This is a genomic window from Pseudomonas sp. Root329, from assembly GCF_001424925.1.
Classification (GTDB): Bacteria; Pseudomonadota; Gammaproteobacteria; order Pseudomonadales; family Pseudomonadaceae; genus Aquipseudomonas; species Aquipseudomonas arabinosi.
This window is the reverse complement of sequence record NZ_LMCV01000001.1, coordinates 119,246-175,720: the sequence shown is the minus strand read 5'-3', so window position 1 is coordinate 175,720 and position 56,475 is coordinate 119,246. Positions and strand designations below refer to the sequence as shown.

Annotated in this window: 55 protein-coding genes (2 of these 55 only partly in view); 16 read left to right on the top strand and 39 right to left on the bottom strand. The window is 58.8% G+C overall.

Annotated elements, in window-relative coordinates; all coding sequences use genetic code 11:
* On the bottom strand, positions 1-734 hold the beginning of the coding sequence (locus ASC74_RS00835) for a cation:proton antiporter (protein ID WP_056738574.1). The gene continues 1,030 nt to the left of window position 1, outside the view; the window shows 734 of its 1,764 coding nt (coding positions 1-734); the start codon lies at positions 732-734; its stop codon lies off the left edge, out of view.
* Between the two features lie 206 nt (positions 735-940).
* On the opposite strand from ASC74_RS00835, the gene ASC74_RS00830 reads away from it, so the two are divergent.
* Positions 941-1,423 carry an acyl-CoA thioesterase gene (locus ASC74_RS00830; protein WP_008156660.1) on the top strand — a complete coding sequence of 161 codons (483 nt, stop codon included), beginning with the start codon at positions 941-943 and terminating at the stop codon, positions 1,421-1,423.
* Positions 1,424-1,570: 147 nt separating this feature from the next.
* Here ASC74_RS00830 and pdxY read toward each other — a convergent pair whose 3' ends face one another.
* Entirely contained in the window at positions 1,571-2,443 is an 873-nt protein-coding gene (gene pdxY / locus ASC74_RS00825; RefSeq protein ID WP_033059627.1) for a pyridoxal kinase PdxY, read from the bottom strand.
* A 120-nt stretch (positions 2,444-2,563) separates the two neighbouring features.
* On the opposite strand from pdxY, the gene ASC74_RS00820 reads away from it, so the two are divergent.
* On the top strand, positions 2,564-2,977 hold the full coding sequence (locus ASC74_RS00820) for a DUF3301 domain-containing protein (RefSeq protein WP_056738572.1): 414 nt from the start codon (positions 2,564-2,566) through the stop codon (positions 2,975-2,977).
* 1 nt (position 2,978) lies between these two features.
* Here ASC74_RS00820 and ASC74_RS00815 read toward each other — a convergent pair whose 3' ends face one another.
* Positions 2,979-3,950 (bottom strand): CobW family GTP-binding protein, encoded by a 972-nt coding sequence (locus tag ASC74_RS00815; protein WP_056738570.1) that lies wholly within the window; start codon positions 3,948-3,950, stop codon positions 2,979-2,981.
* 27 nt (positions 3,951-3,977) lie between these two features.
* On the opposite strand from ASC74_RS00815, the gene ASC74_RS00810 reads away from it, so the two are divergent.
* Positions 3,978-4,334 carry a hypothetical protein gene (locus ASC74_RS00810; protein ID WP_046044962.1) on the top strand — a complete coding sequence of 119 codons (357 nt, stop codon included), beginning with the start codon at positions 3,978-3,980 and terminating at the stop codon, positions 4,332-4,334.
* Positions 4,335-4,338: 4 nt separating this feature from the next.
* Here the strand turns inward: ASC74_RS00810 and ASC74_RS00805 are convergent, their stop codons facing one another.
* Positions 4,339-4,989, bottom strand: coding sequence for a DUF1826 domain-containing protein (locus tag ASC74_RS00805; protein WP_056738568.1), 651 nt, complete (start codon positions 4,987-4,989; stop codon positions 4,339-4,341).
* Positions 4,989-6,197 carry a zinc metallochaperone GTPase ZigA gene (zigA, locus tag ASC74_RS00800; protein WP_056738565.1) on the bottom strand — a complete coding sequence of 403 codons (1,209 nt, stop codon included), beginning with the start codon at positions 6,195-6,197 and terminating at the stop codon, positions 4,989-4,991. Before zigA ends, ASC74_RS00805 begins: the two co-directional genes overlap by 1 nt.
* A gap of 143 nt (positions 6,198-6,340) precedes the next feature.
* Here zigA and ASC74_RS00795 point away from each other — a divergent pair, with 143 nt between their 5' ends.
* Positions 6,341-6,718 carry a hypothetical protein gene (locus ASC74_RS00795; RefSeq protein ID WP_056738563.1) on the top strand — a complete coding sequence of 126 codons (378 nt, stop codon included), beginning with the start codon at positions 6,341-6,343 and terminating at the stop codon, positions 6,716-6,718.
* Here ASC74_RS00795 and ASC74_RS00790 read toward each other — a convergent pair.
* Entirely contained in the window at positions 6,715-7,911 is a 1,197-nt protein-coding gene (locus ASC74_RS00790) for an N-acetylmuramoyl-L-alanine amidase (RefSeq protein ID WP_056738561.1), read from the bottom strand. The genes ASC74_RS00795 and ASC74_RS00790 overlap by 4 nt on opposite strands.
* Before the next feature lie 88 nt (positions 7,912-7,999).
* Here ASC74_RS00790 and folE2 point away from each other — a divergent pair, with 88 nt between their 5' ends.
* From folE2 to ASC74_RS00755, 7 genes are read left to right on the top strand one after another with little or no spacing between them, the layout of a single operon-like run.
* Complete coding sequence (folE2, locus tag ASC74_RS00785; RefSeq protein WP_056738559.1) at positions 8,000-8,896, top strand: GTP cyclohydrolase FolE2; 897 nt, start codon at positions 8,000-8,002, stop codon at positions 8,894-8,896.
* Entirely contained in the window at positions 8,893-9,561 is a 669-nt protein-coding gene (locus ASC74_RS00780) for a metal ABC transporter ATP-binding protein (protein WP_056738556.1), read from the top strand. Before folE2 ends, ASC74_RS00780 begins: the two co-directional genes overlap by 4 nt.
* On the top strand, positions 9,561-10,427 hold the full coding sequence (locus ASC74_RS00775) for a metal ABC transporter permease (protein WP_056738554.1): 867 nt from the start codon (positions 9,561-9,563) through the stop codon (positions 10,425-10,427). Before ASC74_RS00780 ends, ASC74_RS00775 begins: the two co-directional genes overlap by 1 nt.
* An 11-nt stretch (positions 10,428-10,438) precedes the next feature.
* Entirely contained in the window at positions 10,439-11,314 is an 876-nt protein-coding gene (locus tag ASC74_RS00770; RefSeq protein ID WP_056738552.1) for a metal ABC transporter substrate-binding protein, read from the top strand.
* A complete protein-coding gene (locus tag ASC74_RS00765) occupies positions 11,311-11,871 on the top strand; it encodes a gamma carbonic anhydrase family protein (RefSeq protein ID WP_056738548.1) in 561 nt (186 codons plus the stop codon). Before ASC74_RS00770 ends, ASC74_RS00765 begins: the two co-directional genes overlap by 4 nt.
* Positions 11,872-11,873: 2 nt before the next feature.
* Complete coding sequence (locus tag ASC74_RS00760; protein ID WP_056738547.1) at positions 11,874-13,211, top strand: dihydroorotase; 1,338 nt, start codon at positions 11,874-11,876, stop codon at positions 13,209-13,211.
* Between the two features lie 17 nt (positions 13,212-13,228).
* Positions 13,229-14,110 carry a His/Gly/Thr/Pro-type tRNA ligase C-terminal domain-containing protein gene (locus ASC74_RS00755; RefSeq protein WP_056738545.1) on the top strand — a complete coding sequence of 294 codons (882 nt, stop codon included), beginning with the start codon at positions 13,229-13,231 and terminating at the stop codon, positions 14,108-14,110.
* A gap of 23 nt (positions 14,111-14,133) precedes the next feature.
* Here ASC74_RS00755 and ASC74_RS00750 read toward each other — a convergent pair whose 3' ends face one another.
* A complete protein-coding gene (locus tag ASC74_RS00750; protein WP_056738543.1) occupies positions 14,134-14,655 on the bottom strand; it encodes a DUF3617 domain-containing protein in 522 nt (173 codons plus the stop codon).
* 132 nt (positions 14,656-14,787) lie between these two features.
* Here ASC74_RS00750 and cls point away from each other — a divergent pair, with 132 nt between their 5' ends.
* Positions 14,788-16,227 (top strand): cardiolipin synthase, encoded by a 1,440-nt coding sequence (cls, locus tag ASC74_RS00745; RefSeq protein WP_056738541.1) that lies wholly within the window; start codon positions 14,788-14,790, stop codon positions 16,225-16,227.
* Here cls and cfaB read toward each other — a convergent pair.
* From cfaB to hflK (ASC74_RS00720), 5 genes are all read right to left on the bottom strand, one after another.
* Complete coding sequence (cfaB, locus tag ASC74_RS00740; RefSeq protein ID WP_056738539.1) at positions 16,224-17,408, bottom strand: C17 cyclopropane fatty acid synthase CfaB; 1,185 nt, start codon at positions 17,406-17,408, stop codon at positions 16,224-16,226. The genes cls and cfaB overlap by 4 nt on opposite strands.
* A gap of 226 nt (positions 17,409-17,634) precedes the next feature.
* Positions 17,635-19,545 (bottom strand): cation-translocating P-type ATPase, encoded by a 1,911-nt coding sequence (locus ASC74_RS00735; protein ID WP_056738537.1) that lies wholly within the window; start codon positions 19,543-19,545, stop codon positions 17,635-17,637.
* On the bottom strand, positions 19,542-20,600 hold the full coding sequence (gene hflK / locus ASC74_RS00730; RefSeq protein ID WP_056738535.1) for a protease modulator HflK: 1,059 nt from the start codon (positions 20,598-20,600) through the stop codon (positions 19,542-19,544). Before hflK (ASC74_RS00730) ends, ASC74_RS00735 begins: the two co-directional genes overlap by 4 nt.
* Entirely contained in the window at positions 20,597-21,631 is a 1,035-nt protein-coding gene (hflC, locus tag ASC74_RS00725; protein ID WP_056738533.1) for a protease modulator HflC, read from the bottom strand. The genes hflK (ASC74_RS00730) and hflC overlap by 4 nt, the downstream gene beginning before the upstream one ends.
* Complete coding sequence (hflK, locus tag ASC74_RS00720; RefSeq protein ID WP_056739101.1) at positions 21,628-23,586, bottom strand: protease modulator HflK; 1,959 nt, start codon at positions 23,584-23,586, stop codon at positions 21,628-21,630. Before hflK (ASC74_RS00720) ends, hflC begins: the two co-directional genes overlap by 4 nt.
* Positions 23,587-23,802: 216 nt before the next feature.
* Here hflK (ASC74_RS00720) and lpdA point away from each other — a divergent pair, with 216 nt between their 5' ends.
* Positions 23,803-25,203, top strand: a complete 1,401-nt coding sequence (lpdA, locus tag ASC74_RS00715) for a dihydrolipoyl dehydrogenase (RefSeq protein WP_056738531.1) — start codon at positions 23,803-23,805, stop codon at positions 25,201-25,203.
* A gap of 124 nt (positions 25,204-25,327) precedes the next feature.
* On the opposite strand, the gene ASC74_RS00710 is transcribed toward lpdA, so the two are convergent.
* A complete protein-coding gene (locus tag ASC74_RS00710) occupies positions 25,328-25,804 on the bottom strand; it encodes an Lrp/AsnC family transcriptional regulator (protein WP_033059662.1) in 477 nt (158 codons plus the stop codon).
* Between the two features lie 145 nt (positions 25,805-25,949).
* On the opposite strand from ASC74_RS00710, the gene ASC74_RS00705 reads away from it, so the two are divergent.
* Positions 25,950-26,579: a LysE family translocator gene (locus ASC74_RS00705; RefSeq protein ID WP_156400782.1), complete on the top strand. Its 630-nt coding sequence runs from the start codon at positions 25,950-25,952 to the stop codon at positions 26,577-26,579.
* Between the two features lie 3 nt (positions 26,580-26,582).
* Here ASC74_RS00705 and ASC74_RS00700 read toward each other — a convergent pair whose 3' ends face one another.
* From ASC74_RS00700 to rpmH, 26 genes are all read right to left on the bottom strand, one after another.
* On the bottom strand, positions 26,583-28,697 hold the full coding sequence (locus ASC74_RS00700) for a hypothetical protein (protein WP_056738527.1): 2,115 nt from the start codon (positions 28,695-28,697) through the stop codon (positions 26,583-26,585).
* Positions 28,684-29,880, bottom strand: coding sequence for a DUF3142 domain-containing protein (locus ASC74_RS00695; protein ID WP_056738525.1), 1,197 nt, complete (start codon positions 29,878-29,880; stop codon positions 28,684-28,686). The genes ASC74_RS00700 and ASC74_RS00695 overlap by 14 nt, the downstream gene beginning before the upstream one ends.
* Positions 29,881-29,931: 51 nt before the next feature.
* Positions 29,932-31,962, bottom strand: coding sequence for a pyridoxamine 5'-phosphate oxidase family protein (locus ASC74_RS00690; RefSeq protein ID WP_056738523.1), 2,031 nt, complete (start codon positions 31,960-31,962; stop codon positions 29,932-29,934).
* Positions 31,963-32,025: 63 nt separating this feature from the next.
* The gene (locus tag ASC74_RS00685) at positions 32,026-32,652 is read right to left on the bottom strand and encodes a glutathione S-transferase family protein (protein ID WP_056739099.1); all 627 of its coding nucleotides are present in this window, start codon (positions 32,650-32,652) and stop codon (positions 32,026-32,028) included.
* 131 nt (positions 32,653-32,783) lie between these two features.
* A complete protein-coding gene (locus ASC74_RS00680) occupies positions 32,784-33,686 on the bottom strand; it encodes a LysR family transcriptional regulator (protein WP_056738521.1) in 903 nt (300 codons plus the stop codon).
* Between the two features lie 78 nt (positions 33,687-33,764).
* A complete protein-coding gene (glmS, locus tag ASC74_RS00675; protein WP_056738519.1) occupies positions 33,765-35,597 on the bottom strand; it encodes a glutamine--fructose-6-phosphate transaminase (isomerizing) in 1,833 nt (610 codons plus the stop codon).
* A gap of 1 nt (position 35,598) precedes the next feature.
* Entirely contained in the window at positions 35,599-36,375 is a 777-nt protein-coding gene (locus ASC74_RS00670; RefSeq protein ID WP_056738517.1) for a DeoR/GlpR family DNA-binding transcription regulator, read from the bottom strand.
* Positions 36,376-36,575: 200 nt separating this feature from the next.
* Entirely contained in the window at positions 36,576-37,943 is a 1,368-nt protein-coding gene (gene glmU / locus ASC74_RS00665; protein WP_056738515.1) for a bifunctional UDP-N-acetylglucosamine diphosphorylase/glucosamine-1-phosphate N-acetyltransferase GlmU, read from the bottom strand.
* Between the two features lie 116 nt (positions 37,944-38,059).
* On the bottom strand, positions 38,060-38,485 hold the full coding sequence (locus ASC74_RS00660) for a F0F1 ATP synthase subunit epsilon (protein WP_008155716.1): 426 nt from the start codon (positions 38,483-38,485) through the stop codon (positions 38,060-38,062).
* Positions 38,486-38,530: 45 nt separating this feature from the next.
* Positions 38,531-39,910 (bottom strand): F0F1 ATP synthase subunit beta, encoded by a 1,380-nt coding sequence (gene atpD, locus ASC74_RS00655; RefSeq protein WP_056738513.1) that lies wholly within the window; start codon positions 39,908-39,910, stop codon positions 38,531-38,533.
* 27 nt (positions 39,911-39,937) lie between these two features.
* On the bottom strand, positions 39,938-40,798 hold the full coding sequence (atpG, locus tag ASC74_RS00650) for a F0F1 ATP synthase subunit gamma (RefSeq protein WP_033059680.1): 861 nt from the start codon (positions 40,796-40,798) through the stop codon (positions 39,938-39,940).
* A gap of 50 nt (positions 40,799-40,848) precedes the next feature.
* Positions 40,849-42,393: a F0F1 ATP synthase subunit alpha gene (gene atpA / locus ASC74_RS00645; protein WP_033059681.1), complete on the bottom strand. Its 1,545-nt coding sequence runs from the start codon at positions 42,391-42,393 to the stop codon at positions 40,849-40,851.
* A gap of 21 nt (positions 42,394-42,414) precedes the next feature.
* The gene (locus ASC74_RS00640) at positions 42,415-42,951 is read right to left on the bottom strand and encodes a F0F1 ATP synthase subunit delta (RefSeq protein ID WP_033059683.1); all 537 of its coding nucleotides are present in this window, start codon (positions 42,949-42,951) and stop codon (positions 42,415-42,417) included.
* Positions 42,952-42,963: 12 nt separating this feature from the next.
* Positions 42,964-43,434 (bottom strand): F0F1 ATP synthase subunit B, encoded by a 471-nt coding sequence (locus tag ASC74_RS00635; protein ID WP_046044927.1) that lies wholly within the window; start codon positions 43,432-43,434, stop codon positions 42,964-42,966.
* A 56-nt stretch (positions 43,435-43,490) separates the two neighbouring features.
* The gene (gene atpE / locus ASC74_RS00630; RefSeq protein ID WP_002555987.1) at positions 43,491-43,748 is read right to left on the bottom strand and encodes a F0F1 ATP synthase subunit C; all 258 of its coding nucleotides are present in this window, start codon (positions 43,746-43,748) and stop codon (positions 43,491-43,493) included.
* A 133-nt stretch (positions 43,749-43,881) separates the two neighbouring features.
* Positions 43,882-44,751, bottom strand: coding sequence for a F0F1 ATP synthase subunit A (atpB, locus tag ASC74_RS00625; protein ID WP_046044926.1), 870 nt, complete (start codon positions 44,749-44,751; stop codon positions 43,882-43,884).
* A 16-nt stretch (positions 44,752-44,767) separates the two neighbouring features.
* Positions 44,768-45,175, bottom strand: coding sequence for a F0F1 ATP synthase subunit I (locus ASC74_RS00620; protein WP_007948092.1), 408 nt, complete (start codon positions 45,173-45,175; stop codon positions 44,768-44,770).
* A 147-nt stretch (positions 45,176-45,322) separates the two neighbouring features.
* A complete protein-coding gene (locus ASC74_RS00615; RefSeq protein ID WP_008027541.1) occupies positions 45,323-46,195 on the bottom strand; it encodes a ParB/RepB/Spo0J family partition protein in 873 nt (290 codons plus the stop codon).
* Between the two features lie 9 nt (positions 46,196-46,204).
* Positions 46,205-47,002 (bottom strand): ParA family protein, encoded by a 798-nt coding sequence (locus ASC74_RS00610; protein WP_008155709.1) that lies wholly within the window; start codon positions 47,000-47,002, stop codon positions 46,205-46,207.
* Between the two features lie 18 nt (positions 47,003-47,020).
* Entirely contained in the window at positions 47,021-47,665 is a 645-nt protein-coding gene (gene rsmG / locus ASC74_RS00605; RefSeq protein WP_033059687.1) for a 16S rRNA (guanine(527)-N(7))-methyltransferase RsmG, read from the bottom strand.
* Positions 47,662-49,560, bottom strand: coding sequence for a tRNA uridine-5-carboxymethylaminomethyl(34) synthesis enzyme MnmG (gene mnmG, locus ASC74_RS00600; protein WP_056738511.1), 1,899 nt, complete (start codon positions 49,558-49,560; stop codon positions 47,662-47,664). Before mnmG ends, rsmG begins: the two co-directional genes overlap by 4 nt.
* A gap of 550 nt (positions 49,561-50,110) precedes the next feature.
* Positions 50,111-51,481, bottom strand: coding sequence for a tRNA uridine-5-carboxymethylaminomethyl(34) synthesis GTPase MnmE (gene mnmE, locus ASC74_RS00595; RefSeq protein ID WP_056738509.1), 1,371 nt, complete (start codon positions 51,479-51,481; stop codon positions 50,111-50,113).
* A 79-nt stretch (positions 51,482-51,560) separates the two neighbouring features.
* Complete coding sequence (gene yidC / locus ASC74_RS00590; protein ID WP_056738508.1) at positions 51,561-53,246, bottom strand: membrane protein insertase YidC; 1,686 nt, start codon at positions 53,244-53,246, stop codon at positions 51,561-51,563.
* 2 nt (positions 53,247-53,248) lie between these two features.
* On the bottom strand, positions 53,249-53,494 hold the full coding sequence (gene yidD, locus ASC74_RS30635) for a membrane protein insertion efficiency factor YidD (protein WP_074872215.1): 246 nt from the start codon (positions 53,492-53,494) through the stop codon (positions 53,249-53,251).
* The gene (rnpA, locus tag ASC74_RS00585; protein WP_031319201.1) at positions 53,487-53,888 is read right to left on the bottom strand and encodes a ribonuclease P protein component; all 402 of its coding nucleotides are present in this window, start codon (positions 53,886-53,888) and stop codon (positions 53,487-53,489) included. The genes yidD and rnpA overlap by 8 nt, the downstream gene beginning before the upstream one ends.
* Before the next feature lie 16 nt (positions 53,889-53,904).
* Complete coding sequence (rpmH, locus tag ASC74_RS30630; protein ID WP_003213577.1) at positions 53,905-54,039, bottom strand: 50S ribosomal protein L34; 135 nt, start codon at positions 54,037-54,039, stop codon at positions 53,905-53,907.
* A gap of 567 nt (positions 54,040-54,606) precedes the next feature.
* On the opposite strand from rpmH, the gene dnaA reads away from it, so the two are divergent.
* Both dnaA and dnaN read left to right on the top strand, forming a co-directional pair.
* Entirely contained in the window at positions 54,607-56,118 is a 1,512-nt protein-coding gene (gene dnaA / locus ASC74_RS00580) for a chromosomal replication initiator protein DnaA (RefSeq protein ID WP_056738506.1), read from the top strand.
* A 39-nt stretch (positions 56,119-56,157) separates the two neighbouring features.
* Positions 56,158-56,475, top strand: the beginning of a protein-coding gene (gene dnaN, locus ASC74_RS00575; protein WP_008155702.1) for a DNA polymerase III subunit beta. Its footprint extends 786 nt past the window's final position; 318 of the gene's 1,104 nt are visible here — the first part of the coding sequence; it begins with the start codon at positions 56,158-56,160; its stop codon lies beyond the right edge, outside the window.

The following is a 56,475-nucleotide window of genomic DNA, read 5'->3' as shown; positions in this document are numbered from 1 at the left end:
AGCACCATGCTGTACTCGAGTTTGACCACCAGCAAACAGAAGCCGAAACACAGCCCCAACACGGTGATCAGCAGCATTTCATTGCTTTCGAACTTCGCCACGTAGGCCAGCAATCGCGGCACCAGCAGGATGCCGATGACCAGTGCGACGATCATGAACAGCGAGAGCTTGCCGACCGTGGAAAACACTTCGCCGGAACTGACCGTACCGCTGACCGCGATGCTCGACAGCAAGGCGATGATGCCGATGCCAAGGATGTCTTCAACGATCAGCACGCCGAAAATCAGCTGCGCGAAGCGCTCGTTCTTCATCTTCAGATCGTTGAGTGCCTTGACGATGATGGTGGTTGAGGAAATCGCCAGGATTGCGCCGAGGAACAGCGAGTCCATGGTGTTCCAGTCGAACCAGCGACCGATCTCGTAGCCGATCCAGATCATCAGCACGATTTCCAAGAACGCCGCAATGAAGGCCGTGGCGCCGACCTTGAACAGCTTGCGCAGGCTGAACTCCAGGCCCAGGCAGAACATCAGGAAAATCACCCCGAGTTCGGCGAGGGTCTTGATGGTGTCTTCATCGTGGATCAGGCTGAACGGCGGGGTGTGCGGGCCGATGATGAAGCCGGCGACGATGTAGCCGAGTACCACCGGTTGTTTGAAGCGATGAAACAGCACGGTCACCACACCCGCGATCAACATGATCACTGCCAGATCTTGAATGAAACTGATGGCGTGCATGGTGTGGGGCTCCTTAAAGGGGGACTTTTGGAGGTTAACACCACGACTTCCGCTGCAAAGGCGGTGCAATATATGGAAACAGATCGATCCGGGCGTGACGGCAGCCACCCGTCCGGCGTCCCGATAACTGTTGGTTTGAAAAAGCTGACAAGGCACCCGCAGAGGTGCCGCCCTCCCGAAATTCTGCCTTGAACCGTGAGAACGCTATGGAACCCGGAAACGCACAACTGTCGATGACGGTATTGATGACCCCCGACATGGCCAACTTCTCTGGCAATGTCCACGGCGGTACCTTGCTCAAATACCTCGACGAAGTGGCCTACGCCTGTGCCAGCCGTTATGCCGGCCGCTACGTGGTGACCCTGTCGGTGGACCAGGTGATTTTCCGCGAGCCGATTCATGTCGGCGAACTGGTGACCTTTCTGGCCTCGGTCAATTACACCGGCAACACCTCCATGGAGGTGGGCATCAAGGTAGTGACCGAAAACATCCGCGAGCGCTCGGTGCGCCACACCAACAGCTGCTTCTTCACCATGGTCGCCGTGGATGACGACCGTAAACCGGCTGTTGTCCCGCCACTGCAACCGCAGAACAGCGAAGACAAACGCCGCTTCATGCAGGCCCAGCAACGTCGGCAGATTCGTCAGGAACTGGAAAAGCGTTATCAGGACATCAAGGGCGACGCCTGAGCTGTTCAGTGAGCTTGATATCGTTCGATAGATAGTCTTCGCGAGCAAGCCCGCTCCCACATTTGGCCTCCGTCGTACACAAATTTTGTGCTCACAGGAGATCCCGTGTGGGAGCGGGCTTGCTCGCGAAGGGGTTCAACGCGGAACTCAGAGACTGATCGCCGTCGCTTCGAACCGCACCCGCGGGTGGGCAATCCGGTCCTGAGCCCGCACCAGTTCCAGCTCATAGCTGGAGCAAGCCTGGGTTTCCAGCAGCACTTCATGCACCGCCGACGCAGCGAATTCAAAAGCCGCCACCAGGCTATCGCCCAACAGCACGCGAGCCAGAAACAGTCCAGAGGTCAGGTCGCCGACGCCCACCGGCTGACGCGGGAACGCCAGCAGCGGACGGCGCAGATGCCAGCTGTCTTCGGCCGTCACCAGCAACATCTCGAAAACATCCCCCGGTTTACCGGGATAGTCCAGATGCTTGACCAGCACAGCCTTCGGACCACGCGCCAGCAGCGCTCGCGCCATGGCGAGGCAATCGAACAACGATTGCGGCTTGCGCCCCGAAAAGCTGTCCAGCTCCAGCTGGTTGGGGCACATGAAGTCCGCCACGGCAGCCGCCTCCTCCAGCAGGAAATCGCTGACTTCCGCGGGCACGCTGCACCCCTTCTCCGGATGGCCCATCACCGGGTCACACAGATACAGAGCCTTGGGATTCATCGACTTGATCCGCGCCACACCTGTCAGGATCGCCCGGCCCTGGGCAGCACTGCCAAGATAGCCGGACAACACGGCGTCGCAGTTGCCCAGCTCGCCAATTGCCGCGATGCCTTCGACCAGGTCGGGAATCTGATGCGGCGCCAGCACTTCACCGGCCCACTGGCCGTACTGGGTGTGGTTGGAGAACTGCACCGTATTGAGCGGCCAGACATTCACCCCGACCCGCTGCATCGGGAAAACCGCGGCGCTGTTGCCAGCGTGGCCGAACACCACGTGGGACTGGATGGCGAGCAGATGGGGCGTACGTTTCATGCGGTGAGTTTTCCGTCAAACGATTGAAATTCAAGCCGCGCAGTATGCGACTAAACGCAGCCTGTACGACAGACCGGTGACGCAGTTAAGCTGACACTATCTTGTTGGAGCAACGTGTTGATGCTGACCCTTGGAAATATCTTCGTCCTGATGCTGCTTGCCACCGGTGGCGCGTGGATATGGCACAACCATGGCTTGCGCGAGCGCGCGCTGGAGCGGGTCAAGCTGCATTGCACAAAGCTCGGAATCGAGCTGCTGGACGGCAACGTGGCCTTGAAGAAGATAGCGTTCATTAAAGACGCCAACGGCCGGCGGCGCCTCGCCCGTGTGTATAACTTCGAATTCACCGTAACCGGTGAAAGCCGTCACAACGGCACCATCACCCAGTTCGGCGCCCACAGTGCGCAGATTGAGCTGGCGCCCTACCCGATGCCGTTCGACGACACGCCTGCGGTGACCGATGCAGTGAAACCGCGCGCCGAGGTGATCGAGATGAGCCAGTGGCGGCAAGAACACACTAAATGGCGTCCTTGATTCAAGTCGCGCTCGACCGGCAGTCGGCTAGCTCTCTTTGCAATGAATCAACATCCTGCGGCTCACTGAAAATCAGCTCGATGCGCGAATCACGCCGCCATTCGCTGGGCTGCCAGTCCAGCGCCGAGTTTTCCAGCGCATTTGCCGAAACCCACCCGTCGACGCTGTGGATAACCAGCTTCGCCCGCCGCCAGGCAAGGCTTTCAAGCCAACGACCAACGAGCGTCGCATCGAAAGTCTGACTTGGATGCCAGCGCCATCCAACGCTCCAGCCACCCTCCTGTTCCTGGCTCAAGCAAATTGGCAGCGCAGGATCGGTCCAGATGGCCGGCAACTGCGCCAATCCTTTGGGCGCAACGAAGTTATCCACACCCGCTACAGCCTGAACCCCAAGCCCTGGTAACTCACTCAATGGCAGCGCGGCTTGCTGCGTCCAGTACAACGGACGCGCCGGCAACTGTGCGGCGATTCGCTGGCGATCAGTATCGTCAATATTTTCGGCTTTATTCATCAGCAACAACCCGGCGCTCTTCAGCGCTTCCTGTTGCGCCACCGGCAGCGGTTTGCCGGCAGCAAGTGCCTGGGCGTCCAGCACCAGCACGCAGGGTTGAACAGCCAACACGCCTTGCCACGGCGCCTCACTCAACTGCCGGAGCAATTGCGCCGGATGCCCCAGCCCGGAGGGTTCGATAAACAGCCGATCCGGCCGCGCCTTGCGCAGCAAACGCCCGAGGCCGATCTGAAACGGCGCACCATTCACGCAACACAAACAGCCCCCGGCCACTTCACCCAGTGCGATACCATCGGCATCCCGGGTCAGCAACGCCGCGTCGAGGCCGATCTGACCGAACTCGTTGATCAGCACCGCCCAACGCTCATTCGCCGGCCGTTGCGCCAGCAGGTGCTTGATCAGACTGGTCTTGCCGGCACCCAAGGGGCCAGCAATGACGTGCGTGGGAATATTCTGCAACATGGTTGATGTGTTCTGAGGAGGTAAACGATGCGGTTGATGGGGTTGTCGGTGCTCTTGGCGCTCATGTCCGGTGACGCGCTGGCCCAGGCTTGCGTAGTACATAGCACGGCTGCGCGACTCGACGTGAAAGTCTGCCAGCAGAACCGCAACATCCCGGAAAAGCTATTCGCCGATGGTTTCTGCCAGCCGAACCTTCCTGGCCAGAAAGTCGAAGTGCAGTACGTCGACCAATGCCCCACCGGCGCGTTCGGCGTGTGCAGCAACGCCCAAGTCGCCAATATGCCTTACCGGCAGGATATTCACTATTACGGCGTAGCCACGGATGCGGCGTATTTGAAGCCGTTTTGCGAAGCCCAGAGCCAGGGAACCTGGCTCAAACCGTGAGCCGCTAGCTCAGCCAGTCAAGCGTCAGGATCAGCCGCCGCTCACCGGACGCAAGCTGTGGCGAGCGGTGAATAAGGCCGAAGCCTTCGTTGCCATGCCATTTCTCGCCTTTGAGTAACGCGACTTCGCCGCTAGCGATCTGCTCGATCAGCGGACCGTCCTGGGGTTCGGCTTCGGCTTTGCTCAGTTGTCGGCGATCCATCGCACCTTCCTTCAGCCATTGGCTGCCGATCCCGGAATACGTGGTGATCAACCGCACCGGCACGTGATCCACATGGAAACGCGGGCACATGGCCTTGTCCAGGACCCGCAGGCGCAGGCCGACACGCTTGGCGCCCAGCAAACAGGCGAAAGCACTGACCAGCCAGGCGACGTCGGCGATGAAGCCTTCGTAACCTTCGAGATCACTGAAACCTGAGGCTAATCCATGAAGATTGGGTTTGGTGTCATCGCTGGGCAATTCCAGAACCAGCGACTCGGCCAACGGCTCGTTCAGTGACAGCAGCAAACGCCCGAAATCAGCGATGTGCGCCGGCAGTTGGCGCTGCCAAACGGCGAGGTTTACGCCGTCATCCAGTATTCGGGTCAGCGCTTGCGGCGTCTCACCTTGAACCTGATAAATGATCGGGCGCAGTTTCAGACTGGGTGCCAACATCAGGCTGCCGCCTCTTCATGCCACGGGCCAAATGGATCTGGCAGTAGTCGCCAGCCCTCGATGCCTAACGCCATTTCATCGTCGGTCAGCAGGCAATTGTCGAGTTCGCTGATGAGTTGCGCGAAGTCGATGTTCTGGCCGATGAACACCAGTTCCTGGCGGCAATCGCCAGTGGTTGCGGTCCAGTTTTCCATGATCCCGGCGGTGCTTTCTTCGTCCTGCGGCCACTGGGTTTTCGGCACGAAACGCCACCAGCGTCCGGCGAAACCATGGCGCATCAATCCGCCGGCCTGGGACCAGCTACCGGCGTCCATGTGCTTGCTGGCCAGCCAGAAGAAGCCCTTGGAGCGCAGCAGTTTACCGTTCACCCACGGGCGGTCGATGAAGCTGTAAAAGCGCTGCGGATGAAACGGTCGGCGTGCTCGGTAGGCTGTCGAGGCGATGCCGTATTCCTCGGTTTCGGGCACGTGTTCGCCACGCAGTTCTTGTAACCAGCCCGGCGCCTGGGCGGCCTTCTCGAAGTCGAAACGACCGGTATTGAGGATCTTCTCCAAGGGGATTTCGCCCATGACCATCGGGATGATTTCCGCCTGGGCGTTAAGCCGCTCAAGGATCGCGATCAGCTCCTGGCGTTCGCTGCTGCTGATCAAGTCGATCTTGCTGATCAGAATCACGTCGGCGAATTCGATCTGTTCGATCAACAGGTCGGTGATCGAGCGTTCGTCTTCCTCGCCCAAGGTTTCACCACGGGATGCGAGGCTTTCGGCGGCCTGATAGTCGAGCAGGAAGTTCATGCCATCGACCACGGTGACCATGGTGTCGAGCCGGGCAATGTCGGCCAGGCTCTGCCCGTCTTCATCGCGAAAGGTGAAGGTTTCCGCCACGGGCAGTGGCTCGGAAATGCCGGTGGACTCGATCAATAAATAATCAAAGCGACCCTCCTTGGCGAGTTTGCTCACCTCTTCCAGCAAGTCTTCGCGCAAGGTGCAGCAGATGCAGCCATTGCTCATCTCCACCAGTTTTTCTTCCGCGCGGTTCAGGCTGACATCGCGCTGGACTTCGCCGCCATCGATGTTGATTTCGCTCATATCATTAACGATCACGGCGACGCGCAGGTTGTCGCGATTGCGCAGCACGTAGTTGAGCAGCGTGCTTTTGCCAGCGCCGAGAAAGCCCGACAGGACGGTGACGGGGAGACGATTGGGCATCAGGTATTCCTCACAGAGATGCCCGGTCGCAGTGTCGGGCTTAACTTGATGTTATAGTATAACAACACAATCAAGCCACTCTCCTCTTGTCCACGATGACAAAAGGCACGATGCTCAAGCCCGTTCGGTCCGTGAGAAATCCTATGCGTGTAGCCCTGAAAATAGCGCTGATGAGCGTTTCGCTGCTGGTCGCTGTCGATGCCTGGGCGCAAATCCCGAGCCTGGCCAAATGCACCCGAAGCGCCAATCTGCTGGCCTGCGTGGATGGCGACGGCAACGCCTACAGCGTCAACACCGTCGGAAACACGATCTATCTGCGGGGCTTCGAAGCGGCCGGAAAACGCCATTGGGCGCAGACCAACAGTCGCTACGGGCAACTCACGTTCTTCACTGGGCTCGCTTCCGATGGCGAGGCCTGGGTCGGTTACAACCGCCGCGTCGGCTGGACCACGATCAATCGGTTTTCCAGTTCCGGTGGCGGCAGCGGCAAGTTCACCTGTAGCCGAATTACGGGATGTTAGGCCTGGGATTTCTTCTGCTCTTGCTGCCAAGCGATGTAACTGTTTACCGGCGGATTTTTCTGGAAGTAGCGCTGCAGTCCTTCGAACAAGCCATCGGCTACGGCCTGCTGGTGACGCGCGGTGACCAGTCGCTGACTGTCGCGAGCGTTGGAGATGAAGCCGGTTTCCACCAGGATTGACGGCACGTCCGGCGACTTCAGCACCGCAAATCCCGCTTGCTCCACGCGCTTCTGATGCAGCGTGGTGATGCCCGCCAGACTGCCGAGCACCGTGCTGCCCAACTGCAGACTGGCGGCGAGGGTCGCGTTCATCGACATGTCGAGAATCACCCCGGCGAGCATCGGGTCCTTGTCTTTGAGATTGAGCAGGCTGGTAGCACCCAGCAGGTCTGCGCCGTTCTCTCGTTGCGCCATGAAACGCGCTGTCGCCGAGGTTGCTCCACCCTCGGACAGGCAGTAGACCGAAGCGCCTGACGCGGTGAGACGCGGCGCCGCATCGGCATGCACCGAGATGAACATGTCGGCGTTGTGCTTGCGAGCGATCTCCACACGCTTGCGCAACGGGACGAAGAAGTCGTCGTTGCGCACCAGTTTCACGTCGAAGCCCTTCTCGCGTTTCAGCCGTTTGGCCAATAGCTGGGCGATGGACAGCACCACGTCTTTCTCACGCTCACCTTTGGCGCCGACCGCGCCGGGGTCTTTGCCACCGTGACCAGGGTCGACCACGACGATGATGTCGCGCTTGGGATGAGCCTTGTCGACGGTCGTCTCGGTCGCTGCCGCCATTTGTAACGGCGCAGCCGTCTTCAGATCGAGTACCAGTCGATGGCCCTGACAGTCCTGTGGCGGCAGTAAAAAACTGGCGAGCTGCACCGGACTGCTGAGGTCAAGGACGATCCGTGTATCACCGTGGCCAAATTGTCCGGAGCGGATTGAACGAATCACTGTGTTGCTGAGCGCCAACTGACTGAAGTCGCCACTGAGGTTGGCGCCACTCAGATCGATGATCAGCCGTTCGGGAGCGCTCAGGGAAAACGTCTTGTATTGCACCGGCCCGCTCAGATCGAACACCAATCGCAACTTTTCATCCGAACGCCAGAGCCGCGCATTGCGAATCTGAGTGGCCGAGACGCCAAACGGTAAAGCGAAGGCCGCGCTGGCCAGGATCAGATTGAGCAAGTGACGTCTGTGCATGATGAAAGCCTGTTCATGAAAAAGGCATGGTTGATTTTAATGTAATAACATAACATACAGAATCGACTCCCACGATGGACCTCTGCTCATGAATGCGCTGACTCTGCCGGATATCGCCGCGCAGGCCTCACGCCAAGCCCTGCCACTTGAGTGGGTGGGCATGTGCGGCATTGCTCTTCCTGTTTTGTTCGATGGCCAACGGCTGAGTGCGAAAGCCGACGCCGGCGTTAGCCTTGATGATGGAGAGGCGCGCGGTATTCATATGTCGCGGCTGTACTTGGCGCTGGAAATTCTCGAGCGAGAAAACCTGACGCCCGCCTTGTTGCGGAAAGTTTTGCAAAGTTTTCTCGAGACGCATGAAGGTCTGTCCAACAGCGCGTACTTAAAAATCCACACCGATTTACTGCTCAAAAGACCGGCGCTGGTCAGTCCATTGGCCGGCTGGAAAACCTATCCAGTGAGCATCGAAGCACGTTTGAAAAACGCGATGTTCCACGTGGAACTAAAAATCGACGTGCCTTATTCCTCGACTTGCCCGTGTTCGGCCGCGCTTTCCCGGCAGCTGATTCAGCAGCAATTCATCGATGACTTCGCCAATAAGCCGTTGCAACACGCCGATGTGTTGGCTTGGCTCGGCTCCACAAAAGGCATCGTTGCAACGCCTCACAGCCAACGGAGCAATGCTGAATTGCGGCTTCGACTGGATGACTTCTTGGATGACTTGCCGCTGATCGCGATCATCAACGACGCTGAAGCGGCCCTCGGCACCGCCGTACAAACCGCCGTAAAACGCGCCGACGAACAAGCCTTCGCGCTGGCCAACGGGCAGAACCTGATGTTCTGCGAAGACGCCGCACGACGTTTGAACCTGGCCCTGAAACGCTCCCCCGGCATCAACGCCTTCCACCTACGAGTCGTCCACGCGGAAAGCCTTCACGCCCACGATGCCGTCGCCGAAAGCCGCTGGAATTGGGAGGCCGCATGATTCATTGCCAAGCCTTGCGATGGGGTGCACCCGGCCAACCACTGACTCCACCCGTGGATTTCGAACTGACCAAAGGAAGTCTCACCGCCGTAATCGGTGCGAACGGTTCGGGTAAAAGCAGCCTGCTTAAAGTCATCGCGGGTTTGCAAAAACCGCTGACCGGCAAAGTCATCCTGGATGTTCCACGCAAGGGCAAGCTCTCGTTCCTACCTCAGCAACAACACCTGGATCGCCAATTCCCCATCAGCTTGCAAGAGTTAGTGGCCGCCGGTTTCTGGGGTAGCACGCAGTCTCCCGAGATACGCAGACAACGCCTCAAAGCCGTGCTGGAAAACTGGTGTCTGAGCGAACTGGAACAGCGCCCGTTGATGGCCTTGTCCGGAGGCGAATTACAGCGTGCCCTGCTCGCCCGTTTGAGCCTCGCGGATTCGCCACTGCTATTGCTCGACGAACCCCACGCCGCCCTCGACGAGCTCGGCCAAGCGCTGCTCTGGAAACACATTCACGCCTGGCATGCCGAAGGCCGAACCCAAGTGATCGTGTGCCATGACCTGGCCGCCGTTCGCCAACACATACCTCGAACGTTGCTGATCAAAAGCACCGGCTGCGTCCTCGGGTCGAGCGTTGATCTGATCCACCAACAACCCCATACGCGGGTGGCCTGATGCTCGCGACCGCTCATCTTTGGCAACCGTTCCAAGAGTTCGTGTTCATGCGTCGAGCACTTCTCGGCGGGTTGGTTCTGGCATGCAGCACCGCACCATTGGGCGTGTTTCTGATCCTGCGCCGCATGAGTTTGATCGGCGACGCGGTGGCTCACGGCATTCTGCCGGGGGCCGCATTGGGCTTCTGGTTCGCCGGATTGAGTCTGCCGGCGCTGACCGTCGGCGGCCTCGGTGCCGGTCTCGGCATGGCCGGACTCGCCGCCTGGATCACCCGTAGAACCGGCCTGCGAGAAGACGCCAGCCTCGCCGCGATCTACCCGATCTCCCTCGCCTGCGGTGTGCTGATCCTCGGCATCGCCGGCAAACGTCTGGACCTGTTGCACCTGTTGTTTGGCTCGGCGCTGGCGGTCGATGGCCCGACGTTGACGGGCATGCTCTGGGTCTCCGGCTTCAGCCTGATCGCCATGGCCTTCATCTACAAACCACTGTTGCTGGACACCCTCGACCCACTCTTTCTGCAGACCGTCAGCCGACTCGGCCCCTTGGCTCACGGCGTATTTCTAACCCTGGTGGTGCTGAATCTGGTGATCGGTTTTCAAGCCATCGGCGCGCTGATGGTCGTCGGTTTGATGATGTTGCCCGCCGCCGCTTCTCGCTTCTGGAGTCGTCGCTTACCGACATTGATGGCCATCGCCGCCCTGCTCGGCTGCCTCTCGGTGTGGCTCGGACTCTTGCTGTCGTTCTACTACTCGCTGCCCAGTGGCCCGGCGATCGTGCTGGTGGCTGGCGGTTTGTATCTGCTGTCCGTGGTGTTCGGACCGGTGCACGGTTTGCTGCGCCGCCCGCCTTTGCTCACATCCCAATGAGGTGTTACCCGATGCGCGTTCTACTCGTGCTGTTCAGTTTGCTGCTGTCGATGTCGCTGTCTGCTGCGGAAAAACTTCAGGTAGTCACCAGTTTCAGCATCCTCGCCGACATGACCCATCAAGTCGGCGGCGACCATATCCAGATCACCAACATGGTCGGCCCGGACGCCGATGCTCACACGTACGAGCCGACACCTGACGATGCCAAGGCGTTGCTCAAAGCCAAACTCATCATCAAAAACGGCTTGGGTTTCGAGCCTTGGCTGGACCGTCTGGTGACCAGCACCGAGACCAAAGCGCCGGTGATCAGCGCGAGTCACGGCGTCATCCCGCGCTCCCTGGATGAAGATGGCGAGACGATTCCCGACCCGCATGCCTGGCACAATCTGGCGAACGCTGAGCTGTATATCAGCAACATCACCAAGGCGTTGATCGCCGCCGACCCGACGAATAAAAACGACTACGAACGCAACAGTCAGGCCTACCTGAAACAGATCTACGCGCTGCTTGCCGAAGCCAAGGTCAAACTCGGTTCGCTGCCACCGGGCAATCGCAAAATCGTGACGTCCCATGACGCCTTCGGTTATCTCGGTCAGGCTTATGGCATCGACTTCATGGCCCCTCAAGGTCTGTCCACTGAGCGCGAACCGTCAGCCGCGAAAGTCGCTGCACTGATCACCCAGATTCGCCAGGCCAAGGTCAAAGCCGTGTTCATGGAAAACATCAAGGATGCACGCCTGCTCAAGCAGATTGCCGATGAAAGCGGCGCGAACATCGGTGGCACGTTGTACTCCGATGCGCTCGCAGCTACCGGTCCGGCCAGCACCTTTGTCGGGTTGTTCGAGTACAACCTCAACACTCTGTACAACGCGTTGAGCAAGCCATGATCCGCAAGAATCCTTCCGGTGATTTGCCGGTGATAGCCGAATCTGCCTACGTGGATAAAACCGCCATCATCTGCGGCAAAGTGGTGATCGGCGAGAACGTCTTCGTCGGTCCTTACGCGGTAATTCGGGCCGACGAGGTGGATGCCTCAGGCGAGATGGAACCGATCACCATCGGCGCCAACTCGAACATCCAGGATGGCGTGGTGATCCACTCCAAGTCCGGCGCGGCAGTGACCATCGGCGAGTTCAGTTCCATCGCCCACCGCTCGATCGTTCATGGTCCGTGCAAGGTTGGCGACCGGGTGTTTATCGGGTTCAACAGCGTGCTGTTCAACTGCGCAGTCGGTGACGGTTGCGTGGTGCGCCACAACTCGGTAGTCGACGGTCGCGACTTGCCCGAAGACTTCTACGTGCCCTCCACCACCCGCATCGGCCCGAAGACCGATCTGTCGCAGTTCCCACCGGTGAGCGTCAGCGCCTCGGAGTTTTCCGAAGATGTGGCGCGCACCAACGTCGACCTGGTGCGCGGCTACAAAGCCCTGCAGAACGAGTTCTGACCATGAGCAGCGTGCTGATTCGCAATGCCCGGCTGGTGAATGAAGACCGTGAGTTTGACGGTGATCTGTTGGTGAGCAACGGTCGAATCGTGAAGATCGCCAGCAGCATCCACGGTGAAAATGCCGACGTGGAAATCGATGCACAAGGGCAATGGCTGCTGCCCGGAATGATCGACGACCAAGTGCACTTCCGCGATCCAGGCTCGCCAGACAAGGGCAGCTTCTACACCGAATCGCGGGCGGCGGTGGCCGGTGGCATCACCAGCTTCATGGACATGCCCAACACTAATCCGGCGACCCTGACCCTCAGCGCACTGGCCGACAAAAAGCGTCGAGCGGCGATCAACTCAGTCGCCAATTACGGCTTTCATTTCGGCGTGAGCAACGACAATCTCGACACCGTCGCCGCGCTGAATCCCTGTGAAGTAGCCGGCGTCAAAGTGTTCATGGGCGCTTCCACCGGCAACATGCTGGTCGATGACCCACAGATTCTGGAGCGGCTATTCGCCGAGGTGCCGACCCTTTTGTTGGCCCACTGCGAACACACGCCCAGCATCGACGCCAATGCCGCGAACCTGCGTGACTTGTTCGGTGAACACATTCCTGCTGCGGCCCACCCGCTGATCCGTAACGCCGAGGCCTGCTTTCGCTCTTCCTCCATGGCCGTGGACCTGGCCAGGCGTCACGGCACCCGACTGCATGTTCTGCACCTGACCACCGCCCGCGAACTGGCGTTGTTCGAGGACAAGCCGCTGGCCCAGAAACGCATCACCGCCGAAGTCTGCCTGCACCACTTGCTGTTCGATGACCGGGATTACCCGACCCTCGGCAACCTGATCAAGTGCAACCCGGCGATCAAAACCCAGTCCGACCGCGACGCCTTGCGCGAAGCATTGCTGAGCCATAGGCTCGACGTGATCGGCAGCGATCATGCGCCCCACACCTGGGCCGAAAAACAGCGGCCGTACAGTCAGGCACCTTCCGGTTTGCCGTTGGTGCAACACGCCCTGCCCGCGTTGCTGGAACTGGTCGCGGATGAAGTGTTGCCGATCACTACACTCGTGGCCAAGACCAGTCACCGGGTCGCCGATCTGTTCGCCATTCCCGACCGCGGTTATCTGCGCGAAGGCTATTGGGCCGACCTCGTTCTGATCAAACCGGAACCCGGTGGTGTCGCCGTTTCCCAGCAGCCGATCCTGTCTCAATGCGGCTGGACGCCTTTTGCCCGACAGCGATTCCGGCACAGCGTCAGCACCACGATCGTGTCGGGGCAAATTGCCTGGCACGACAAACGTCTTAATGACAACTGCCTGGGTTTACCACTACGGTTTATGCGCTAGCACTCGAGAGCACCGACATGATTCATATCACCCTGAGCGATGGTTCATTGCGTGAATACGACCAGCCACTGTCGGTGTACGAACTCGCCGCGAGTATCGGACCCGGGCTGGCAAAAGCGGCGGTGGCCGGCCGAGTGGACGGCATCCTGGTGGACTGTGAGTTCATGATCGAGGCCGATGCCCGGGTCAGTATCGTCACGCCTCAAGAGCCCGATGGGCTGGAGATCCTGCGACGCTCCTGTGCACTGATGCTGGCCATGGCCGTTAAACAACTCCATCCACAGGTGCAATTGCACTCAGGAACGGCGCTGGGCGACGGGTTCTTTCATGAGTTTTCTGTCGAGCGATCCTTAACGCAGGCAGACCTGCCACTGATCGAAGCCCGCATGCAGGCTCTGGCGGCGACCAATCACTCAATTCGCCGTCAAGGAAAGACACCGCTGTACCGCCTGGGGAACTTCGAGTCTACGACCGCTGGCCCGCATGTCCCCGCGACCAGAGTGCTGCAAGCGTTCACCCTCGACCACATCAGCGATACGTTGCCGCAACGGATTTACGGTACGTGCTGGTCCTGCCAACAAGAGCTCGATAACTGGCGGACGCCGCCACACGTCATGATCGTCAGCATGGACCAACGTCAGGCGGATTACGCGCAGTCGGTAACCGAGGCATTGCGCAGAAGTGGCGTGCGCGCCCGCGCGGATCTGCGTCACGAGAAAGTCCGCCAAAAGATTCGCGAGCACAGTCTGCACGTGCCGTATCTGGTGGTGATCGGGGAGAAAGAAAAAGAAGGCGGGTTTGTCAGTGTGCGCAGCCGCACTGGAGAGGATTTCGGCAGGATGAGCGTTGAAACGGTGTGTGAGTGGTTGAATCAGGCCCGCTCCCACACAGTCATGTAGGGCGCGGGCCTGCTGGCGGGCTTTTAAGCTCTCGGCTTGACGGTCCCGCAATCCTGCCCCAACCACACGGCGCGGCTTTCGAGGCTACCCTTCTGCTGAATACCGGTAGCATTGAACGTGCCGTTAACCTTGGTGGTGAACTCACGATCACTGAGGAACGTGGCGACACCGGCGCCCTGCGCTTTCGGACAGCTGAAGCGGAATTTCCACTGATTCCCGGTGCGGTCGGTGATTTCCTGCTTGCAGCCCGACTGTGGATCGGTCAGCGGAATATTGTCGGTCTTCACCTGCTCCGGAGTCAGACAAGCCCGAATCCCTTTGCCGCCCATGGTGATGCCCTGCTTTTCGAGCTGCGCGCGCTGTTGAGGGGTCATCTGGCTCTGTAACTGGCCAAGGATCAGCTGCAAATCCGGGAGATTCTGGTCATCGACCTTCATGTTGCTTGTGGTCATTTCCCACAAACCGGGTTGCAACATCTGCGCCTGAGCGGCCACAGGAAGTGACAAACCAATAGCCATGGCCAAACCCAGAAGACGAACGTTCATCGAGTAACTCCTGATCAGTAGTGGCCGTTAGACGTCAGCCAGTGGCTTCGGTTCATGGGCCAATTAAATAGCGACATTCTGCACGGAACATGGTCTGTTAAGCATTGAATCTTCAGGAGCAAGGCTGCCCCCATGGATTACTTTGGACCGCATATTTTCGGCTACATGATTGCACTGCTACATACGCTGGGCCTGATCGCTGCCATCCACGCCGTGCTCACCGTCCGGACCGCCCAGGGATCGATCGCCTGGGCCCTGTCATTGCTGTTTATTCCCTACCTCACGCTCATCCCCTACCTGGTCTTCGGCCGCAGTACCTTCGATGGCTACATCAAGGCTCGGCGCCAGGCCAACGAAGAAATGCGCAAGGCTATCTCCGAGCTCAACTGGCGCCCTTGGGTAGAAGAGGCGCTGACCGCTCGCGCCTCAAATGCTTACGCGTCCTTGAGGGCCATGCCGAAACTGGGGCGCATGCCGTGCCTGGCGAACAACGAAGTGCGTTTGCTGATCGACGGCCAGGCCACCTTCAACGCCATTTTTGAAGCCATCAGCAACGCGAAAGAAGCGGTGCTGATTCAGTTTTTCATCATCCACGACGATCGCCTCGGCCAACGCCTGCAAACTTTGCTACTGCAGAAAGCCGCCGAAGGCGTGGCGGTTTATTTATTGTACGACCGCATCGGCAGCCATTCCCTGCCTCACAGTTACGTGCAACCGTTACGCGATGCTGGCGTCGAGGTCAAAGCCTTTGCCACCCGCAGCGGCTGGCTCAACCGCTTCCAGGTCAACTTCCGCAACCACCGCAAGATTGTGGTGGTCGATGGAGTACTGGGTTTCGTCGGAGGGCATAACGTCGGCGACGAGTACATGGGCGAGAAACCACCCCTCGCGCCGTGGCGCGATACCCATGTGCAAGTACGCGGGCCGGTGGTGGCCTGCATGCAGGAATCGTTTGCTGAAGACTGGTTTTGGGCCGCCCGTTCATTGCCGCCGCTGATCCTGCCGGACGCTTACCCGGACGACGGCGTGCTCTGCCAATTGCTCGCCAGCGGTCCGGCGGATTCCTACGAAACCTGTTCGTTATTCTTCGTCGAGGCCATCCATGCGGCAACCGAGCGGGTGTGGATCACCAGCCCGTATTTCATCCCCGACGAAGCCGTGTTCGCGGCATTAAGGCTGGCGGTTCTGCGAGGTGTGGATGTGCGGCTGCTGCTGCCCTCACGACCGGACCACCGAATCGTCTACGCCGCCTCCAGCCTGTATGCCTTCGAAGCCGTGCGCGCTGGCGTGCGGGTGTTCCGCTACGAGCCGGGATTCCTGCATCAGAAAGTGGTGTTGATCGACAGCGAAATCAGCGCCATTGGCAGTGCCAATCTGGACAACCGCTCGTTCCGGCTGAATTTTGAAGTGATGTTGTTGACGGTCGACAGCGCGTTTGCCGCCGAAGTAGAACAGATGCTCAACGATGACTTCGCCCAGGCTCACGAGATCGCCAAAGAAGAAAGCCGGGAGACCCGCCGCCTGCAACAGGTCGGCATGCGGGTCGCCCGGCTTATTTCACCGATACTTTAAGGGTTGTAGATATCGTCTCGCGTCCATGGCAGCTCATGGCTGCCATCGGGGTGGGCTTTCACCGCCAGGATCTGGTGCAGATTGATCCAACCCTTGGCGAACGCGTAAGCGCATCCCGCCAGGTACAGCCGCCAGATCCGTAAGGCCTGCTCTGGCACCAGCCTGGAAGCCGCTTCCAGATTGTCTTCCAGGCGTTCGCTCCAGTGGTCCAGGGTACGCGCGTAGTGCAGGCGCAGACTCTCGACGTCGACGATCTCCAGCCCAGCTTCACTGATCTCGGCGGAGATCATCGACAGATGCGGCAGCTCGCCATTGGGGAACACATATTTCTCGATGAATTCGCCGGCACCGCGCCCCACCGGACGGCCGTCGATGTGTTTGGCGGTGATCCCGTGGTTCATCACCAGCCCGCCCTCTTTCACCGCACCGAACAAGGTCTTGCAGTACTCGGCCAGATTGGCGTGGCCAACGTGTTCGAACATGCCGACACTGACCACTTTGTCGAAGCGACCGTCCTGAGGCAGGTCGCGGTAGTCGAGCAGTTGCAGTTCGACCAGATCGTCCAGGCCTTCGGCAGTCACCCGTTCACGGGCAAGTGCCAGTTGCTCTTTACTGAGTGTGATCCCGAACACCTTCGCGCCAAACTCCCGAGCCGCATACCGTGCCAGTCCGCCCCAACCACAGCCGACATCCAGCAGATATTCCCCTGGTTGCAGCCGCAGCTTGCGGCACAGGTGGCGGAATTTGGCTTGTTGGGCCTGTTCAAGGGTTTCACTGCCGGTCTCGAAATAGGCGCAGGAATACGCCATGTCACTGTCGAGCCACAGCTGATAAAACGCATTGGAAAGGTCGTAGTGGTAGGAAATCGCCTTGGCGTCGGCTTCTTTGTCGTGAGCGGTGCGCACTGGCTGACTGTCTTGATCGCCGAGCAACGCCTGGCTCCACTCATCGCAGACGCGGATCACGTCGCTGATGGAGCCTTCCAGCTCAAGTTTACCTTCGACAAACGCCGCTCCGAGCGCGTCCAGGCTTGGGTGAGTGAACTGGGTAACCATTTGTGGGTCCTTGACCACAATAGTGACGCTGGGCGTCGGCCCCAGGTTGAATTCATGGCCGTCCCAGAGTCGCAGGCGTAGCGGTAACTGCAGATTCTGTAAGGCCGGGGGAAGGTGCGCGAGCATGGATAGACCCTCTTGTTTCAGACGTCTGATGTGAGGGTAGACCATCCTTGAAAAATAGCTGGCTATCGAATTAATAGCCCTTTTCTATGATTCGTAACGCTCGAACCCACCGTCGCGAATTCACAAAAGTGATTGCCCTCACCTAGATGACTACGAATTCGTCGTACAGTTCTGAAAACTTGAAACCGCCCCTGATCGCGCTGTTTAGAGCATTCACCCGGCGTACTCAATCCTCATCCTCAAGCTTGAGCAATGGTTCCTGAAAACGCAGTAAACGCCCGGCGTTCCCCAACACCAGCAAGGTGCTGAAGTTGTGCAACAACGCAGCAATCATCGCCCCCGCAGCGCCAAGCCAACCGAAGGCGGCGAAGGCAACAATCGCCAGCGTCCAGCCCAGACCGATGATCACGTTAACCTGCAACGTATGCCTGCATTGGCGACTCAAGCGTACACATGTGCCGAGTCGACGCAGGTCGCTGCCGATCAGGACGATGTCGGCCGAGGCCAGCGCAATGTCCGCCCCACCCGCGCCCATGGCGACGCCGACCACACCGGCCTTGAGCGCCAGCGAATCGTTGATCCCATCGCCCACGACCATCGGCCGGAAGCCGTTGCCGATTTCCTTCAGCACGCGATTGAGTTTGTCCTCGGGCAACGCTTGAGCTTCAACGTCGCTGATCCCGACATCTCGCGCCAATGTGCGCGCGACGCTTTGTCGATCACCTGTCAGCAGCAACTGCCGGCCCAACCCCAACTCACGTAGCTCGCTCAAAGCAAATCGAGCCTCGGGTTTGACGCTGTCGGCCAGCAACAGCCAGGCGAGGAATTCACCGTTGAGCGCCAGCCCGGCAATCGGGCCATCGTGGTCGGGGACACTTGAAGTGGCGATGCCCAATTGCGCGAATAGCTCCGGACGACCGAGCGCCGCCTCGCCCTGCTCCGTCATCGCCACCACACCCAGCCCCTGACGCTCGTGGATGTCGGAGAGCAGCAGAAAATGTTCCTGGGTGACCAGCCCGGCGAGCGCGCGGCTGACCGGATGACTGCTGGCAGACCCAAGGCTGGCAGCGAGCTTGAGGACGTGGCTACGATCCTCGATTGGGCTGTCGATGGATTGCAAACGCAAGGTGCCGAAGGTCAGGGTTCCGGTCTTGTCGACCACCAGTGAAGTCAGGTCTGCCAACTCTTCAAGGAACGCGGAGCTGCGAATCAGAATTCCGTGACGAGCCGCCACCGCCACCCCGGCAATCGCCGTGGCCGGTGCCGACAACACCAGCGCGCAAGGGCAGGCCGCCACCAACACCGCGAGCATGGCCTGAGCATCATTAGTAACGAACCAGGTCACGGCGGCCAGCAGCAACACCAGCACCATGTAGCTGCCGGCGTAGCGTTCCAGCAAACGCGTGATCGGTGGTTTGGAACGTTCGGCACTTTGCATCAGCGCAATGACTTTGCCGAGGGTCGACTCATTGCCGGTGCGGGTCACTTCGATGCGCAGCAGACCGTCGAGGTTGATCGCGCCACCGAAGACTTGCATGCCGACGCCCGCCTCCATCGGCACCGATTCGCCGGTAATCGAAGCGGTGTCCAGGCTCGCCTGACCGGACAACACCCGACCATCCGCCGGCACCCGATCACCCGCGCGCACCTCGACGAGGTCGCCGGCCTTGAGTGTGCCGTTATCGACTTCGACGATGGAGCCATCGGCCTGAACTTTGCGCGCGTGGCTGCGCGTCAGTTTGCCGAGGGCGCGAATCGCCTCCTGCGAGCCGATCACGCTGCGCTCTTCCAACACGTGGCCGAAGATCATGATGATCGGCAGCAACGCCGCGGTCAGCAGATCACCCGTGGCCCACGCCCCCAGCATGGCCAGGGCGATCAATTGATCAGTGATCCCGTGCAGGCTTGGATAGCGAAGGCTGTACCAGGCGGAGCGCATCACGGGCACGGCCACCAGTAACGAAGCAAAGCCCAGCAGCAATTGACTGACGCCCGTTTGCTCCGGCGACAACCAGCGCCAGGTCAAGCCGAGCGCGAGCAGGCCCAATGCGAGCATGGCCAGGGTCAATTGACGTGCGGCGCTGCGTTGTTCAGCCGAGGACAACATGCTCGGTGCGGCGGCGGTTTGGGTGGTCATTGTGCAGCTCCCTGAATGATCAGGCGGGAATCGTCTTTCGGGTTGACCGTGGTCACTGAGCCGGCCTGGCCGAGAATCTTCGGCATCCGCTCGCGGTAGATGCGCAGCAGCATTTGCGGGTCGGTGCCCTGTTGTTGCGCCTTGGCCAGGCTCAATACCGTGGCCGTGTCAGCCGAGGCTTTGGCCAGACGTTCGCTCGCTTGGGCGTGAGCGACTTGCAGCGTGCGATCGGCTTGTTCGTTGGCGGTCTGAGTCAGTTTCTCGGCTTCAGTGCGAGCATTGGCCACAGCTTTATCGGCTTGTTGACTGGCAGTCAGAACAGCGTTGAAGGCGTTGACCGCTGGGCCGGGCAGACTCGATTGCACGTCGACCCGCGTCACTTCAATGCCTAACCCCTGACCGGTCGCGGTCAGGTCCGCCAAGCGCTGATTGATGGCTTGCACCAGATCACCGCGCAACCGTTCGCGGCGTTCAGCAGCCTGACTATCGGCGCCGATCAGCTCCGGTCGGGCAACCAGAATAGTGTCCAGATCTCGTGCGGCAGTCAGGGCCACCGCGCTGCGAGTCACCAATCGATCCAATGCCGGCAACACATGTTCGCCTTGAAGAACGAAGGCGTACGGCTCGGTCACTTTGTAGAAAACCCGCACATCCAGTTGCACCACGCCCGCGTCACCGGTGAGCAAATAACCGGAGCCGGCGAGTGCATCGCTGATCGGTGTGGCGAAACTCGCTGCCCGGTCTGCCTGCAACGCGACATCTGTGCGCAGCAGATTTTCCACCCGACGCTCAATCACCCGATCCGCCGCAGGCAATAAAATCACCTGCTCAAACGGACGGGGCCAGGCCAATAGCAGGCCAGCATTCTGGATGCGATCCAGCGCGCCAAAGTGCAAAACCACCGCGCGATTTTGCGGATCGATCTGCCGCACATTGGAAAACGCCCACACCAAAGCGGCTAGCACTGTCACGGCGTAAAGGGCCAAAAAAGCCAATCGCCCTGCCTGAATCCAGGGACTGCTTAACTCATTTGTTCCACGTGGAACTAATTTCATGGCTGCGACCCGGACTTGTTATCAAGGGTCGGCGGACCGTCAACCAACACCCGGAACGGCGCGGCGTCGGTGCGCAAAATCAGTTTTGTTCCGGGAGTGACGATCGTGCCCAACGTGTCGAGGGAGCGCAGCAGGTTGTAGAGCTGTGGTGATCCGGCATAGGCGCGACCATAAATCTGCGCGGCTTCAACGCGCGACTGTGCTTCGATATCGGCCGCTTTCACCGTCGCATCGGCTTGTACGATTCGTGCATCACGTTCGGCAGCGGAACGGATTTGCGCCGCTTCGCGCTTGCCGATGGCCGTGCGTTCGGTGGCAATTGTTTCACGCTCGGCACGCATGCGATCGACCGTAGCGGTGAGGGTTACCGACGGCAAAGTCAGACGCTCGATACCGACTTGCAGCACCCGCACACCATAAGTGGTCAGCAGTTGCTGATCGATTTGCTGACGCAACTGCGCTTCAAAATCAGCGATGTGTACTTGATTGGCATCGGTGTTCACCAGGTTAGCCAGATCAAAACTGCTGGCCGTTGTTTCCAGCGCAGAGCCAACAAACGTACGAATCTGCCGCGCTGCTTCGTCCGGCTGATTCTGTACGGCGCGCATGAAGCGTTGCACGTTGTCCGGGTCACCCTGAACCTGCCAGGCCACATAAGCCTGAACGATGATGCGCAAACCGTCCCGCGTACCCACATCCTGTAAACCACTCGAGGTCGTGCGCAGTCGCAGATCGACAGGAATCGCCGCTTCAAAAGGAGCAGGCCAGCGCCAGCCAAGACCTGGTTCCAGCAATACCCGTGACGGATTACCGAAACGGGTGATCACCGTCGCCTCCCCCGAACGCACTTGCACCAGGCTCGCCGCCGCGATGGCGAACGCTACCAGCAACGCTGCCCAGCCCATTCGCCGCCATGGGAACGGGCCCGCTTCTTGGGGATCACCGTGGTGGTGATGGCCGTGGTGATGCCCGCCATGGCCGTGATCGTGGCCAGTGTGGTCATCGTGATCGTGAGTGTGCGACTGGCTCAATTGGCAGCTCCTGGCTGAGCGGTTTTACGCGCCGGCGCAGGGTCAGCCGGCAGCGTGAACGTACGTAAGTCGATGGTCGGCGCGTTACTGCTGCCGCCCAGACGATGATCGAGCACCAGCAATCTGGCATTGGCCAGGCCCTGGGACAGTTGGCTGAAGTACTGCTCCAGCACGAAGGCCTGGCCGGCGCTGGCGTAGGCCTTTTGCTCGGCGCTGAACCGCAGATCCGCCGCTTGGGCGGTGGCGTTGACTTCACGAGCGCTGGCGGTCGCTTGATCGCGAGCGATGCTGGCCTGCAACTGCGCCTGGTTGGTGGCTTCCGCCGCCGCACCGCGCTCGCGGGAAATCAATGCCTGGGCGCCAATCTGCGCAGCCTGAACGCCGTGATAGGCATTGGCAGCACCGGCCGGCGGATGAATCGCCTCGACCACGGTGGCGAGAATTTCCACGCCGCTGTCGAGTTTCTGCAAGTCAGCCTGTACCGCCCGACCAATCTCTTCGGCAAGCCCTACCCTGTCTTCGCCGAGCAAACCGTCGAGGGTTCGCGAGGCGAAATCGTGGACCAGAATTCGGCTGGCGGTGCTGCGGATCAGTGTCGGGACATCAGCGCTGTTGTAGGTCGCGGCCAATGCTGCTTGATCGCTCAGGCCGATGCGGTAGACGAAACGCACGTCCATGTTGACGATCTGGAAGCTCTGCCTGTCGGCTCGGCTGCTGGCAATGACTTGGGATTTGTCGTTCACATGGCTGGCGTCCCACAAGCGATTGGCAATCGCGGGCGCCGGGCCTTCGGCGGGTTCAGCCACGACCGGTGCCGGTGTGTCGCCAACACTGGTGGCCAACTCGTGGACCACACCGTTCTCGACACTCAACACTCGGCCCAGAGGCCAGGGCAAACCCGCGTGCAGACCGGGACCGAACACCTCCACCGGTTTCCCGAAACGCTCGTAGATGCCTCGCCCTTGCATTGGGATTTCGTGAATGCCGGTCAGTGACCAACCCACTATCGAGACCACGGCCAGCACCGGCAAAAATGCCCGACGCATGTAGGTGAAGGCCCAGATCTGTCGCAGGTCGATGCCGAAGCGGTTGTGCAATTCGTGCTGCAACGCCAGCAAAGGTTGCGGCGGCCAGCGCAGCATGTCGGCGACGAAGCTGCGCGCCAGCAAGGCAGGTTCGAGTTGTTCGCGCTGCGGACTGAACAACGACAGCAGGGCACGCAACAGCAGCTCGGCGGCGACCAACCCTGGCAGCAAGCCAATCAGTACCGCCAAACGCGCCGGCCATACCGAGGTTTCGCTACCCAACAACAGGCACAAAGCGCTGAGCACCAGGCCAATGATCGCCACCCGTGTCAGCTGCGCCAACGACGCTGCCTCGGGCCATTGCGCGACGTTTTCCTGCGCCAGTTGACGCTCCAGTACCAGTAAACCGAAGGCCAGCAACAACGACAGCGCCGCACCGACACTGGCCGACACTCCCAGTGAGGTCGGCGGCAGTGCAAGGTTCCAGACTTGTTCGATGCTCAACAACGTCAACAGCGACCAACCCGCGAGCCACAGCGTCGGGGCGCCGATCTGCACCAGCATTCGCAGCCATCGCTGACTGAGCCGATCCAGCAGCCGTTCGTACCAGCCCACCGGGGCAACGACTTCGTCAGCAACGACGACCTGCACGACCGGGTTCAACGCCCGCGCGCGCCACTGCGTCACCCACCAGGCCGATTGCAAACCGGCGACCAGCACCAGCAAACCGGCGCTCTGATTGACCAGCAATGCTGGCCAGAGCGACTGCGGCGCAAACAGCCCGACGAAAAACGCCAGCAACCAACCTGCCGCCGCAAGAGCGCCCAGACCGATTGCGAACTGACGCAATCGTCGCCCTTGAAAAACCGCCTGCTGGAAACGCGGCAGCCCGGCTACTTGCGTCCCATCGACATCGAGATCGACTTGCATACCACCCCAGTGTTTATCGTTGCTCATATCGCAATACGTTACGGTATAACGAAAGCCGTGAAATTTCCGTTCTTAAATGCTGTATCTAAAGGCGCTCAACCTGTCGCTTGGCTGAAGCCTTGACCGAAATGCTGCGGAACGCACATATTACGTTCGTAATTTTACCCAAGGACTACGTTTTACCCATTCCGATCCGATTCACTCCAGGAGTACACCATGAGCATCTATGACGTCGTGATTCTGGGCGGAGGCCCCGGTGGTTATAACGCGGCGATCCGCGCCGGTCAGTTGGGCCTCAGAGCGGTTTGCGTCGAAGGACGCGCCACGCTCGGCGGCACCTGCCTGAACGTCGGTTGCATGCCATCAAAAGCGCTGCTGCACGCCTCCGAACTCTACGACGCCGCCATGGGCGCGGAATTCGCCAACCTGGGGATTGACGTCAAACCCACGCTTAACCTCGCGCAGATGATGAAACAAAAGGATGAAAGCGTTGCCGGGTTGACCAAGGGCATCGAGTTTCTGTTTCGCAAAAACAAAGTCCATTGGGTCAAGGGCTGGGGCCACATCGACGGGCCCGGCAAAGTGACGGTGACCGACAGCCAGGGCGGCAAGACCGAACTGAACACCAAGAACATCATCATCGCCACCGGTTCCGAGCCCACTCCCCTGCCCGGTGTGGACATCGACAACAAACGCATCCTCGATTCGACGGGCGCGTTGTCGCTGACCGAAGTACCCAAGCATCTGGTGGTGATCGGCGCCGGGGTGATCGGTCTGGAGCTGGGTTCGGTGTGGCGGCGTTTGGGAGCTCAGGTGACGGTGATCGAGTTTCTCGACCGGATCTGCCCCGGTGTGGACAGTGAAGCAGGCAAAACCCTGCAACGCTCGTTGAGTAAACAGGGCATCAACTTCAAATTGAGTTCCAAAGTCACCAGCGCCACAACCTCGGCGACCGGCGTTCAGCTCAGCGTCGAGCCCGCCGCCGGTGGCACGGCCGAAACGATTGAAGCGGATTACGTGCTGGTATCCATCGGACGCCGGCCTTACACCCAAGGCCTGGGGCTGGAAAACGTCGGCCTCGCCACGGATAAACGCGGCATGCTTGCCAACAAGGGCCATCGCACTGAAGCGGCTGGCATCTGGGTGATCGGCGACGTGACGTCCGGGCCGATGCTTGCCCACAAGGCCGAGGACGAGGCCATGGTCTGCATCGAGCAGATTGTCGGCAAGGCGGCCGAGGTCAACTACGACCTGATCCCCAACGTGATCTACACCAAACCCGAACTGGCCAGCGTCGGCAAGACCGAAGAACAACTGAAGGCTGAAGGTCGTGCGTACAAGGTCGGCAAGTTTCCCTTTACCGCCAACAGCCGGGCAAAGATCAATCACGAAACCGAAGGCTTCGCCAAAGTGCTGGCCGATGAGCGCACCGACGAGATTCTCGGCGTGCACCTTGTGGGCCCAAGCGTCAGCGAAATGATTGGCGAATATTGCGTGGCCATGGAGTTCAGCGCCTCTGCCGAAGACATTGCCCTGACCTGCCATCCACACCCGACCCGCTCCGAGGCCTTGCGCCAGGCGGCGATGAATGTGGAGGGGATGGCGACTCAGATGTAATGGTCTCGCCCCTGATCGTTCCCACGCTCTGCGTGGGAATGCCTCAACGGACGCTCCGCGTTCGGCTCCGGAAGGGACGCGGAGCGTCCCGGACTGCATTCCCACGCAGAGCATGGGAACGATCTTAGTTCGCTGGTAAATGCTCCAGCGGCAACGCCCCCGGCGTCTTCACCGTATGAATCGCAAAGTTGCTGCGGATGTCACTTACACCCGGCAATTTCAGCAAACGCCCCGTGAGGAAACGGTCATAGGCGCGCAGGTCCGGCACCACCACTTGCAGCAGAAAATCCGATTCCCCTGACACCAGAAAGGCCGAAATCACCTCGGGTAACGCGGTCACGGCCAGGCGAAAAGATTCGGCCTGCTCATCGTTATGCCGCTCAACCTTGACCCCGACAAACACCGTCAGCCCAAGCCCTACTTCGTCGCGATCCAGATTGGCCTGGTAACCGCGTATCACCCCGGCTTCTTCGAGCATCCGTACCCGGCGCAAACAAGGCGATGCGGACAGGCCGATCTCGTCAGCCAGTTGCACATTGCTCAGGCGACCATCCCGTTGCAGTGCAGCGAGAATCTTGCGGTCGTAGGCGTCGAGTTTCATGGTTTGGCAGATCCTGATGGTTTACCTGCAATTGAGTGGCAGGTTATGCCAACCAGAAGCATTTTAGAAGCGAACTACGCAACCACCTGCCCTGCCCTTCAGCCCTAGACTGGCCGTACCGAATCGACAACGAATGAGGTGCAACGTGGCGGGACTCTGGGTGTTTTTCATGGCGCTGGCGGTGGTCTATCTATTGCCGGGCCCGGACATGATCCTGTTGTTGCAGACGGGTGCTCGTCAGGGCAAAGGCGCGGCGCTGGCGACTGCGGTGGGTTTGGGTGTGGCCCGGGGATGCCATGTGGCGTTGGCAGCGTTGGGGTTGGCGGCACTGTTCAAGGCTGCGCCCTGGACGTTCGACGTGGTACGCCTGGCCGGGGCCGCGTATCTGCTATGGATCGGCATTCAATGCCTGCGAACCACCATGCTGCCGAACTTGAATGGAACAGACGCCACCACCGAGAAACCTCGTTGGCGCGCAGCGATCCAGCGCGGTTTGCTGACCAACCTGCTCAACCCCAAGGCGCTACTGTTCTGCTCGGTGCTGCTGCCGCAGTTCATCGATCCACACGCCGGGCCGGTGCTCGCGCAATTTGCGACCCTGGGCGTGGTGTTGGTTGGCGTTGGGCTGTTGTTCGACAGCGCTTACGCACTGACCGGCGCAGCGCTGGGCCGTTGGCTGCAACGCAGTCCTTCGGCCCAGCGCCTGCAACAGTGGCTGTTTGGCAGCCTGCTGATCGGCTTCGCCGTGCGGCTGACCTTTGTGCAACAGGCTTGAGCCTTACCGCGTCTTGCGGCGGCGATTGATCAGCAACAGCGCCGCTGCCGTGACCGCTATCACACCGCCAATCTGCAACGGTGTTTTGTAGGGGCGCAGCTGCGAGCGCGCGGCGTCGGTGACCTGGGACACATAGCGCTTGTCGGCGCTCTGAAAGTCCGGATCCTGGCATTGATGACCAAAATCGCCGGCCCAGACCACATACGGGCCTTCCTCGACATACCGACGGTAGAACGCGCTTTGCTCTTGCAGGCTGGTGCCCCACGACGAAGCCTTGCACAGCACCGAAGCAAACGCCTGACTGCTGTGGGGCAGATGATCCACGGCCTTGCTTGCCAAAGCCGTGGCGACAAAACGGTAGTGGAAACGCTCATCGGGCTGCGCCACGGTGGCTTGCTGGCGCTGCACTTCACCCTCGGCCATCAGCGGCCCGACCTTGAGTTCCGCGCTTTCGAGACTGTAATTGCCACCGAAGCTCGCGTAATCCGGGGACAACTCGTAGCCCAACAACTCCATTCCGTCGAAACGGGCCAGTGTCGCGGCATGGTAATAAGCGAATGCCCGTTTGGTCGGCCACCATTTTGATTCGGCGTCGTGGCGCAACTGCCCGTACCACTTGGCCTTGGCCTGCAAGTCGGCGTTATCGAAATAGGCTGGCGCTTCGTCGTACCGCTCTTCGCGCAGCAAGCGCCGCCCGAGCAAATTACGCAGTTTCGCCGCCACCGGTAACTGCACGTAGTTATCGCGATCCTGCTGAGTCAGAGGGGGCGGCGCCGGCACTTGAGTGTCGACGTATTGCTTGAGCTCATCGACGGTCAGCACCCGCTCGGCGACCGTGGCGGCGTCGAACCAATAGATATCTTTACTGCGATAAAGCTGATCAAACGCTTGCAGGTAATCCCCGCGTTGCAACGCCAGGATTGCGCTTTCACCCTCGACCCGGCACTTGGGCTGAAGCGTTTCGAAGTCCCAGTCTGGCGTGCGCCGCTCACCCCACGACTCGTTCTGCGGGAAGGCCTGGGCAGCCTTGGCATACGCCGCGGCAGCCGCGTTTTTATCGCCATCGCGCACGGCCAGTTTGGCCCGCAGCCACCACGCCAGTCCGCCATCACCGGCATGTTCGAGGAACGCCTTGGCGCTGGCGTAATCACCCTGTTGATAATTCACAGCCGCCAGACGATCAGCGTTGTCGAGGCTACCGTGGGTGCTGTTTTGCAGCAGTTTGATCAGTTTCAATTCGTTCGGCGGTTGATCGCCGAATGACCAGCCCAGTCGGCTGATCAACGACGCCGTCACCAGTTGCTGTACCGGTTTGCCCTTGAGCAACTCGGCCAGTTGATCGTCAGGCATCGCCGCGAGGTCGGCCACCAACAGTTTCAGCGAGGTATAACCCACCGCCGAACCCTGAAGGTTTTGCGTGGCGTAGAGTTCGATGGCGCTGTTCCAGTCGCCAGCGGTGCGGGCCACGCGGGCCTCTTCACCGAGGCTGGCGACGCCCAGTTCCAGTGGGTCGCTGAAGCCGTCGATGCTCAGTTGGCGGGTCTGCTCGAAGGCCTTTCGAGACTGAGCCAACAAGTCAGGGCCAGCGTCCGCTTCGGAGCTCATGGCAAACAGCGCCCGACCTAACGAGTAAGCCGCCCAGGTACTGCGTAACGCCCGTTGATCCGCCGGCAACGCCAGCACCTTCTGGAAGTACTCGGCTGCCAGTCCATGATCACCCGCATTGAATGCCACCGCGCCGGCCAGATAAAGCTTGAGTTCCGCCGGCAGGCTCGCGCCCTGACTCTCGACCTCATGCGCATCGGTCAGGCTGCGTAGCTGTTTCACCAGCGCTTGCTGCTCAGCCGTCAAACCGGATTGCTCAGCCTTATCCCGCTGTTCTGCGTAGTCGGGCGCATCCATGTTATAGGCGGTTTCGCTGACGTTCTTCAGCCCGGCGACCGCATGCCCGAGGCGACTGATTTCAAATCTGAAATTACCTTCCGGCAGTTCCGCCAGCGACTGGCCGCGGTTGTCCAGCAGACGCATCGGGAAATCCGGCCCACAGGCCAGCGCCGAACCCAGCGGCAGGCTGAGGCTCAGGCAAAGCAGATGGCGGGGCCAGTTACGGGTCAACATTCGAACCTCCTTGATCAATATGTGCGCAACGAGCCCAACCCACGGCGCGCTGCCCGCCGGCCGGTATTCGACCGTCGCGCAGGCGGGTGAAGGTAAGCAGATCCGGGCGCTGTTGCAATGCATAACCGGCCAGCGCGTCGGCACCGTCACAACCCTGCACCGCGAGTGTCAGGCGTTCGGGCCAGGCGCTGTCGAGGTTGCCCTGATTGCTGAGGCTGATGTCATAGAGGTCGTTCTGCACCGAGAGTTTCAACGCCAGTCGACTGTCGAGTGCATCGCCACGCGCCACGGCGCCCAGGGTCGTCAGGCTCCAGGCCCGGCGGTCGCTGGCCAGCGGCAAACGAAACCAGATCAGGCCCGCCAGATGCGCCGGTGGATCGTTGCGCAACTCGGTCCCGAGTCGACTCAGTTGCCGCGGATCGGCGAGCAATTCCCGACGCTTGCCGCCCCGTTCGATGGGCACTTCGCTTTCCACTACCGGTGCACCGCCGCCTCCCGGCAACAACGCCACACCATAGGCCGGCAGCGCGAGATAGAAAGGTTTCGAAGTGATGCGGCTCCAGGCCTTGGTCCATTGTCGGGCCTGATCCGGGTCGAACAAGCCAAGACGCGGATCGCTCACCGCGTGCACCTGCAACACGCTGCTGTCGACTGTGGATAACAATGCCGGTAATTCGGGACTGTCGAGCCAGGCCGGCAATGCGGTGATGCTCAGCGCAATAGTGGCCGGCAAAACTGCGCGCAAGTGCGTAAGAAATTCGCGGTAGGCCGGTAGCCGAGCATTACCGGCATCGTGGTCGATTTCCACGCCGGAGAGATTCAACCCCTGCCCCTGCCAATCGCCGAGCACCTGCTGGATCTGCGCGGTGACTGCGTCCCGATCCAGCGACTTGAGTTGGCCGTCGAGACGAATCACCGCGATCAGCGGCCGACCATCACGTTTGAGCAGCGCTGGATCAATCCGCGCCCGGCTCCAACCCGCCTCGGGGAATGCCTGCAAGGCCAGCACCCGCAGGGTGGAAAAGTCAGCGCGGCTGTCCCTCAGCGCCGCTTCGTGGGCCGGTGTCCATTGCCGTTGCCAGACGTAGAGTTGCTGATCGAGCGGCGGCGCGTCCTGTCGTTCGCAACCGCTGAGCAACGCCACCGCGACAATCAACGCCGACAGACGAGCGAAAAAATACATAACCGAATCAGATCCTTTGTCGCAGCGGCCAGAAGCTGCGTTCGGCAGATGCTACAGGTCGAGGACCAAAGGCTGCGACCCCTGCGCCGGAATCGCACAACAAATCAGTACTTGTCCGTCGTCCGGCACTTCGGCCGGCGGCTGTGGATAATTCACCTGGCCGCTGATCAGCCGAGTTTTGCAGGTCCCGCAGGAACCGCCGCGGCAGCTGAATTCCGGGCGCAACCCACGGCTTTCCGCCAGCTCCAGCAAACTGCCACCGTCGGGTTGCCAGCGGGCCTCTTTAGCCGAGCGCTGAAACACCACCGGCACCGAGGTCGTAGCAGCGGGCGGTTGCTCCATGACCACCGCGTCAGGGTCCGGCACCCGGCGCAAAGTCGAGGGGCCGAAGGTTTCGGCGTGAATCCTTGCATCACGGATGTCCAGTTCCCGCAGGCCGTCGTACAGCCCCTGGGTAAAACTGCCCGGACCGCAGAGGACAAAATCCAGCTGATCGTAGTCCTCCACTTCAAGGAGGGTCTTGAGCAGCGCGGTGTCGATCCGCCCGCTCAGGTCGAAATCCTCACCCTCCAAGGCCCCGGCTTCGGGCTGACTCACCAGACGCAGCACCCTGACCGCATCACCTGCGCCATCGAGCAAGCGATCCAGCTCAGGACGAAACACTTGATCGGCCAACGTGCGCGAACTCTGGAGAAACCAGGTCGGCCGGATGCGGCGGGTGCGCAGGCCTTGGTAAACCACCTCGCGCAGCATCGACAGCAGCGGCGTGATGCCGACACCGGCAGCCAACAACACCAGCGGCCGACGTTCATTGGGTGCCACGGTGAAATGCCCTTGAGGCGCACGGGCCTCCAACAGATCACCGACGCGCACCTGTTCATGCAGGTGCGAAGACACCAAGCCTTCACGCTTCACACTGATGCGGAAAAAATCATCGGACGGCGCGCTCGACAGGCTATACGTGCGGATATGCACCTCGCCGGCAATGGTGAAGCGCAGCGGCAAATGCTGCCCTGCCTGAAACACTGGCAACCCCGCGCCATCGGCAGGCTCCAGATAGATCGAGCGGATGTTGTGGCTTTCCTCTTTGATGCGCGCCACCCGCAGCGGCCGCCAACGATCGCCCAACGCCTGGGCTTGCAGACGGGCGTTGGCCTGCGCCCAATTGCCGGTCAGCAAACTGGTGGGCGACACACCGTCGAAGCGCCAGCGCAGAGCAAGCGCGCCGGGCCGACGCACCACGCTTTCCACCTCTAATGTCCACAAGCGCTCGGCCCCTTGAAACGCCTCGACCTGTGGGCCTTCAAGAATGACTTCGGTGCGACCGCTGAGGTGCAGCAGATCCCCCGAATTGAAATCGATAAACAGCAAACCGGCCCGGGGATTGAGCAGCAGATTTCCCAAGGTGTTGAAAAACAGGTTGCCGGCGAAATCCGGAATAGTCAGGCGGTTGCCTTCTACCTGTACGAAACCGGCCTGGCCGCCGCGGTGAGAAACGTCCACCGAACGTTGGCCATCGACGTCCACGTAACTGGCGACAAAGAACGTATCGGCTCCTGCGATCAAGGCTTTGGCCGCCTCATCCAGCCCGTTGAGGTGTTGCGCGATGCGAGTCGACGGATCCGCCAACGGCACCGAGCGAAACTGGCGCAATTGGATGTATTGCGGGCAATTGCCGAAGGACTGCTCCACCGTCACATCGAAGCCGCTTGCCGTCATCGCGCCAACTCGGCCGTTGAGGCGGTTGCGGCGACGGGTGTGCAGTTCGATCCCCAGCAGTCCGATCGCCGCGCCCTCCGACAATGGCGCCGGATCATCAGCGCCCGGTAGGCTACGAAATTGCAATGTTCCCGGCTCGGGTGAGTGAGCGAAACCCGGTGGCCCTTCAAGAATACTGGCCCAAGGATTACCGTCGGCATCCACCGCGCCGTACAGCATGAACGGCAGTTGCTCATAGAACGTGCGGTGCTGATCCGGCATCTCGCTGCGAATCACCTTACGACCGAGCACCTCCATTCGCTCGGCAATGCCCACATGAGTCTGCAACTGTTTCTCGCCGGCGTGCCAAGGTGAACGGTCCACAACGACTTCTCCCCTGCGCCATCGGCGCAGTGTGAACGACCCGAGAGTGCCGGGCCGTAAGCATCAGGCAGTTTTTTGCAGACCGGCAACGGTACGCGGCATGCCGACAAACCCTGGCAACGCTTCGACCCGCGCCAACCAGGCGCGGATGTTGGCGTAGTCCTCCAGGGACACGTTGCCTTCTGGCGCATGGGCGATGTAGCTGTAGGCCGAAACGTCGGCAATGGTTGGCTCGGCGCCAGCCAGATACGGCGTTGCTGCCAGTTCCTGATCGATCACTTTGAGCACGGTGTGGGAATAAGCGATCACCTCTTCAGCGTTGTAAGCCGCACCAAACACCGTTATCAGCCTCGCTCTGGCGGGGCCAAAGGCAATCGGCCCAGCGGCAATCGACAACCAGCGCTGAACCTTGGCCGCCCCGACCGGATCGGTTGGCAGCCAGCGGCCGTCTCCATATTTTTGCGCCAGATAAACCAGAATCGCGTTGGAGTCGGCCAGCACCACGCCTTGATCATCGATGACCGGAATTTGACCAAAAGCGTTGAGCGCGAGGAAATCCGGCTGTTTGTGCGCGCCCTTCGGCAAGTCGACAAAGATCAGCTCGGTCGGCAGATGCAGCAGGGACAGCATCAGCTCTACACGGTGAGCGTGGCCGGAACGTGGGAAGTTGTAGAGTTTGATCGCTTGCATGGTCGACTCCGCTGGGTGGTGGCGCTGTTGAACAGTGTTCAGCACCGATGGGGCGCTATCTTCCACCCGCAACCAAAACAACAGAATAACCAGCCAACGCAATCCATTATTTCACTGGATGAAATAACCCATCACGCCTGCAAGGACGGGTGCTCACGCAGCGCGCTCACCGCAAAATCCACAAAACTGCGAATCCGCGCAGGGGCCTTGCGCCCACCCTGATAGACCACATGGATAGGCAAGGGCGGCAGTTCGAAGTCCGCCAGGACGATTTCCAGCTCACCGGAGGCGACTTTGCTCGCGACCTGATAAGACAGAACCCGGGTCAGCCCCAAACCCAGGCAAGCCGCCGTAATGGCCGCCTGATTGGCCGTCACCACCAGGCGCGGCGCGGGTCGAACACTCAGCGGCTCTCCCCCTTCGAGGAACGGCCAGGTTCTCGACTGACCGATAGAGGACGTCGCAATAACCGGCGCCTGAGCCAGGTCCTGAGGATGTCGAGGTCGACCATGGGCCGTCAGAAATTCCGGCGAGCCGCAAATCACCCGCCGAACCTCACCCACGCGAATCGCGTGCTGATTACTGTCGGGCAACTCACCGATGCGCACGGCGACATCGATGCCCTCCTCGACCATGCTGACCACTCGATCGACCAGCAAGCCATTGATGCTGACTTCAGGAAACTGCGTCAGATAATTCACCATCACTGGCGTGACAAACTGCTCACCGAACAACACCGGCGCAGTAACCGTCAATTGCCCACGTGGTTGGGTGTGGCTGCCCGCCGCCGAGTCCTCGGCTTCCTGCACCTCGGCGAGAATCCTCCGACAGTCTTCCAGGTAGCGCTGACCCGCCTCGCTCAAATGCACACTGCGGGTGGTGCGCGTCAGCAGCACCGTGCCGATGCGTTTCTCCAGCGCCGCCACGGCGCGAGTGACGCTGGCTGCCGACAAGCCCAGACGCCGCGCCGCCGCCGAGAAGCCTTGGTCTTGGGCGACGGCAGCGAAGACCTGCATTTCCTGGAATCGGTCCATGGGTGTGTCCTCAATTCAGATAAAAAAAATCGCAACCGTAGGCTGCGATTTTTAATGTTTCCATCACCTGTGGATAACTTATTCCACCGTCACCGACTTCGCCAGATTTCGCGGCTGGTCAACGTCGGTGCCTTTCAACACGGCAACGTAATACGAGAGCAACTGCAGCGGAATGGTGTAGAGGATCGGCGACAGAATGTCGTGGATGTGCGGCATTTGCACAACATGAGTGCCTTCGCCATTGGTCATGCCGGCCTGCTCGTCTGCGAAGACGATCAGCTCGCCACCACGGGCGCGGACTTCCTGGAGGTTGGATTTCAACTTCTCCAGCAGCTCGTTGTTCGGTGCCACGGTGACCACTGGCATGTCGTTATCCACAAGCGCCAACGGACCGTGTTTCAGCTCGCCGGCCGGATAGGCTTCGGCGTGGATGTAGGAGATTTCCTTGAGCTTGAGAGCCCCTTCCATCGCCACCGGGAACTGCGCGCCACGACCGAGGAACAGGGTGTGGTTTTTCTCGGCGAACAGCTCGGCGATTTTTTCGACGGTACCGTCCATGGCCAGGGCTTCGCCGAGGCGGGTTGGCAGGCGACGCAACTCTTCAACCAATGTGGCTTCGACGCCTTTGGCCAACGTGCCGTGAACCTGACCCAAGGACAGAGTCAGCAGCAGCAAACCGACCAACTGAGTGGTAAAGGCTTTGGTGGAGGCCACGCCGATTTCGCGACCGGCCTGGGTCAGCAGAGTCAGATCGGATTCACGCACCAATGAGCTGATGCCGACGTTGCAAATCGCCAGACTCGCGAGGTAACCCAACTCTTTGGCGTTACGCAGAGCGGCCAGGGTGTCGGCGGTTTCACCGGACTGGGAGATGGTCACGAATAGCGTGTCGGCCTGCACCACCACCTTGCGGTAGCGGAACTCGCTGGCGACTTCGACCTGGCACGGGATACCGGCCAGTTCTTCGAGCCAGTAACGGGCAACCATGCCGGCGTGGTAACTGGTACCGCACGCGACGATCTGCACGTTACGCACTTTGGCGAACAGCTCGGCAGCCTGTGGACCGAACGCTTGCACCAGCACTTGATTCTGGCTAATGCGACCTTCCAGGGTGCGCTGCACCACAGCCGGTTGCTCGTGAATTTCCTTGAGCATGAAGTGGCGGAATTTGCCCTTGTCAGCGGCTTCGGCGCCATCGCGGTACTGCACCGACTCGCGTTCGACGACTTGGCCGCTCACGTCCCAGATCTGCACGCTGTCGCGGCGAATTTCGGCGATATCGCCTTCTTCCAGGTACATGAAGCGGTCAGTGACCTGGCGCAGGGCCAACTGATCGGAAGCCAGGAAGTTTTCACCCATACCCAGACCGATGACCAACGGGCTGCCGCTGCGGGCCGCGACCAGACGATCCGGTTGCTGCGCGCTGATGACCGCCAAGCCGTAAGCACCGTGCAGTTCTTTGACAGTCGCTTTCAGGGCCACGGTCAGATCAGGTAGATCCTTGAGTTTGTGGTTCAACAGGTGAGCAATGACTTCAGTGTCGGTGTCGGAAGTGAACACATAACCCAAGGCTTTCAGTTGCTCGCGCAGGGCTTCGTGGTTCTCGATGATGCCGTTGTGCACCACCGCCAGATCACCGGAGAAATGCGGGTGAGCGTTGCGCTCGCACGGCGCACCGTGAGTGGCCCAGCGGGTGTGGGCGATACCCAGACGACCGACCAGCGGTTCTTCGGCCAGCGCCAGTTCCAATTCACTGACCTTACCCGGACGTCGCAGACGCTCAAGCTTTTGGTCATTGGTGAAGACCGCTACACCTGCACTGTCATAGCCACGGTATTCCAGGCGCTTCAGGCCTTCGAGCAGGATGGCGGTGATGTTACGTTCTGCGACTGCGCCGACAATTCCACACATGCTATTTCTCCTGACTGACAGCCGCGAGGATCAAGTTGATTCCGCGGGCCTGTATCTGATCCCGTGCCTCAAGCGGCAGGCGATCATCGGTAATAAGGGTATGGACGCTGCTCCAGGGCAGCTCCAGGTTGGGGATCTTGCGGCCGATCTTGTCGGCCTCCACCATGACAACCACTTCCCGGGCGACTTCAGCCATGACTCGGCTCAGCCCCAGCAGCTCGTTGAAGGTGGTGGTACCGCGAACCAGGTCGATGCCATCGGCACCGATGAACAACTGGTCGAAATCGTAAGAGCGTAGTACCTGCTCGGCCACCTGCCCCTGAAAGGACTCGGAATGCGGGTCCCAGGTGCCGCCGGTCATCAACAGCACCGGCTCATGCTCAAGTTCGCTCAAGGCATTGGCGACATGCAGGGAGTTGGTCATCACGACCAGGCCCGGTTGCTGGCCGAGTTCCGGAATCATCGCTGCGGTGGTGCTGCCGCTGTCGATGATGATCCGCGCATGCTCGCGAATTCGTGTGACGGCAGCGCGAGCGATTGCCTGCTTGTATTTGGACACCGGCTGACCAAGGTCAGCCACCAGCTCTTGAGGCAGGGTGATCGCTCCGCCATAGCGGCGCAGCAGCAAGCCGTTGCTCTCAAGCGCCGCGAGATCCTTGCGGATCGTAACTTCCGACGTTTCGAAGCGCTTGGCCAGCTCATCCACACTGACTTCGCCCTGCTCATTGAGCAAGGCGAGGATGTTGTGACGGCGTTGAGGTGTATTGCGTTTCGACATGGCTTGGCAAGTTTCGATTCGAAAGATAACGAAAGCAATAAAAACCTATTGGCGAAACTTCGTCAAGCGTGGGCCGATAAAAAGACCTGTGGATAACCAAAAAAGATCGCAGCCTGCGGCAGCTCCTACAGGGAGTTCGTGTTCACTCTGTAGGAGCTGCCGCAGGCTGCGATCTTTTGATCTTTCAATCTGTGGATAACTCAGCTCTTCTTGATTTTCTCAGGCCGCTTCCAGCCATCGATATTCTTCTGCCGCGCACGACCCACGGCCAACTGCGCGTTATCCACATTCTGCGTAATGGTCGAACCCGCCGCCGTAGTTGCACCCGAAGAGATATCCACAGGCGCAACCAACGAGTTGTTGGAACCGATGAACACATCTTCACCCAGCACGGTTTTCCACTTATTGGCGCCATCGTAGTTGCAGGTGATGGTGCCCGCGCCGATGTTGGTACGCGCGCCGATCTCGGCATCACCCAGATAGGTCAGATGACCGGCCTTGGCGCCCTCGCCGAGATGAGCGTTCTTCAGCTCAACAAAGTTACCCACATGCGCTCGTGCTTCCAGCACAGTACCTGGACGCAAACGAGCGAACGGGCCGGCATCGCTGCCTTCGCCGAGAATCGCGCCTTCGATGTGGCTGTTGGCCTTGATCACCACACCTTTGCGCAGGGTGCTGTCCTTGATCACACAGTTCGGGCCGATCACCACGTCGTCCTCGATAACGACCTTGCCTTCGAGGATCACGTTGATGTCGATCAGCACGTCGCGGCCGACGGTGATTTCACCGCGCACATCGAAACGAGCCGGGTCACGCAGGGTCACGCCCTGGGCCATCAACCGACGACCGGCGCGCAGTTGATAGTGACGCTCAAGCTCGGAAAGCTGCTTGCGGTCGTTGGCGCCCTGCACTTCCATGGCGTCATGCGGTTGCTCGGTGGCCACCACCAGACCGTCGCTGACTGCCATCGCGATCACGTCGGTCAGGTAGTACTCACCTTGGGCGTTGTTGTTCGAAAGCCGGCTCATCCAGCCAGCCAATTGGGCGAACGGCAGTGCCAGAATGCCGGTGTTGCCTTCAGTGATCGCTCGTTCGGCTTCGTTGGCGTCTTTCTGCTCGACGATGGCTGTTACTTTGCCGTCGGCGTTGCGGACGATGCGGCCATAGCCGGTCGGGTCGTCCAGTTCTACAGTCAGCAAACCCAGCTGCTGCGGCGCTACTTGCTTGAGCAGACGCTGCAGGGTTTCGACTTCGATCAATGGCACGTCACCATAAAGAATCAGGACGGTGTCGGACTCAATGAAAGGCACCGCTTGAGCAACGGCGTGGCCAGTCCCAAGCTGCTTGTCCTGCAAGACGAAATTCAGATCATCAGCCGCCAGACGCTCGCGCACTGCATCGGCGCCATGGCCGATCACTACGTGGATGCGCTGTGGATCAAGTTGCCGGGCGCTGTGGATAACATGGCCGAGCATCGAGTTGCCGGCAATCGGATGCAGAACTTTCGGCAGTGCCGAACGCATGCGGGTGCCTTGACCAGCAGCGAGGATAACGATTTCTAAAGACATGACTGGCTACCAATCCTGGGAGGTCAGCGGCTGCGACCAGGTTTTGAATATCTAAAAAGAAAAAAGGGTAGCCGAGGCTACCCTTTTTAATCAATCGCACAACAAGCGGTGGCCTATTAGTGGCCGAACTTCTTGCGGATCTGCTGGACGGTGCGCAGCTGAGCTGCAGCCTCGGCCAGACGTGCGGCAGCAGAACCGTAATCGAATTCTGCACCACGGTCATGCAAGGCCTTCTCGGCAGCCTTAACGGCTTCCTGAGCGGAGGCTTCGTCCAGGTCGGCAGCACGTTGCACAGTGTCGGCAAGTACCTTGACCATGTTCGGCTGAACCTCGAGGAAACCGCCGGAGATGTAATACACCTCCTCTTCCCCGCCCTGCTTGATCAGGCGGATCGGGCCCGGCTTGAGATTAGTGATCAGCGGCGCGTGACCCAGGGCGATACCAAGATCACCCAGTGCACCGTGCGCAACCACCATCTCGACCAGGCCGGAGAAGATTTCCCCTTCCGCGCTGACGATATCGCAATGGACTGTCATAGCCATCTGATTGCCTCAACCTAAATTAGCGCCCGTTGCCGGGCGCCGGGATTACAGTTTCTTGGCTTTCTCGATCGCTTCTTCGATGCCGCCGACCATGTAGAACGCTTGTTCTGGCAGGTGGTCGTAGTCACCGTTGAGGATGCCTTTGAAGCCAGCAATGGTGTCTTTCAGGGAAACGTATTTACCCGAAGCACCGGTGAAGACTTCAGCCACGAAGAACGGCTGCGACAAGAAACGCTGGATCTTACGAGCACGGTTTACCAACTGCTTGTCGGATTCCGACAGCTCGTCCATACCCAGGATCGCAATGATGTCCTTCAGTTCTTTGTAACGTTGCAGAACATACTGTACGCCGCGAGCGGTGTCGTAGTGGTCCTGGCCGATTACGTTCGGGTCCAGCTGGCGCGAAGTCGAGTCGAGTGGATCGACCGCTGGGTAGATACCCAGGGAAGCGATGTCACGGGACAGAACGACGGTGGCGTCCAAGTGGGCGAAAGTGGTCGCTGGCGACGGGTCAGTCAAGTCATCCGCAGGTACGTATACCGCTTGGATCGAAGTGATCGAACCGTTTTTGGTCGAAGTGATACGCTCTTGCAGAGTACCCATCTCTTCGGCCAGGGTCGGCTGGTAACCTACTGCGGAAGGCATACGGCCCAGCAGTGCGGATACTTCAGTACCGGCCAGGGTGTAACGATAGATGTTGTCGACGAACAGCAGAACGTCGTTACCTTCGTCACGGAACTTCTCGGCCATGGTCAGGCCGGTCAGTGCTACGCGCAGACGGTTACCCGGCGGCTCGTTCATCTGACCGTAAACCAGTGCCACTTTGTCCAGAACGTTGGAATCCTTCATCTCGTGGTAGAAGTCGTTACCCTCACGAGTACGCTCACCCACACCGGCGAACACGGAATAACCGCTGTGCTCGATGGCGATGTTACGGATCAGTTCCATCATGTTTACGGTTTTGCCTACACCGGCACCACCGAACAGACCGACTTTACCACCCTTGGCGAACGGGCAAACCAGGTCGATAACCTTGATGCCGGTTTCCAGCAGGTCGTTGCCGCCAGCTTGTTCAGCGAAGGTTGGCGCAGGACGGTGAATGCCCCAGCGCTCTTCGGTGTCAATCGGGCCAGCTTCGTCGATCGGGTTGCCCAGTACGTCCATGATCCGGCCCAGGGTCGCTTTACCGACCGGTACGGAGATGGCTGCGCCAGAGTCCTTGACTTCCAGACCGCGCTTCAAGCCTTCGGTGGAACCCATCGCAATGGTACGAACCACGCCGTCGCCCAGCTGTTGCTGAACTTCGAGAGTAGTCCCGGCCGCGCTTTGTACCAACAGCGCGTTGTAGATGCTCGGTACGCTGTCGCGTGGAAATTCCACGTCGATAACGGCGCCGATGATTTGAACGATACGTCCGCTACTCATAGCTGGATCCTCTGAATATTTGAACCGTTAAACCGCGGCAGCGCCGCCGACGATTTCCGAGATCTCTTGGGTGATCGCAGCCTGACGCGCCTTGTTGTAGACCAGCTGCAAATCGCTGATCAAATCACCGGCGTTGTCGGTAGCGTTCTTCATCGCGATCATCCGCGCAGCTTGTTCAGCCGCGTTGTTCTCGACCACCGCCTGGTAGACCTGCGACTCAACGTAGCGGACCATCAAGCCGTCAAGCAGCTCTTTGGCATCCGGTTCGTAGAGATAGTCCCAGTGGTGCTTGAGCGATTGATCCGGGGTTGCCTCCAGTGGAATCAACTGCTCCACAGTAGGCTGTTGCGTCATGGTGTTGATGAACTTGTTGGACACCACGGACAGGCGATCAATACGGCCGTCCAGGTAGGCATCCAGCATCACCTTGACGCTGCCAATCAGATCATTGATCGACGGCTCTTCACCCAGGTGGCTGATAGCTGCAACGACGTTGCCGCCGAAGTTGCGGAAGAAAGCCGCACCCTTGCTACCAACAACACACAGATCGATCTCGACGCCGTTTTCGCGGTTTACCGCCATGTCCTTGACCAGGGCCTTGAACAGGTTGGTGTTCAAGCCACCACACAGACCACGGTCACTGCTCACTACGACATAACCGACGCGCTTGATTTCACGCTCGATCATGAAGGGGTGGCGATATTCCGGGTTGGCGTTGGCCAAATGACCAATAACCTGGCGGATGCGCTCCGCGTAAGGACGGCTAGCAGCCATGCGCATTTGTGCCTTGCGCATTTTACTGACCGCCACTTTTTCCATGGCGCTGGTAATCTTTTGCGTGCTTTTGATGCTCGCAATCTTACTGCGAATCTCTTTTGCGCCTGCCATGTAACACCTATCAGGTTAGCAAGCGGGAGCCTTGCGGCTCCCGCTGCGGCTTACCAGGTTTGGGTGGCCTTGAACTTCTCGATACCGGCTTTCATGCCAGCGTCGATTTCGTCATTGAAGTCACCCTTCACGTTGATCTTCGCCATCAATTCGGCGTGATCGCGGTTGAAGAAAGCAATCAGCGCTTGTTCGAAGCTGCCGATCTTGGCGATTTCAACGTCAGTCAGGAACCCACGCTCAGCGGCATACAGCGACAGCGCCATGTCAGCGATCGACATTGGTGCGTATTGCTTCTGCTTCATCAGCTCGGTAACGCGCTGACCATGCTCAAGTTGCTTACGGGTCGCTTCGTCCAGGTCAGAAGCGAACTGGGCGAATGCCGCCAGTTCACGGTACTGAGCCAGAGCGGTACGGATACCACCGGAGAGCTTCTTGATGATCTTGGTCTGAGCGGCACCACCCACACGGGATACCGAAACACCGGCGTTCACAGCAGGACGGATCCCGGAGTTGAACATGGCCGATTCCAGGAAGATCTGACCGTCGGTGATGGAAATCACGTTGGTCGGAACGAACGCGGAAACGTCGCCAGCCTGGGTTTCGATGATCGGCAGTGCGGTCAGGGAACCGGTTTTGCCGGTCACTGCGCCGTTGGTGAACTTCTCTACGTATTCTTCCGAAACGCGGGATGCGCGCTCCAGCAGACGGGAGTGGAGATAGAACACGTCGCCTGGGTAAGCTTCACGGCCTGGTGGACGGCGCAGCAGCAGGGAAATCTGGCGGTAAGCCACTGCTTGCTTGGACAGATCGTCATAAACGATCAGCGCGTCTTCACCGCGGTCGCGGAAGAATTCACCCATGGTGCAACCGGAGTACGGTGCCAGGAATTGCAGTGCTGCAGATTCCGAAGCGCTCGCGGCAACGACGATGGTGTTAGCCAGTGCGCCGTTTTCTTCCAGCTTGCGAACCACGTTAGCGATGGTCGATTGTTTCTGACCGATCGCTACGTAGACGCAGAAAATACCGCTGTTTTTCTGGTTGATGATCGCGTCGATCGCCAGAGCGGTTTTACCGATCTGACGGTCACCGATGATCAGCTCACGCTGGCCACGGCCGACAGGAATCATGGCATCGACAGCCTTGTAGCCAGTCTGTACAGGCTGGTCTACCGACTTACGCCAGATCACGCCTGGAGCAACTTTCTCGACCGCATCGGTCTCGGTGTTGTTCAGCGGACCTTTGCCGTCAACTGGGTTACCCAGTGCGTCGACTACGCGACCCAGCAGTTCCTTACCAACCGGAACTTCGAGGATGCGGCCAGTGCACTTGGCGCTCATGCCTTCAGCCAGAGACTGGTAAGAGCCCAATACAACGGCACCTACAGAGTCTTGCTCCAGGTTGAGAGCCATACCGAAGACGCCGCCCGGAAACTCGATCATCTCGCCGTACATTACGTCGGCCAGACCGTGAATCCGCACGATACCGTCAGATACGCTGACGACAGTGCCTTCGTTACGGGCTTGGGAGGTCACATCGAGCTTGTCGATGCGGCCCTTGATAATTTCACTTATTTCGGAAGGATTGAGTTGCTGCATTGCTCTGCTGCCCCTTCAAACTCAAGATTTCAATGCTTCGGCAAGGTTCGCGAGTTTGCCGCGAATCGAGCCATCGATTACCAGGTCGCCGGCGCGGATGATGACACCACCAATAAGGGTGGCATCCTCCGCAGCGTGCAGTCGCACTTCCCGGCCGAGCCGTGCACTGAGAACCTTGGCGAGTTTGTCTTGCTGTTCTTGGTTCAATGCAAAAGCACTGGTTACGTCCACGTCTACCGATTTCTCTTGTTCGGCCTTGTACAGGTCAAACAGAGCGGCGATCTCCGGCAAAAGCGGGAGACGGTCGTTTTCGGCAACGACGTGAATGAAATTCTGTGCCTTGGCATCGAACTTGTCGCCACACACGTCAATAAACGTGGTGGCCTTGTTTGCGCTCGTCAGTCGCGGGGCCTTGAGCACGCGCTGCATAGTGTCGTCTTGCGACACTGCTGCAGCCAGGCCGAGCATGGCTGACCAAGAGGCCAGTTGCTGGTGGGCCTGGGCGTGCTCGAAGGCTGCCTTAGCGTAAGGTCGGGCCAACGTGGTCAATTCTGCCATGATCGCCCTCGCTTAAATTTCAGCAGCCAGTTTGTTTACCAGCTCCGCGTGCGCGTTTTGATCGATTGTGGCACCCAGGATCTTCTCGGCGCCGCCAACGGCCAGAGCACCCAATTGGGCACGCAGCGCGTCTTTGACACTGTTCAGTTCCTGCTCGATCTCGGCCTGAGCCTGAACCTTCACACGGTCAGCGTCGATACGGGCTTTTTCAACAGCCTCATCGACGATCTGGTTACCGCGTTTCTTGGCTTGCTCAATGATTTCAGCTGCCTGAGCTTTTGCTTCGCGCAGTTGATGACCCGCTTTCTCTTGGGCCAACTCCAGGTCGCGAGCTGCTCGGCTGGCAGCATCCAGTCCATCCGCGATCTTCTTCTGACGTTCGTGCAAAGCCGCGATGACCGGAGGCCACACGAACTTCATGCAAAACAGTACAAAAATGAAGAACGCAACGGACTGGCCAATCAGGGTTGCATTAATGTTCACGCCAACACCTCGCTCGTTCGTTGCACATCACACCAATTACTCGAAGGTTCGAGTAATTAGCCAGCGAGTTGACCAACGAATGGGTTCGCGAAGGTGAAGAACAGAGCGATACCAACACCGATCATGGTTACGGCGTCGAGCAGACCGGCAACGATGAACATTTTGACTTGCAGCATTGGAACCATCTCTGGCTGACGCGCTGCGCCTTCCAGGAACTTGCCGCCCAACAGGCCGAAACCAATTGCGGTACCCAGTGCGCCCAGGCCGATCAACAGTGCAACAGCGATAGCGGTTAGACCAACTACAGTTTCCATCTTTCCTCCCGACTTTTACGTCGTATGGTTTAGGTTTTTTAGATTTTAAAGCGGTAAAACAAATCGTTTCATAGCCCTGTTCGGGCACCCACTCGTTTGACCGAGTGGGACATCAGACTAGTCGAGACTGGTCTTAATGGTTCTCTTCGTGCGCCATCGACAAGTAAACGATGGTCAGCATCATGAAGATAAACGCCTGCAGGGTGATGATCAGGATGTGGAACACAGCCCACGCCCACTGCAGAACAATGCCCAGGCCGCTAAGCCAGAGCAGACCGCTGCCGAACATCACAGCAATCAGAATGAAGACCAGTTCGCCGGCGTACATGTTGCCGAACAGACGCAGTGCCAGGGAGATTGGCTTGGCAACCAGTGTCACGAACTCCAGCAGGAAGTTCACCGGGATCAGCAGGGCTTGAACGAAGATGTTCTTGCTGCCGAAAGGGTGCAGGGTCAGTTCGCCGATGAAGCCGCCGATACCCTTGACCTTGATGCTGTAGAAAATGATCAACGCGAACACCGACAGGGACATACCCAGGGTCGCGTTCGGGTCAGTGGTTGGAACAGCACGGAAGACCAGATGCGGGTCGCCGGTAATGAAGGCAGCCACTTTCGGAATCCAGTCGACCGGAACCAGGTCGACGGCGTTCATCAGGAACACCCAGACAAAAATCGTCAGCGCCAATGGTGCGATCAATGGATTACGGCCGTGAAAGGTATCTTTCACGCTGCTGTCGACGAACTCGATCAGAACCTCGACGAAGTTCTGCAAGCCGCCAGGCTGACCGGAAGTCGCCTTCTTTGCCGCCATGCGGAAAAGAAGAACGAAAATCAGACCCAACGCGACCGACCAGCCGAGAGTATCGACGTGGAAAGCCCAGAAGCCCATTTCTTTGGCTTCTGCTGCGGTGTGGGCAAAACCCCACCCGCCAGTTGGGTGCTGACCGAAGGTCAGGTTCTGCAAGTGGTGCTGGATATAGCCCGAAGCGGTTGTCTCTGCCATGGTTGCCTCAAACGCCCTAAGGTCTCGAAAGTCTTGTTCTCATCAGCAGGGGCGCGAACCAGCTGACCAGTTGGGTCAACACGAAGACGCCGAATACAGCTAGCGGCGCCAATGGCTTCACACCTGCAAACGTCAATGCAAAGAGCACTGCCGTCAAAATTAGTTTGCCCGCCTCGCCGGCATAAAAAGACCGGACGATGGCTTGAGCTGCTCGGGCGCCGGAAAACCGAAATGCCCTGTGAGCGAAATAAACATTGGGTAGCAAGGCTATCAGGCCTCCGCAGAGTCCTGAGTACCCGGCTACGACTCCATGCCAGTACCAGAGCGCCAAAGCGGCCAGTACCAAAACGACAAATTGAGCCAGTAAGACCGGAAAAACTGCCAGGCGATGGAACGGCAAGCGGTTTGGCGTGCGGCTTTCCATCGTTTTGCTCCCCAATGATCGGCTGCCAGAATTCAATAACTTGGCATAATTTGTGCCGACAAAATGCGCGCAGAGTATAGGGGCGGTTCTGCCCCTATTCAACTGTCAGGTAGTGATTTCCGACTGCACGCTACATGAGGAAATGTTTCAGCGAATGTGTGCAAGTACACCTTGAAGCTCATCGAGGGAGTTGTAACCGATCACCAACTGCCCCTTCCCCTTTTTCCCGTGGCGAATCTGCACCGCAGAGCCTAGGCGCTCAGCCAGACGCTGTTCGAGTCGAGCGATATCCGGGTCCGGCTTTACCGGTTCAGCAGGTTCCTGTTTACCACTCAACCACTGGCGAACCAGTGCTTCAGTCTGGCGTACAGTCAGCCCCCGTGCGACAACGTGTCGCGCCCCTTCAACCTGTTGATTTTCCGGTAAACCGAGCAAAGCACGGGCATGGCCCATTTCCAGGTCGCCGTGGGACAGCATGGTTTTGATGACTTCCGGCAACGCGATCAAGCGTAGCAGGTTGGCCACGGTCACGCGGGATTTGCCCACGGCTTCGGCCACTTGTTGCTGCGTCAGCTGGAATTCCTGCTGCAAACGCTGCAACGCAACCGCTTCTTCGATCGGGTTGAGGTCTTCGCGCTGGATGTTCTCGATCAGCGCCATGGCGATCGCGGTTTCATCCGGCACATCGCGAACCATCGCCGGGATGGTTTCCTGGCCAGCCTGCTGGCTGGCGCGCCAGCGGCGTTCACCGGCGATGATTTCGAAGCGACCGCTGCCAATCGGACGAACCACGATCGGCTGCATCACGCCCTGAGCCTTGATCGACTGCGCCAGCTCTTCCAGCGCCTGAGGGTCCATGTCCCGACGCGGCTGGTACTTGCCGCGCTGGATCAGGTCCAGGGGCAGGTGCTGCAACTCACGCTGATCAGCCTGCACCGCTTGTTCTTCCAGCGAGCTGACAGTCGGACCACTCAGCAGTGCATCCAGTCCACGTCCGAGACCTCGTTTCTTGACGGCCATGGGGATTCCTTAAGTTGCCTGAGCAGCGGCAGTGCGTGAGTTTTTGCGTTGACGACGAACCATCTCGCCCGCCAATGCCAGATAGGCAATGGCGCCCCGCGATGATTTGTCATACGCCAGCGCCGGCATGCCATAGCTTGGCGCTTCGGCCAGGCGGATGTTGCGCGGAATCACCGTGTCGTAGAGCTGCTCGCCGAAGTGTTCCTTGAGCTGCGCCGAAACATCGTTCATCAGGCTCAGGCGCGGGTCATACATGGTCCGCAACAGGCCTTCGACTTTCAGGTTCGGGTTCAGCAACTCAGCGATGCGCTTGATGTTATCCACAAGGTCGCTCAATCCTTCGAGCGCGAAGTACTCGCACTGCATGGGGATAATTACCCCGTCAGCGGCGACCAAAGCGTTCAGCGTGAGCATCGACAACGACGGCGGACAGTCGATCAAAATGTAATCGTAGTTTTCACGGATCGGCGCCAACGCACTGCGCAGGCGGCTTTCCTTCATCTGCATTTCCAGCAGAACCACTTCGGCCGCGGTCAGGTCGCGGTTGGCCGGCAGCAGTTGGTAACCACCGTGCTCGGAATAGTGCATGGCCTGGGCCAGATCGCATTCGCCGATCAGCAGGTCGTAGACCGAGTTTTCCAGGCCGTGTTTATCCACACCGCTACCCATGGTGGCGTTGCCCTGTGGATCGAGATCGATCAACAGCACCCGGCGCTTGGTAGCGACCAGGGAAGCTGCGAGGTTGATGCAGGTGGTGGTCTTGCCCACACCACCCTTTTGGTTCGCTATCGCGAATACCTTAGCCATTCTTGCTTGTGTTCCCAATCATGCCGTGCGGCGCAGTATCAGCAGATGGCGTTGGCCTTGGCAACCGGGTACGGCCAGGGCGTGTTCGCTATCGAGGTGGAAGTCTGCCGGCAATGCTACCAGCTCATCGGCGGGATGAACGCCCTTCATTGCCAGCCAACGTGTTTCGGTGTCGCCGAGGTGGCGAGTCCAGTTGCTGAAGTTCTCCATGCTGCTGAACGCCCGGGAGATGATCCCGTTGAATGGCTGATCAGGCTGAAAAGCTTCGACGCGACTGTGGATAACTTGCAGGTTATCCAGTTTGAGTTCGAGTTTGACCTGGGTCAGGAAGCGGGTTTTCTTGCCGTTGCTGTCCAGGCAGGTCACTTGGGACTCTGGAAACAGGATGGCCAATGGAATACCCGGCATGCCCCCACCGCTGCCAACGTCCAGCCAGCGACCGTTTTCGACGAACGACATCACGCTCAAACTATCGAGCAAGTGACGGGAAACCATTTCATCCGGATCGCGTACGGCAGTCAGGTTGTAAGCCTTGTTCCATTTTATCAACAGGGCCAGATAACCCAGCAGCTGGGCATGCTGGGTTTCTGTCAGCGTGACACCGAGCTGGCGAGCACCTGTGGATAACTCTTCTGCGTGTTGCGAGGTGACCAACGAACTCAAGCGCTTTGCTCCAACTGACGGCCCGCGCCGCGTTTTTTCAAATGAATCATCAACAGCGAAATCGCTGCCGGCGTCACACCCGGGATACGCGACGCCTGGCCCAAGGTCTCTGGACGGGTCGCACCGAGCTTGCTCTGGATCTCTTTGGAGAGACCGGAAATGTTCGTGTAATCGATATCCACAGGCAGTTTTGTGTCTTCGCTGGCCCGCAGTCGTGCGATTTCATCCTGCTGGCGATCGATGTAACCGGCGTATTTGGTCTTGATTTCGACCTGCTCGGCGACTTGTGGATCTTCTGCGCCGCCACCAGTCACTGCGATCAGACCAGCGTAGTCGATTTCCGGACGGCTCAGCAGGTTGAGCAAGTTGTATTCGTGGGTCAGCGGCGTGCCGAATTTTTCGGAAATCGCATCGCCTTGCTCGGTGCCCGGGCGAACCCAGGTACTTTTCAGGCGTTGCTCTTCCAGCGTGATGCTTTCGCGTTTGGTGCAGAACGCAGCCCAACGCGCGTCATCCACCAGACCCAGTTCGCGACCTTTTTCGGTCAAGCGCAGGTCGGCGTTGTCTTCGCGCAGGATCAGGCGGTATTCGGCGCGGGACGTGAACATCCGATACGGTTCCTGGGTACCCAGGGTAATCAGGTCGTCGACCAACACTCCGATGTACGCCTCGTCGCGACGCGGGCACCAGGCATCTTTGCCCTGTGCACGCAGTGCGGCGTTGGCCCCGGCCAGCAAACCCTGGGCGCCGGCTTCTTCGTAACCGGTGGTGCCATTGATTTGCCCGGCGAAGAACAGACCGGCGATAACTTTGGTTTCCAGGTTGTACTTCAGGTCACGCGGGTCGAAGTAGTCGTATTCGATGGCGTAACCCGGACGAACGATGTGCGCGTTTTCCATGCCGCGAATCGATTGCACGATCTGCAGTTGCACGTCGAACGGCAGGGATGTGGATATCCCGTTCGGGTACAGCTCGTTGGTCGTCAGGCCTTCCGGTTCGATGAAGACCTGATGGCTTTCCTTGTCGGCAAAGCGATGGATCTTGTCTTCGATCGACGGGCAGTAACGCGGGCCGATACCTTCGATCACACCTGCATCGGAATACATCGGCGAACGATCGAGGTTCGCGGCAATGATTTCGTGGGTACGGGCGTTCGTGTGGGTAATCCAGCAGCTGACCTGTTTCGGATGTTGCTCTTTGGAACCCATGAACGACATCACCGGGATCGGTGTATCGCCTGCTTGCTCGGTCATCACCGAGAAATCCACAGAACGGCCGTCGATACGCGGTGGCGTACCGGTTTTCAGGCGACCGACACGCAGTGGCAATTCACGCAGACGGTGAGCCAGGGCGATCGACGGCGGATCACCGGCACGGCCACCGGAAAAGTTCTGCATTCCGATGTGGATAAGTCCACCGAGGAAGGTGCCAGTGGTCAACACCACGGAATCCGCTAAGAAACGCAGGCCCATTTGGGTGACAACACCACGCACTTGTTCCTGCTCGACGATCAAGTCATCGGCAGCCTGTTGAAATATCCACAGGTTCGGCTGGTTTTCCAATATTTCGCGGACAGCTGCCTTGTACAGAACCCGGTCTGCCTGAGCGCGGGTTGCACGCACGGCTGGGCCTTTGCGGCTGTTCAATACACGAAATTGGATACCACCCTTATCGGTAGCAATGGCCATCGCGCCGCCGAGGGCATCGATTTCCTTGACCAAATGGCTTTTGCCGATCCCACCGATAGCGGGGTTGCAACTCATGGCACCGAGGGTTTCCACGTTATGCGTCAGCAACAGGGTTTTTGCACCCATACGTGCTGAGGCCAGTGCTGCCTCGGTACCGGCATGACCGCCGCCGATGACGATCACTTCAAAACGGGAAGGGAAATCCACCACGCACCTCGTGCCTGCTTCAGTTAGGTAATCCGGAATAGGTTGATCTCAGGTTTTTGGACCTGGTCGGCAAGTATAGGGACTTCGCCCTTCCTAAAGAACCCTTTGCACAAAATTTAACCAGCTGTGGAGAAGTCGTGGTTATAGAAATTAAAAAGAGAGAAATTTATTAAATCTTTGTTTTTATGTTTATTTCTACTGAGGCACATTTCTGTGGATAGATCTCTACAGGCCTTTATATACAATATGTACAGAGATTCAAAACCCTGTGGTCATGTGCCAAGGAGGCCCTTGGATAACCGGTTTAAGCCTGTGGATGAAAGGGGTGCTTATCCACAGGGGCGGTTATCTTCAGTTTTGAGGCCCTGTTATCAACTGCCCTTAGTGGCAGTTATTCACAGGGCTTAATCCACAGAAAACTGCTGAATAAGCAAATCCAGGGCACGGGAATTCCGCTCAAGCAGAAAGAATCTGCTCAGCACTGGAAGAGAATTCAGGAAAAGAAGGGAACAGACAGGCACGAATGGCCTGTCTGTGGACAACGGGAGGACTATTTACCGATACAGAAGCTGGAAAAGATTCGTCCCAGCAAGTCATCGGAGCTGAATGCACCGGTGATTTCACCCAAAGCGTGTTGGGCTTGTCGCAAATCCTCGGCCAACAGTTCGCCGGCACCCGCCAGGGTCAGCTGTGAACGGCCGTGCTCAAGGGAAGCACTGGCGTGACGCAACGCTTCAAGGTGACGCCTGCGAGCACTGAAGCTGCTTTCCGAGGTCTGTTCGTAGCCCATGCAGGCCTTGAGATGGTCACGCAGCAATTCCAGCCCTTCACCTGCAGACTTGGCGCTCAGGCTGATGGTGACGTGGCCATCCTCGCTGACTTCCAGGGCAATGGCTTCGCCCGTGAGGTCAGCCTTGTTTCGGATCAGCGTGACTTTCGCCGGATCGGGACGGATTTCCAGAAATTCAGGCCATAACGCGAACGGATCAAGTGCTTCAGGAGCGGTAGCATCGACCACCAACAGCACCCGATCAGCCTCACCGATGGCTTTCAGCGCCCGTTCGACACCAATTTTTTCCACCTGGTCGTCGGTATCTCGCAGACCAGCGGTGTCGACCACGTGCAGCGGCATACCATCGATGTGGATATGTTCACGAAGAATGTCCCGGGTGGTGCCGGCAATCTCGGTGACGATCGCGGCTTCACGACCGGCCAGTGCATTCAACAGGCTGGATTTACCGGCATTCGGCCGGCCGGCGATCACCACGGTCATCCCGTCACGCAACAAGGCACCCTGCCCGGCTTCGCGCAGTACGGTGGATAACTCGTCACGCACTTTGTCGAGCATGCTCAGTACGTGACCATCGGCGAGGAAGTCGATTTCTTCTTCAGGGAAGTCGATCGCCGCTTCGACATAGATGCGCAGGCCAATCAGTTGCTCGGTGAGGTTATGCACACGCTCGGAAAATGCGCCCTGCAAGGAACGCAGGGCATTTCGTGCAGCCTGTGCAGAACTCGCCTCGATCAAGTCGGCAATCGCCTCGGCCTGAGCCAGGTCGAGTTTGTCATTGAGGAACGCGCGCTCGCTGAATTCACCCGGCCGGGCCAACCGACAGCCCAATTCCAGGCAACGCTTGAGCAGCATATCCAGAACTATCGGACCGCCGTGGCCCTGGAGCTCCAGCACATCTTCGCCAGTGAACGAGTTCGGGCCCGGAAAATACAGGGCAATGCCTTGATCCAGCACCTCATCGTTTTCACTGAGGAACGGGCCGTAGTGGGCAAACCTTGGCTTGAGTTCACGACCGCTGAAGGCCTTGGCGGCAACACTCGCCAGCGGTCCGGAAATACGGACGATGCCCACACCGCCGCGACCTTGAGCGGTGGCGACGGCGGCGATGGTTTCACGAGGAACGCTCATAAACCGTTATCCAGACAAAAGTGACAGATAGCAAAACGCCCCACTAGGGGGCGTTTTGAGTGGTTATTCACAGTGTAAATCAGGCAGCTGCTTTGGTAGCTGCTTCGATCTTACGAGTGATGTACCACTGTTGGGCGATCGACAGGCAGTTGTTCACTACCCAGTACAGCACCAGACCAGCCGGGAACCACAGGAAGAAGAAGGTGAAGATGATTGGCATCAGCTTCATCACCTTGGCCTGCATCGGATCCGGAGGAGTCGGGTTCAGCTGCTGCTGGATGAACATGGTTGCACCCATGATGATCGGCAGAATGAAGAACGGATCCTTGATCGACAGGTCAGTAATCCACAGCATGAACGGCGCTTGGCGCATTTCAACGCTTTCCAGCAGAACCCAGTACAACGAAAGGAAAACCGGCATCTGCACGAGGATTGGCAAGCAACCACCCAGCGGATTGATCTTCTCTTTCTTGTACAGCTCCATCATGGATTGCGACATTTTCTGCCGGTCGTCGCCATGTTGCTCTTTCAGCGCGGCCAGTTTCGGTGCCACTGCACGCATGCGCGCCATGGATTTGTAGCTGGCAGCCGACAGCGGGAAGAAGATCCCTTTGATCAGCATGGTCAGGAAGATGATCGACCAGCCCCAGTTACCGACCAGCGCGTGGATGTGTTGCAGCAGCCAGAAGATTGGCTGGGCAATGAACCACAGAATGCCGTAGTCGACGGTCAGTTCCAGACCTGGGGACAACTCTTTCAGCACAGCCTGGCTTTTCGGACCGGCGTATAGAACAGCGCTGGTCTCGGCTTTTGCACCTGGCGCGACAGTCATTGCCGGTGCGGTGTAGCCGATGATGTAGTTGCCTTTGCTGTCTTTACGGGTCTGGACGAGGTTATTTTCGCCTTTCGCCGGAATCCACGCGGTCACGAAGTAGTGCTGCAACCATGCAACCCAACCACCGTTAACGGTTTCTTTCAGCTGAGCCTTGTCCATGTCCTTCATGGACACTTTCTTGTACGGCTCGTTACTTGTCCACAGGGCGGCGCCCAGGTAAGTCGCGGTGCCGGTGGCGGTGCTGGAAGAAGGATCGGAGCTGGCGTCACGCTTCAATTGCGCGAACATTGCACCGGACCAGGGTTTGGCACTCTGGTTATCGATCAGGTAGGAAACGGTTACGTCATACAGGCCACGTTTCAGGGTGAAACGCTTGATGTAGTTGACGCCGTCCTTGCTGAACTTCAGGTCTGCGACCAATTGGTCTTGACCGTCAGCCAGTTGGTAAACCTTCTTCTCCGAGGAGTAAACCGGACGACCGGCAGGACTTCCGTCCGGACCGTCGGTGCCGATCAAACCGCTTTGAGCCAGATAAGTCCGCTCGTTGCCGTTATCGAACAACTGGAATGGAATTTCCGGATGGTCCTGGCGACGTGGATACAGCGGCAGCGTCAACTGCGCAACATCACCACCTTGTGGATCGATTGCCAGGTTGAGCACATCCGTTTTGATCTGGATGAGGTCTTTGCTTGCAGCTACTGGTGTTTCAGCAGGTGCAGTTGCACTGGTATCGCTTGCGGCGCGTGGAATGTCGTCACTGACAGAAGCATTATTGCCAGTCGCCGTATCCGGTAGGCCCGGTGCGGTAGTACTGGAAGCAACATTCTGAGTCGGCAGGGCAGCCTGGCCATAGTCCTGGTTCCATTTAAGAACCATAACGTAGGACACGATTGCCAGGGCGACGATCAGGATCGTGCGTTTGATATCCATGATTACTCGGCCATCGAAGAAGAACGGGAGGTAGGGATAGATGGAACCGGGTCATAACCACCGGGATTCCACGGATGACAGCGACCTAAACGACGAAAGGCCAGCCAGCCACCGCGCAGAAGGCCATGATTTTCTATGGCTTCATACGCGTAGCAGGAACAACTGGGGTAGAAACGACAGTGACTGGCCATCAGAGGACTAATGGCATAGCGATAAAACTGGATCGGAACGAGTGCCAGTTTACGCATCGGGACTGTCTACCCCTACAGTTTCGGTTTTGACTGCTGGTACCGGCGTGCTACGTGCCAGACGCTTCCAGAGTTTGCCGAAATGCTGAATCAATTCGGGGTTTTCTACGTCACCCAAACCTTTGCGCGCGACGATAACGATGTCCCAGCCGGCCAGTGAGTCCTGGTTCAGACGGAACGATTCGCGCATCAGACGTTTGAGGCGATTGCGCTCGACGGAGAGCTTTACGCTCTTTTTCCCGATAACCAGCCCGAGACGGGGGTGATCGAGATCGTTGTTGCGCGCAAGGAGCAGGAGGTTTTTCCCCGGAACCTTGCCGGTAGGGGAGTCAAAGACTGCCTTGAAATGCCGGGGAGTAAGCAGACGCTTTTCCCGACTGAAGTCCTGACTCACCTCCAGTGCCGGCTTATCAAACTGCCAGACGCGCACGACCTTTGGCGCGACGACGCGACAGAACGGCACGACCGTTTTTGGTAGCCATGCGAGCACGGAAACCGTGGGTACGAGCGCGTTTGATAGTGCTTGGTTGGAAAGTACGTTTCATTGTCGTGTTACCTGGTTCGTCCACAACGGGCCGGAATGGCCCCCGTTTTAAGAGACCGGGGATTCTAGAGAAAGCAAGCCTCTAGGTCAATTTCCAACCAGCGTTTCCTTATAAATAGATCTCCAGACGTTTTTCCTGCCGAGCTCCCTGGCTAGATATAGAAATTAAGAAGGAAAGTATTTAAAGCTTTTCTGTAAAGCTTATAAAAGCTGGGGGCACGATCATCTGTGGATAACTGCCATCAGCCCTTTAAAGTCGTGATGTACAGAGAATGACAACTACGGTGGAAAACGGTGGTAACCCTGTGCTGCGCTGTCGGATAAGCTGTGTGTGAAAGAGGTACTTATCCACAGCGTGGTTATCCACCGAGTTTCCCCCCCACTTGTACAACGACCTTAGACCCGGTTATCCACAGAGCTTATGCACAGACCGCTGGTCGTCTTTTTTTCGTATAAATCACTGATTCTTCATGGGAGGTGCACAACCTTCGTGTGGATAAGTCGGGGCTTGGTCGGCTACAATGGCGGCTTGTTTTTGCCTCACCGGCTTTCAACTTAGGGGATATCCGTGTCAGTGGAACTTTGGCAGCAGTGCGTGGAGCTTTTGCGCGATGAGCTGCCTGCCCAACAATTCAACACTTGGATCCGTCCACTACAGGTCGAAGCCGAAGGCGACGAGTTGCGTGTCTACGCACCGAATCGTTTTGTTCTCGACTGGGTCAACGAAAAGTACTTGGGCCGCGTCCTTGAACTGCTGGATGAGCATGGCAATGGCATGGCGCCGGCGCTGTCCTTATTAATAGGCAGCAAACGCAGTTCGGCACCGCGTGCCGCCCCGAATGCTCCGTTGGCCGCTGCTGCTTCACAGGCTCAGGCACCTGTCAGCTCTACGGCGCCAGCCCCGGTAGCCGCTCCGACCAAGCGTGCAACGCAAAAAGTTGCCGAAGTTAATGAAGAGCCATCGCGCGACAGCTTCGATCCAATGGCCGGTGCCAGTTCGCAACAAGCTCCGATTCGCGCCGAACAGCGTACGGTGCAGGTCGAAGGCGCGCTCAAGCACACCAGCTACCTGAACCGCACCTTCACCTTCGAAAACTTCGTCGAGGGCAAGTCCAACCAACTGGCCCGGGCTGCGGCCTGGCAAGTGGCGGACAATCCCAAGCACGGTTACAACCCGCTCTTCCTTTATGGTGGCGTCGGCTTGGGTAAAACCCACTTGATGCACGCGGTGGGTAACCACCTATTAAAGAAGAATCCGAATGCCAAGGTTGTGTACCTGCATTCCGAGCGGTTCGTGGCCGATATGGTCAAGGCCCTGCAGCTGAACGCCATCAATGAGTTCAAGCGCTTCTACCGTTCGGTGGATGCGTTGTTGATCGATGACATTCAATTCTTCGCCCGCAAAGAACGTTCCCAGGAAGAGTTTTTCCACACCTTCAACGCCCTGCTTGAAGGTGGCCAGCAGGTCATTCTCACCAGTGACCGCTACCCGAAAGAAATCGAAGGCCTTGAAGAGCGCCTCAAATCCCGCTTCGGCTGGGGCCTGACGGTAGCCGTCGAGCCGCCGGAGCTGGAAACCCGCGTGGCGATCCTGATGAAAAAGGCCGATCAGGCCAAAGTCGATCTGCCCCATGACGCGGCGTTCTTCATTGCCCAGCGTATTCGCTCCAACGTCCGTGAGTTGGAAGGCGCGCTGAAACGCGTGATTGCCCACTCGCACTTCATGGGCCGCGACATCACCATCGAGCTGATTCGCGAATCCCTGAAAGACTTGTTGGCGCTGCAAGACAAACTGGTCTCTGTGGATAACATTCAGCGCACGGTCGCCGAGTACTACAAGATCAAGATCTCCGACCTGCTGTCCAAGCGTCGTTCACGCTCGGTCGCACGTCCGCGTCAGGTTGCAATGGCATTGTCCAAAGAGTTGACTAACCACAGCCTGCCGGAAATCGGCGATGTGTTTGGCGGCCGGGACCACACGACTGTTTTGCACGCCTGCCGCAAGATCAACGAACTTAAGGAATCCGACGCGGACATCCGCGAGGACTACAAGAACCTGCTGCGTACACTGACCACTTGATGAACACCAGCGCAGCTTATTAAGGCAAGGGACTAGACCATGCATTTCACCATTCAACGCGAAGCCCTGTTGAAACCCCTGCAACTGGTCGCAGGCGTCGTCGAGCGCCGACAGACCTTGCCGGTGCTCTCCAACGTGCTGCTGGTTGTCGAAGGCCAGCAATTGTCGCTGACCGGTACCGACCTGGAAGTCGAGCTGGTCGGTCGTGTACAACTCGAAGAGCCTGCCGATCCAGGTTCCATCACTGTGCCTGCGCGCAAGCTGATGGATATCTGCAAAAGCTTGCCGAACGATGCGCTGATCGACATCAAGGTCGACGAGCAGAAGCTCGTGGTGAAGGCCGGCCGTAGCCGTTTC

What these genes read in the sequence shown, in the direction of transcription:
- ASC74_RS00735 (WP_056738537.1), bottom strand. Translation starts at nt 19,545, where the DNA reads ATGACCACCCAAACCGCCGCCGCACCGAGCATGTTGTCCTCGGCTGAA.
- atpA (WP_033059681.1), bottom strand. Translation starts at nt 42,393, where the DNA reads ATGCAGCAACTCAATCCTTCCGAAATAAGTGAAATTATCAAGGGCCGC.
- atpD (WP_056738513.1), bottom strand. Translation starts at nt 39,910, where the DNA reads ATGAGTAGCGGACGTATCGTTCAAATCATCGGCGCCGTTATCGACGTG.
- ASC74_RS00760 (WP_056738547.1), top strand. Translation starts at nt 11,874, where the DNA reads ATGAGCAGCGTGCTGATTCGCAATGCCCGGCTGGTGAATGAAGACCGT.
- ASC74_RS00790 (WP_056738561.1), bottom strand. Translation starts at nt 7,911, where the DNA reads ATGCACAGACGTCACTTGCTCAATCTGATCCTGGCCAGCGCGGCCTTC.
- glmS (WP_056738519.1), bottom strand. Translation starts at nt 35,597, where the DNA reads ATGTGTGGAATTGTCGGCGCAGTCGCAGAACGTAACATCACCGCCATC.
- ASC74_RS00795 (WP_056738563.1), top strand. Translation starts at nt 6,341, where the DNA reads ATGCGTGTAGCCCTGAAAATAGCGCTGATGAGCGTTTCGCTGCTGGTC.
- pdxY (WP_033059627.1), bottom strand. Translation starts at nt 2,443, where the DNA reads ATGAAACGTACGCCCCATCTGCTCGCCATCCAGTCCCACGTGGTGTTC.
- ASC74_RS00695 (WP_056738525.1), bottom strand. Translation starts at nt 29,880, where the DNA reads ATGTATTTTTTCGCTCGTCTGTCGGCGTTGATTGTCGCGGTGGCGTTG.
- ASC74_RS00810 (WP_046044962.1), top strand. Translation starts at nt 3,978, where the DNA reads ATGCGGTTGATGGGGTTGTCGGTGCTCTTGGCGCTCATGTCCGGTGAC.
- ASC74_RS00620 (WP_007948092.1), bottom strand. Translation starts at nt 45,175, where the DNA reads ATGGAAAGCCGCACGCCAAACCGCTTGCCGTTCCATCGCCTGGCAGTT.
- folE2 (WP_056738559.1), top strand. Translation starts at nt 8,000, where the DNA reads ATGAATGCGCTGACTCTGCCGGATATCGCCGCGCAGGCCTCACGCCAA.
- cls (WP_056738541.1), top strand. Translation starts at nt 14,788, where the DNA reads ATGGATTACTTTGGACCGCATATTTTCGGCTACATGATTGCACTGCTA.
- ASC74_RS00670 (WP_056738517.1), bottom strand. Translation starts at nt 36,375, where the DNA reads ATGTCGAAACGCAATACACCTCAACGCCGTCACAACATCCTCGCCTTG.
- ASC74_RS00610 (WP_008155709.1), bottom strand. Translation starts at nt 47,002, where the DNA reads ATGGCTAAGGTATTCGCGATAGCGAACCAAAAGGGTGGTGTGGGCAAG.
- atpB (WP_046044926.1), bottom strand. Translation starts at nt 44,751, where the DNA reads ATGGCAGAGACAACCGCTTCGGGCTATATCCAGCACCACTTGCAGAAC.
- hflK (WP_056739101.1), bottom strand. Translation starts at nt 23,586, where the DNA reads ATGCAAGTCGATCTCGATGTCGATGGGACGCAAGTAGCCGGGCTGCCG.
- lpdA (WP_056738531.1), top strand. Translation starts at nt 23,803, where the DNA reads ATGAGCATCTATGACGTCGTGATTCTGGGCGGAGGCCCCGGTGGTTAT.
- ASC74_RS00710 (WP_033059662.1), bottom strand. Translation starts at nt 25,804, where the DNA reads ATGAAACTCGACGCCTACGACCGCAAGATTCTCGCTGCACTGCAACGG.
- hflK (WP_056738535.1), bottom strand. Translation starts at nt 20,600, where the DNA reads ATGAAATTAGTTCCACGTGGAACAAATGAGTTAAGCAGTCCCTGGATT.
- ASC74_RS00770 (WP_056738552.1), top strand. Translation starts at nt 10,439, where the DNA reads ATGCGCGTTCTACTCGTGCTGTTCAGTTTGCTGCTGTCGATGTCGCTG.
- ASC74_RS00755 (WP_056738545.1), top strand. Translation starts at nt 13,229, where the DNA reads ATGATTCATATCACCCTGAGCGATGGTTCATTGCGTGAATACGACCAG.
- atpG (WP_033059680.1), bottom strand. Translation starts at nt 40,798, where the DNA reads ATGGCAGGCGCAAAAGAGATTCGCAGTAAGATTGCGAGCATCAAAAGC.
- ASC74_RS00805 (WP_056738568.1), bottom strand. Translation starts at nt 4,989, where the DNA reads ATGTTGGCACCCAGTCTGAAACTGCGCCCGATCATTTATCAGGTTCAA.
- ASC74_RS00815 (WP_056738570.1), bottom strand. Translation starts at nt 3,950, where the DNA reads ATGTTGCAGAATATTCCCACGCACGTCATTGCTGGCCCCTTGGGTGCC.
- ASC74_RS00750 (WP_056738543.1), bottom strand. Translation starts at nt 14,655, where the DNA reads ATGAACGTTCGTCTTCTGGGTTTGGCCATGGCTATTGGTTTGTCACTT.
- ASC74_RS00685 (WP_056739099.1), bottom strand. Translation starts at nt 32,652, where the DNA reads ATGCAAGCGATCAAACTCTACAACTTCCCACGTTCCGGCCACGCTCAC.
- ASC74_RS00615 (WP_008027541.1), bottom strand. Translation starts at nt 46,195, where the DNA reads ATGGCCGTCAAGAAACGAGGTCTCGGACGTGGACTGGATGCACTGCTG.
- ASC74_RS00765 (WP_056738548.1), top strand. Translation starts at nt 11,311, where the DNA reads ATGATCCGCAAGAATCCTTCCGGTGATTTGCCGGTGATAGCCGAATCT.
- ASC74_RS00830 (WP_008156660.1), top strand. Translation starts at nt 941, where the DNA reads ATGGAACCCGGAAACGCACAACTGTCGATGACGGTATTGATGACCCCC.
- ASC74_RS00780 (WP_056738556.1), top strand. Translation starts at nt 8,893, where the DNA reads ATGATTCATTGCCAAGCCTTGCGATGGGGTGCACCCGGCCAACCACTG.
- mnmE (WP_056738509.1), bottom strand. Translation starts at nt 51,481, where the DNA reads ATGAGCGTTCCTCGTGAAACCATCGCCGCCGTCGCCACCGCTCAAGGT.
- ASC74_RS00775 (WP_056738554.1), top strand. Translation starts at nt 9,561, where the DNA reads ATGCTCGCGACCGCTCATCTTTGGCAACCGTTCCAAGAGTTCGTGTTC.
- yidC (WP_056738508.1), bottom strand. Translation starts at nt 53,246, where the DNA reads ATGGATATCAAACGCACGATCCTGATCGTCGCCCTGGCAATCGTGTCC.
- ASC74_RS00660 (WP_008155716.1), bottom strand. Translation starts at nt 38,485, where the DNA reads ATGGCTATGACAGTCCATTGCGATATCGTCAGCGCGGAAGGGGAAATC.
- ASC74_RS00640 (WP_033059683.1), bottom strand. Translation starts at nt 42,951, where the DNA reads ATGGCAGAATTGACCACGTTGGCCCGACCTTACGCTAAGGCAGCCTTC.
- zigA (WP_056738565.1), bottom strand. Translation starts at nt 6,197, where the DNA reads ATGCCCAATCGTCTCCCCGTCACCGTCCTGTCGGGCTTTCTCGGCGCT.
- glmU (WP_056738515.1), bottom strand. Translation starts at nt 37,943, where the DNA reads ATGTCTTTAGAAATCGTTATCCTCGCTGCTGGTCAAGGCACCCGCATG.
- yidD (WP_074872215.1), bottom strand. Translation starts at nt 53,494, where the DNA reads ATGCGTAAACTGGCACTCGTTCCGATCCAGTTTTATCGCTATGCCATT.
- ASC74_RS00700 (WP_056738527.1), bottom strand. Translation starts at nt 28,697, where the DNA reads ATGTTGACCCGTAACTGGCCCCGCCATCTGCTTTGCCTGAGCCTCAGC.
- cfaB (WP_056738539.1), bottom strand. Translation starts at nt 17,408, where the DNA reads ATGCTCGCGCACCTTCCCCCGGCCTTACAGAATCTGCAGTTACCGCTA.
- rpmH (WP_003213577.1), bottom strand. Translation starts at nt 54,039, where the DNA reads ATGAAACGTACTTTCCAACCAAGCACTATCAAACGCGCTCGTACCCAC.
- ASC74_RS00820 (WP_056738572.1), top strand. Translation starts at nt 2,564, where the DNA reads ATGCTGACCCTTGGAAATATCTTCGTCCTGATGCTGCTTGCCACCGGT.
- atpE (WP_002555987.1), bottom strand. Translation starts at nt 43,748, where the DNA reads ATGGAAACTGTAGTTGGTCTAACCGCTATCGCTGTTGCACTGTTGATC.
- ASC74_RS00680 (WP_056738521.1), bottom strand. Translation starts at nt 33,686, where the DNA reads ATGGACCGATTCCAGGAAATGCAGGTCTTCGCTGCCGTCGCCCAAGAC.